53 protein-coding genes are annotated in these 57,671 nt (G+C 66.8%); 13 read left to right on the top strand and 40 right to left on the bottom strand.

The window, feature by feature from the left end:
* Positions 1–42: 42 nt before the first annotated feature.
* The 3 genes from L5G33_RS15395 to L5G33_RS15385 form a co-directional block, all read right to left on the bottom strand.
* Positions 43–699, bottom strand: coding sequence for a GNAT family N-acetyltransferase (locus L5G33_RS15395; RefSeq protein WP_236999067.1), 657 nt, complete (start codon positions 697–699; stop codon positions 43–45).
* 3 nt (positions 700–702) lie between these two features.
* Positions 703–2,007 carry a molybdotransferase-like divisome protein Glp gene (gene glp / locus L5G33_RS15390; protein ID WP_236999066.1) on the bottom strand — a complete coding sequence of 435 codons (1,305 nt, stop codon included), beginning with the start codon at positions 2,005–2,007 and terminating at the stop codon, positions 703–705.
* A gap of 96 nt (positions 2,008–2,103) precedes the next feature.
* Positions 2,104–3,039 (bottom strand): UTP--glucose-1-phosphate uridylyltransferase, encoded by a 936-nt coding sequence (locus tag L5G33_RS15385; RefSeq protein ID WP_236999065.1) that lies wholly within the window; start codon positions 3,037–3,039, stop codon positions 2,104–2,106.
* A gap of 70 nt (positions 3,040–3,109) precedes the next feature.
* Here L5G33_RS15385 and L5G33_RS15380 point away from each other — a divergent pair, with 70 nt between their 5' ends.
* The gene (locus tag L5G33_RS15380; RefSeq protein WP_236999064.1) at positions 3,110–3,712 is read left to right on the top strand and encodes a 5-formyltetrahydrofolate cyclo-ligase; all 603 of its coding nucleotides are present in this window, start codon (positions 3,110–3,112) and stop codon (positions 3,710–3,712) included.
* Between the two features lie 10 nt (positions 3,713–3,722).
* Here L5G33_RS15380 and L5G33_RS15375 read toward each other — a convergent pair whose 3' ends face one another.
* Together L5G33_RS15375 and nhaA are read right to left on the bottom strand one after the other, a co-directional pair.
* Positions 3,723–4,007, bottom strand: coding sequence for an FmdB family zinc ribbon protein (locus L5G33_RS15375; protein ID WP_236999063.1), 285 nt, complete (start codon positions 4,005–4,007; stop codon positions 3,723–3,725).
* Between the two features lie 99 nt (positions 4,008–4,106).
* Entirely contained in the window at positions 4,107–5,360 is a 1,254-nt protein-coding gene (gene nhaA / locus L5G33_RS15370; RefSeq protein ID WP_236999062.1) for a Na+/H+ antiporter NhaA, read from the bottom strand.
* 256 nt (positions 5,361–5,616) lie between these two features.
* Between nhaA and L5G33_RS15365 the strand changes: the two genes are divergently transcribed.
* The 3 genes from L5G33_RS15365 (at position 5,617) to L5G33_RS15355 (ending at position 7,845) form a co-directional block, all read left to right on the top strand.
* Positions 5,617–6,117, top strand: a complete 501-nt coding sequence (locus tag L5G33_RS15365) for an SAF domain-containing protein (RefSeq protein WP_236999061.1) — start codon at positions 5,617–5,619, stop codon at positions 6,115–6,117.
* A 93-nt stretch (positions 6,118–6,210) separates the two neighbouring features.
* Positions 6,211–7,059 (top strand): large conductance mechanosensitive channel protein MscL, encoded by an 849-nt coding sequence (mscL, locus tag L5G33_RS15360; RefSeq protein WP_236999060.1) that lies wholly within the window; start codon positions 6,211–6,213, stop codon positions 7,057–7,059.
* A gap of 120 nt (positions 7,060–7,179) precedes the next feature.
* Positions 7,180–7,845, top strand: coding sequence for a biliverdin-producing heme oxygenase (locus L5G33_RS15355; RefSeq protein WP_236999059.1), 666 nt, complete (start codon positions 7,180–7,182; stop codon positions 7,843–7,845).
* Positions 7,846–7,893: 48 nt separating this feature from the next.
* Here the strand turns inward: L5G33_RS15355 and L5G33_RS15350 are convergent, their stop codons facing one another.
* The 7 genes from L5G33_RS15350 to L5G33_RS15320 all read right to left on the bottom strand — a co-directional run bounded on the left by L5G33_RS15350 (position 7,894) and on the right by L5G33_RS15320 (position 15,010).
* Positions 7,894–8,061 (bottom strand): hypothetical protein, encoded by a 168-nt coding sequence (locus L5G33_RS15350; RefSeq protein WP_236999058.1) that lies wholly within the window; start codon positions 8,059–8,061, stop codon positions 7,894–7,896.
* Positions 8,051–8,614 (bottom strand): MogA/MoaB family molybdenum cofactor biosynthesis protein, encoded by a 564-nt coding sequence (locus L5G33_RS15345; RefSeq protein WP_236999057.1) that lies wholly within the window; start codon positions 8,612–8,614, stop codon positions 8,051–8,053. The genes L5G33_RS15350 and L5G33_RS15345 overlap by 11 nt, the downstream gene beginning before the upstream one ends.
* An 84-nt stretch (positions 8,615–8,698) precedes the next feature.
* Positions 8,699–10,225 carry a S1C family serine protease gene (locus tag L5G33_RS15340; RefSeq protein WP_236999056.1) on the bottom strand — a complete coding sequence of 509 codons (1,527 nt, stop codon included), beginning with the start codon at positions 10,223–10,225 and terminating at the stop codon, positions 8,699–8,701.
* Positions 10,226–10,312: 87 nt separating this feature from the next.
* On the bottom strand, positions 10,313–11,731 hold the full coding sequence (locus L5G33_RS15335; protein WP_372476923.1) for a HAMP domain-containing sensor histidine kinase: 1,419 nt from the start codon (positions 11,729–11,731) through the stop codon (positions 10,313–10,315).
* A 45-nt stretch (positions 11,732–11,776) separates the two neighbouring features.
* Positions 11,777–12,460: a response regulator transcription factor gene (locus L5G33_RS15330; protein ID WP_236999054.1), complete on the bottom strand. Its 684-nt coding sequence runs from the start codon at positions 12,458–12,460 to the stop codon at positions 11,777–11,779.
* Positions 12,461–12,508: 48 nt separating this feature from the next.
* Positions 12,509–14,089, bottom strand: coding sequence for an FAD-dependent oxidoreductase (locus L5G33_RS15325; RefSeq protein WP_236999053.1), 1,581 nt, complete (start codon positions 14,087–14,089; stop codon positions 12,509–12,511).
* Positions 14,090–14,095: 6 nt separating this feature from the next.
* A complete protein-coding gene (locus L5G33_RS15320) occupies positions 14,096–15,010 on the bottom strand; it encodes an AurF N-oxygenase family protein (protein WP_236999052.1) in 915 nt (304 codons plus the stop codon).
* A 149-nt stretch (positions 15,011–15,159) separates the two neighbouring features.
* On the opposite strand from L5G33_RS15320, the gene L5G33_RS15315 reads away from it, so the two are divergent.
* Positions 15,160–15,933, top strand: coding sequence for an SDR family oxidoreductase (locus tag L5G33_RS15315; protein WP_236999051.1), 774 nt, complete (start codon positions 15,160–15,162; stop codon positions 15,931–15,933).
* Positions 15,934–15,958: 25 nt separating this feature from the next.
* Here the strand turns inward: L5G33_RS15315 and L5G33_RS15310 are convergent, their stop codons facing one another.
* The 4 genes from L5G33_RS15310 to rpmF form a co-directional block, all read right to left on the bottom strand.
* Entirely contained in the window at positions 15,959–17,533 is a 1,575-nt protein-coding gene (locus L5G33_RS15310; RefSeq protein ID WP_236999050.1) for a GMC family oxidoreductase, read from the bottom strand.
* 1 nt (position 17,534) lies between these two features.
* Complete coding sequence (locus L5G33_RS15305; protein ID WP_236999049.1) at positions 17,535–19,040, bottom strand: aldehyde dehydrogenase family protein; 1,506 nt, start codon at positions 19,038–19,040, stop codon at positions 17,535–17,537.
* On the bottom strand, positions 19,037–21,211 hold the full coding sequence (betT, locus tag L5G33_RS15300) for a choline BCCT transporter BetT (RefSeq protein WP_236999048.1): 2,175 nt from the start codon (positions 21,209–21,211) through the stop codon (positions 19,037–19,039). The genes L5G33_RS15305 and betT overlap by 4 nt, the downstream gene beginning before the upstream one ends.
* A gap of 200 nt (positions 21,212–21,411) precedes the next feature.
* On the bottom strand, positions 21,412–21,585 hold the full coding sequence (rpmF, locus tag L5G33_RS15295; RefSeq protein WP_236999047.1) for a 50S ribosomal protein L32: 174 nt from the start codon (positions 21,583–21,585) through the stop codon (positions 21,412–21,414).
* A 197-nt stretch (positions 21,586–21,782) separates the two neighbouring features.
* On the opposite strand from rpmF, the gene L5G33_RS15290 reads away from it, so the two are divergent.
* The gene (locus tag L5G33_RS15290; protein WP_236999046.1) at positions 21,783–22,715 is read left to right on the top strand and encodes an AEC family transporter; all 933 of its coding nucleotides are present in this window, start codon (positions 21,783–21,785) and stop codon (positions 22,713–22,715) included.
* Between the two features lie 30 nt (positions 22,716–22,745).
* Here L5G33_RS15290 and L5G33_RS15285 read toward each other — a convergent pair whose 3' ends face one another.
* From L5G33_RS15285 to L5G33_RS15245, 9 genes are all read right to left on the bottom strand, one after another.
* Positions 22,746–23,684 carry an endonuclease/exonuclease/phosphatase family protein gene (locus L5G33_RS15285; protein ID WP_236999045.1) on the bottom strand — a complete coding sequence of 313 codons (939 nt, stop codon included), beginning with the start codon at positions 23,682–23,684 and terminating at the stop codon, positions 22,746–22,748.
* Between the two features lie 35 nt (positions 23,685–23,719).
* Positions 23,720–24,298: a mismatch-specific DNA-glycosylase gene (locus L5G33_RS15280; RefSeq protein WP_236999044.1), complete on the bottom strand. Its 579-nt coding sequence runs from the start codon at positions 24,296–24,298 to the stop codon at positions 23,720–23,722.
* The gene (locus L5G33_RS15275; RefSeq protein WP_236999167.1) at positions 24,295–26,265 is read right to left on the bottom strand and encodes a VWA domain-containing protein; all 1,971 of its coding nucleotides are present in this window, start codon (positions 26,263–26,265) and stop codon (positions 24,295–24,297) included. Before L5G33_RS15275 ends, L5G33_RS15280 begins: the two co-directional genes overlap by 4 nt.
* Positions 26,255–27,700, bottom strand: a complete 1,446-nt coding sequence (locus L5G33_RS15270) for a magnesium chelatase ATPase subunit I (protein WP_236999043.1) — start codon at positions 27,698–27,700, stop codon at positions 26,255–26,257. The genes L5G33_RS15275 and L5G33_RS15270 overlap by 11 nt, the downstream gene beginning before the upstream one ends.
* A 78-nt stretch (positions 27,701–27,778) precedes the next feature.
* Positions 27,779–28,711: a TauD/TfdA dioxygenase family protein gene (locus tag L5G33_RS15265; protein WP_236999042.1), complete on the bottom strand. Its 933-nt coding sequence runs from the start codon at positions 28,709–28,711 to the stop codon at positions 27,779–27,781.
* A 56-nt stretch (positions 28,712–28,767) separates the two neighbouring features.
* Positions 28,768–29,331, bottom strand: coding sequence for a DinB family protein (locus L5G33_RS15260; protein WP_236999041.1), 564 nt, complete (start codon positions 29,329–29,331; stop codon positions 28,768–28,770).
* Positions 29,328–29,810 carry an SRPBCC family protein gene (locus L5G33_RS15255; RefSeq protein WP_236999040.1) on the bottom strand — a complete coding sequence of 161 codons (483 nt, stop codon included), beginning with the start codon at positions 29,808–29,810 and terminating at the stop codon, positions 29,328–29,330. The genes L5G33_RS15260 and L5G33_RS15255 overlap by 4 nt, the downstream gene beginning before the upstream one ends.
* Complete coding sequence (locus L5G33_RS15250; protein ID WP_236999039.1) at positions 29,807–30,166, bottom strand: ArsR/SmtB family transcription factor; 360 nt, start codon at positions 30,164–30,166, stop codon at positions 29,807–29,809. Before L5G33_RS15250 ends, L5G33_RS15255 begins: the two co-directional genes overlap by 4 nt.
* A 103-nt stretch (positions 30,167–30,269) precedes the next feature.
* Positions 30,270–30,653 carry a YchJ family protein gene (locus L5G33_RS15245; protein WP_236999038.1) on the bottom strand — a complete coding sequence of 128 codons (384 nt, stop codon included), beginning with the start codon at positions 30,651–30,653 and terminating at the stop codon, positions 30,270–30,272.
* A gap of 92 nt (positions 30,654–30,745) precedes the next feature.
* Between L5G33_RS15245 and L5G33_RS15240 the strand changes: the two genes are divergently transcribed.
* From L5G33_RS15240 to L5G33_RS15230, 3 genes are read left to right on the top strand one after another with little or no spacing between them, the layout of a single operon-like run.
* Positions 30,746–31,129 (top strand): GntR family transcriptional regulator, encoded by a 384-nt coding sequence (locus tag L5G33_RS15240; protein ID WP_236999037.1) that lies wholly within the window; start codon positions 30,746–30,748, stop codon positions 31,127–31,129.
* The gene (locus tag L5G33_RS15235; protein WP_236999036.1) at positions 31,126–32,034 is read left to right on the top strand and encodes an ATP-binding cassette domain-containing protein; all 909 of its coding nucleotides are present in this window, start codon (positions 31,126–31,128) and stop codon (positions 32,032–32,034) included. Before L5G33_RS15240 ends, L5G33_RS15235 begins: the two co-directional genes overlap by 4 nt.
* Entirely contained in the window at positions 32,031–32,750 is a 720-nt protein-coding gene (locus tag L5G33_RS15230) for a hypothetical protein (protein ID WP_236999035.1), read from the top strand. Before L5G33_RS15235 ends, L5G33_RS15230 begins: the two co-directional genes overlap by 4 nt.
* A gap of 671 nt (positions 32,751–33,421) precedes the next feature.
* On the opposite strand, the gene purH is transcribed toward L5G33_RS15230, so the two are convergent.
* The 5 genes from purH to L5G33_RS15205 all read right to left on the bottom strand — a co-directional run bounded on the left by purH (position 33,422) and on the right by L5G33_RS15205 (position 40,276).
* The gene (gene purH, locus L5G33_RS15225; protein WP_236999034.1) at positions 33,422–35,005 is read right to left on the bottom strand and encodes a bifunctional phosphoribosylaminoimidazolecarboxamide formyltransferase/IMP cyclohydrolase; all 1,584 of its coding nucleotides are present in this window, start codon (positions 35,003–35,005) and stop codon (positions 33,422–33,424) included.
* Entirely contained in the window at positions 35,002–35,631 is a 630-nt protein-coding gene (gene purN / locus L5G33_RS15220; RefSeq protein WP_236999033.1) for a phosphoribosylglycinamide formyltransferase, read from the bottom strand. The genes purH and purN overlap by 4 nt, the downstream gene beginning before the upstream one ends.
* 77 nt (positions 35,632–35,708) lie before the next feature.
* The gene (locus L5G33_RS15215; protein WP_236999032.1) at positions 35,709–37,172 is read right to left on the bottom strand and encodes a cell division protein PerM; all 1,464 of its coding nucleotides are present in this window, start codon (positions 37,170–37,172) and stop codon (positions 35,709–35,711) included.
* Between the two features lie 13 nt (positions 37,173–37,185).
* The gene (locus L5G33_RS15210) at positions 37,186–38,139 is read right to left on the bottom strand and encodes a DUF5336 domain-containing protein (RefSeq protein ID WP_236999031.1); all 954 of its coding nucleotides are present in this window, start codon (positions 38,137–38,139) and stop codon (positions 37,186–37,188) included.
* A gap of 148 nt (positions 38,140–38,287) precedes the next feature.
* Positions 38,288–40,276: an acetoacetate--CoA ligase gene (locus tag L5G33_RS15205; protein ID WP_308191589.1), complete on the bottom strand. Its 1,989-nt coding sequence runs from the start codon at positions 40,274–40,276 to the stop codon at positions 38,288–38,290.
* Positions 40,277–40,361: 85 nt separating this feature from the next.
* On the opposite strand from L5G33_RS15205, the gene L5G33_RS15200 reads away from it, so the two are divergent.
* Positions 40,362–40,778: a carboxymuconolactone decarboxylase family protein gene (locus L5G33_RS15200; RefSeq protein ID WP_236999029.1), complete on the top strand. Its 417-nt coding sequence runs from the start codon at positions 40,362–40,364 to the stop codon at positions 40,776–40,778.
* 5 nt (positions 40,779–40,783) lie between these two features.
* On the opposite strand, the gene L5G33_RS15195 is transcribed toward L5G33_RS15200, so the two are convergent.
* The 6 genes from L5G33_RS15195 to L5G33_RS15170 form a co-directional block, all read right to left on the bottom strand.
* Complete coding sequence (locus tag L5G33_RS15195) at positions 40,784–42,427, bottom strand: AMP-binding protein (RefSeq protein WP_236999028.1); 1,644 nt, start codon at positions 42,425–42,427, stop codon at positions 40,784–40,786.
* A gap of 41 nt (positions 42,428–42,468) precedes the next feature.
* A complete protein-coding gene (locus L5G33_RS15190; RefSeq protein WP_236999027.1) occupies positions 42,469–43,314 on the bottom strand; it encodes an HpcH/HpaI aldolase/citrate lyase family protein in 846 nt (281 codons plus the stop codon).
* Positions 43,315–43,319: 5 nt separating this feature from the next.
* On the bottom strand, positions 43,320–43,811 hold the full coding sequence (locus L5G33_RS15185; RefSeq protein WP_236999026.1) for a MaoC family dehydratase: 492 nt from the start codon (positions 43,809–43,811) through the stop codon (positions 43,320–43,322).
* Positions 43,808–44,956 (bottom strand): acyl-CoA dehydrogenase family protein, encoded by a 1,149-nt coding sequence (locus L5G33_RS15180; protein WP_236999025.1) that lies wholly within the window; start codon positions 44,954–44,956, stop codon positions 43,808–43,810. The genes L5G33_RS15185 and L5G33_RS15180 overlap by 4 nt, the downstream gene beginning before the upstream one ends.
* Before the next feature lie 28 nt (positions 44,957–44,984).
* Positions 44,985–47,012 carry an acetyl/propionyl/methylcrotonyl-CoA carboxylase subunit alpha gene (locus tag L5G33_RS15175; protein ID WP_236999024.1) on the bottom strand — a complete coding sequence of 676 codons (2,028 nt, stop codon included), beginning with the start codon at positions 47,010–47,012 and terminating at the stop codon, positions 44,985–44,987.
* A 79-nt stretch (positions 47,013–47,091) separates the two neighbouring features.
* Entirely contained in the window at positions 47,092–48,705 is a 1,614-nt protein-coding gene (locus L5G33_RS15170; protein WP_236999023.1) for a carboxyl transferase domain-containing protein, read from the bottom strand.
* 226 nt (positions 48,706–48,931) lie between these two features.
* Here L5G33_RS15170 and L5G33_RS15165 point away from each other — a divergent pair, with 226 nt between their 5' ends.
* Positions 48,932–52,480 (top strand): indolepyruvate ferredoxin oxidoreductase family protein, encoded by a 3,549-nt coding sequence (locus L5G33_RS15165; protein WP_236999022.1) that lies wholly within the window; start codon positions 48,932–48,934, stop codon positions 52,478–52,480.
* 87 nt (positions 52,481–52,567) lie between these two features.
* On the opposite strand, the gene mftD is transcribed toward L5G33_RS15165, so the two are convergent.
* The 4 genes from mftD to mftA all read right to left on the bottom strand — a co-directional run bounded on the left by mftD (position 52,568) and on the right by mftA (position 55,637).
* Positions 52,568–53,785: a pre-mycofactocin synthase MftD gene (gene mftD, locus L5G33_RS15160; RefSeq protein ID WP_236999021.1), complete on the bottom strand. Its 1,218-nt coding sequence runs from the start codon at positions 53,783–53,785 to the stop codon at positions 52,568–52,570.
* A gap of 117 nt (positions 53,786–53,902) precedes the next feature.
* On the bottom strand, positions 53,903–55,189 hold the full coding sequence (mftC, locus tag L5G33_RS15155) for a mycofactocin radical SAM maturase (RefSeq protein WP_372476916.1): 1,287 nt from the start codon (positions 55,187–55,189) through the stop codon (positions 53,903–53,905).
* The gene (mftB, locus tag L5G33_RS15150; RefSeq protein WP_236999020.1) at positions 55,186–55,545 is read right to left on the bottom strand and encodes a mycofactocin biosynthesis chaperone MftB; all 360 of its coding nucleotides are present in this window, start codon (positions 55,543–55,545) and stop codon (positions 55,186–55,188) included. The genes mftC and mftB overlap by 4 nt, the downstream gene beginning before the upstream one ends.
* The gene (mftA, locus tag L5G33_RS15145) at positions 55,545–55,637 is read right to left on the bottom strand and encodes a mycofactocin precursor MftA (RefSeq protein ID WP_132992091.1); all 93 of its coding nucleotides are present in this window, start codon (positions 55,635–55,637) and stop codon (positions 55,545–55,547) included. The genes mftB and mftA overlap by 1 nt, the downstream gene beginning before the upstream one ends.
* A 141-nt stretch (positions 55,638–55,778) precedes the next feature.
* On the opposite strand from mftA, the gene mftR reads away from it, so the two are divergent.
* Complete coding sequence (gene mftR / locus L5G33_RS15140) at positions 55,779–56,387, top strand: mycofactocin system transcriptional regulator MftR (RefSeq protein ID WP_236999019.1); 609 nt, start codon at positions 55,779–55,781, stop codon at positions 56,385–56,387.
* A gap of 156 nt (positions 56,388–56,543) precedes the next feature.
* Positions 56,544–57,602 (top strand): ferredoxin--NADP reductase, encoded by a 1,059-nt coding sequence (locus L5G33_RS15135; RefSeq protein WP_236999018.1) that lies wholly within the window; start codon positions 56,544–56,546, stop codon positions 57,600–57,602.
* Positions 57,603–57,671: the final 69 nt, after the last annotated feature.

The raw sequence follows: 57,671 nt of genomic DNA, 5'->3' as shown, positions 1-57,671 counted from the left end.
GCGCGCCGCGCATATATCGAACTCACAGGTTCCCCTGCGCGCTCACGGCGCCGACGCGCGCCCGGCACGGATCAAAGCGTCCACCGCGGCGCCGTCGACCTCCTCCACCGTGAGCCCGAACAGCAGGTGGTCGCGCCACCGCGCATTCACATCCATATAGCGTTTGAGCAGGCCCTCTTCCCGGAATCCGACACGGCGGAGGACGGCCTGCGATGCGCTGTTCTCGGGTTGGACGGTCGCCTCCAGCCGGTGCAGCCCGACAGGGCCGAAGCAGTGGTCGACGCCGAGCGCGACCGACGCCGCGGCGACCCCCTGACCGGTGTGGTCCCGATCCACCCAGTAGCCGATCCACGCACTGCACACCGCGCCGCGCTGGATGTTGCCGACCGTCAACTGTCCGACGTATTCGCCGTCGAGTTCGATGACGAACGGCAGCATCACGCCGTGCTTGGCCTCGCGTTTGAGCACGGAGAACAGCGGGCCCCACATCGACTGCTGATGCCTGCGCTCCCACTGCCCGGAGCCGGTCGGCTCCCACGGCAGGAGCTCGTTCTGGTTGCGTATTCGCAGCCGACTCCAGGTGGCTGCGTCACGGAGTTTCACCGGCCGCAGCGTGATGAGGCCTGCGGGTACCCGGACCGGGCCGACCGTCGCCGGCCATCCGGGGGAGGTCGACGAGTCGACGAGCCAACCGAACACCGATCAGCCGCGCTCTGACAGGAACGCGACTTCGACGCGATCGCCGGTGTGGACGTCTTCGACGTCTTCGGGCACCACGATCAGGCAGTTCGCCTCAGCGAGTTCGGCGAGCAGGTGCGACGCCCCGCTCTCGGACTCCCCGATCACTTGCACGAGATAGTCGCCGGATCGTTCGTCGCGCATCAACTGTCCCCGCAGATAGCCGCGCCGCCCCTCCACGGAGGCGATCGGTCCGATCGAGCGGGCGGTCACCGTGCGTCGCATCGGTTGACGTTTACCGAGTGCGATCCGGATGAGCGGCCGGACCATCACTTCGAACGTGACGAGCGCGCTGACCGGGTTCGCGGGCAGCAGGAACGTCGGGATCTCGTCGCGGCCGAGACGGCCGAAGCCTTGTACCGAGCCGGGGTGCATGCCGACGCGCCCCACTTCGAGGTCGCCGAGATCGACGACGGATTCGGAGATCATGCGGGACGCGGCGCCACCGACGGCGCCGCAGATCACGACGATCTCCGACCGGATCAACTGGGCCTCGACCACTTCGCGGAGCCGGTCGGTGTCGCGTTCAGCGATCCCGACACGGTGCACTTCTGCTCCAGCGTCGCGCGCGGCGGCGGCCAACGCGTACGTGTTGACGTCGAACACCTGGCCGGGCCCGGGATCTCGGTCGATGTCGACCAGTTCGTTTCCGACGGCGATCACCGCGACGCGCGGCCGCGGGTGCACGAGCACTCGCGCCCGTCCCACTGCCGCCAACAGTCCGACCTGAGCGGAGCCGATGACGGTGCCCGCACGGACCGCGACGTCGCCGGGTTGGACATCGTCGCCGATGCGCCGCACATAGTCGCCGCTCTCCACGTCGTGCCCGATCATCACGCGATCGTCGCCGCCGTCGGTCCATCGAAGCGGCACGACGGCGTCGGAGAGCGTCGGAAGCGGCGCGCCCGTCTCGACCCGGACGGCCTGGCCGGGCTGTAGCCGGGTCGGTGTCCTGGCTCCCGGTGTCACCTCGCCGACGACGGGCAGGTGCACGACGAGTCGGTCTGTGTCGGCGAGGACGGACACATCCACCGGCTCGTCGTCGAGCACCGAGGTGTCGTCGGGCGCCTGCCCTCCGGCGTGCGCGACGTCGACGGCGCGCACGGCGTATCCGTCGATCGCGGCCTGGTCGAATCCGGGCAGCGGGTCAGTAGTGACGACTTCCTCGGCGCACATCAGACCCTGCGCTTCGGAGATTGCGACCTGGATCGGTCGGGGTGCCACCACTGACGCAGTCACGAGGCTCAGATGATCCTCGACCGATCGCATCGTCTCTCCTACTCGTGGACTCAGGTTTCCCAGGATAGAGGTCCGCTTCGCTCCTGCCGGACAGGCGCGCGGAATCCGGGTCGGCTCAGCGGCTGCTCAGGCGTGCTCAGTCGCACCCAACCGTTCGACGAGCCAGCGACGCAACTCCGGACCGTAGTCGTCGCGGTCGAGTGCGAAGTCGACGGCGGCCTTCAGATAGCCGCCGGGGTTCCCAAGGTCATGGCGGGTGCCGGAGTGGACCACGACGTGCACCGGCTCGCCCTGTTCGATGAGCAGCGCGATCGCGTCGGTGATCTGCAGCTCGCCGCCCGCGCCGGGCTCGATCTGACGCAGCGCGTCGAAGATCTTGCGGTCGAGGATGTACCGGCCTGCGGCGGCGAGGTTCGACGGCGCGAGGTGCGCGGGCGGCTTCTCGACCATGCCGCGCACGCGTTTGACGTCCGGCGACGCCGGGTCTGCGTCGGCTACGTCGAACACGCCGTAAGCGCTGATCGTCTCGCCGGGGACCTCGATCGCGCACAGGACGCTTCCGCCGTGTCGTTCACGGGTGGCCGCCATCGCGCCGAGCACCCCTCCGGGCAGCACGAGGTCGTCGGGCAGCAGGACGGCGACGGCGTCTTCGTCGTCGGCCAGCTCCGACTCGACGCAGCCGATCGCGTGGCCGAGGCCCAGCGGCTTGTCTTGCACCACCGAGGCGACTTCGAGCAACGACGGCGCATTGCGTACCTTCGCGAGCATCGCTTCCTTGCCGCGCGAGGCGAGCGTGTGCTCGAGGACGAGGTCCTCGACGAAGTGCGCGACGACCCCGTCCTTGCCGGGCGAGGTGACGATGAGTAGCCGTTCGGCGCCCGCCGACTTCGCTTCTTCGGCCACCAACTCGATCCCGGGGGTGTCGACGACGGGAAGCAACTCTTTCGGGACGGTCTTCGTCGCAGGCAGGAATCTCGTCCCGAGACCCGCTGCAGGCACCACCGCGGTGCGCGGGATGCACGGCGCGGCGCCGCTGCTCGGACTGGTCGCGTGGTCAGACATGGCGATCAGTCTACGGTCGAACTCTGGCAGGATCGTCGGCACTGGGTTCGTACCGCCTGAAAGGACCGCTATGGCCGCCGAGACGACACCCTCACAGTCAAAGAGCGAATTGCGTCGCGCCGTCCTCGACGCGCGCACGTCTATGTCTCCGTTCGTGCTGGCACAGGTCAACGCCGAACTGGCCGAATGGATGTACCGCCTGCCCGTCGACATCGCCGACGGCGCGATCGTCGCGGCATACGTCGCGTCGGGCTCCGAACCCGGCAGCACCGCGATCCTCGACGTTCTCGTCGACCGCGGGTTCACCGTGCTCCTGCCAGTGGTTCCGCCCGGCGATCCGGCTCGTCTGCAGTGGGGCGAGTACCGCGGGGAGATGGCGCTCGAGGCGCGCCGCTGGGGTCTCCTGGAGCCGACCGGTCCGCCCCTGCGTCCCGATGCGATCCACCGGGCGCGACTCATCCTGGTGCCTGCTCTCGGCGCGGACCGCAGCGGCGCGCGCCTCGGGCGCGGGGCTGGCTATTACGATCGGACGCTCGCGACGATCGACGCCCCCGTCGTCGCCGTGGTGAACGACGCAGAGTTCCTCGACGACGGTATCGAGCAGAGCGAGCACGATGTGCCGGTCGACTGGGTGCTGACCCCCGGCAGCGGTTTCACCGCCGTGGGCGTCTGACCTGCAGCCCTCAGGCGCTGGCCGCGCTGGACGAACCCGAGTCCGACGAAGAACTCGACGACGAGGTGCTGGTGCTCGAGGAGTCCGACGACGCCGACGACGCGGGCACCGAGCCGTTCGAGCGCGAGTCCGTGCGGTAGAAGCCGCTGCCCTTGAACACGACACCGACCGAGTTGAAAAGCTTACGGAGCTTGCCGCCGCATTCGGGGCACACGGTCAGTGAGTCGTCCGAGAACGACTGCACGATGTCGAACTTGTTGTCGCACACGGTGCACGAATAACTATAGGTGGGCACGGGAAACCTCCGGTCGTCAGATTCCCCATTGTAAACAGCTATTGGCACTCAGTCATTCCGAGTGCCAGTTGCCGTGTTCGACACGACCCGCGTGCAGCGTCAGATGACGCGAGTGTCCTGGTCAGGGACACCGTCACGGTTCTCGTCGGAGGAGCGGGCGCGTCGCGCGTCCCATCGGAGCATGATCGCGCCGAGCACGGCCGCGGTCAGGGAACCGACGAGGATGCCGACCTTCGCCGCCGGCTCGTGATCGGGTGACAGACCGGAGTCGGGCGCGAACGACAGTTCCGCGATCAGCAGCGCGACGGTGAAACCGATACCCGTGAGGAGTCCGACCGGCAGCAGGTCGCGCAGCCCGATCGCGTCGGGTAGTCGCAACGGCGTCAAACGGGTCACGCACCAGACCGTCCCCATCACGCCGACGACCTTGCCGACCACCAGACCGGCGAAGACTCCGACGCTGACCGGCTGGACGATGTGGCCGGATCCGATCACCGTGACCCCCGCGGACGCGAACGCGAACAGGGGCAGACAGATCGCCGTCGAGTACGGCGTGACAGCGGCGGCGAACCGTTCCGTCCGAGGCTCGCGCTCACCTGCCCTCGCGACGGCCGGAACGGTGAATCCGAGCACCACGCCGGCGACGGTCGAGTGCACACCGGACGCATGGACGAAGCCCCACGCGATGACCGCGAGCGGCAACAGAATCCACCAGTGCGACCGAGTCGCCCGCACGCACACTGCGAACACTGCGATGCACACGACGCCCACACCGAGCATCACGGCGTCGATGCTGTCGGTGTACACAGTGGCGATCACGAGGATGCCGAGCAGGTCGTCGACGACGGCCAACGTCATCAGGAACACCCGTAGAGCCGACGGCAGCCCCCGCCCGAACAACGCGAGGACCCCGAGCGCGAACGCGATGTCGGTGGCGGTCGGGGTGGCCCACCCGCGCAGGGCCTCGGGTTCCAGACCGCCGACGATCGCGACGAAGATGAGCGCGGGCACCACCATCCCGCCGACCGCCGCGGCAATCGGCACGCCCGCGCTCCGGGGATTTCGAAGATCCCCTGCGACGAACTCCTGCTTCAGTTCGACGCCGACGACGAAGAAGAACACCGCGAGGAGTCCGTCGGCGGCCCAGTGCGCGAGCGACAGATGCAGCTGCAACGCTTCAGGTCCGACATCGAACGACAGCAGGTCGTGGTAGATGTCGCGCCACGGCGAGTTGGCCCATACGAGGGCCAGGACGGCGGCGATCATCAACAGCACGCCGCCGGTCGTGTCGGCGCCGATCCACAATCGGGCGCGCCGGATCAACGGTTGTGCCTGCGGGTCCGATCGATCCATGACGATCAGTCTTCCAGACGCCAGAACTGTGGAGAATCGTCGCCAATGTCGTCGGTTATCCACATTCGTGGATACGCGGTACTAACCGGCATATTCAACCCAGTACATTCCGGACATGAAGCGTGACGGGCGACGAGACTTGAATCCGAGGATCATCGATCGGCTTCGCCGAATCTGCGCACCGGGATGGATTCGATCGGTGTTCATTCGGCGGGCCGTCGCGATCACGTTAATCGTGTGCGCGGCGGCAGTGACAGTGACTCAACAACAGGGCCAGCCCTCCTCGACTGCTCTCGTCGCGACCCGCGATCTGCGCCCGGGCGAGTCCCTCACAATCAACGACGTCCGGTCGACTCCCGTCCCCGAACACCTGGTGCCCACTGATTCGGTCGCCCCCGACGATCTCGTCGGCCGTCATGTGACCGGACTCGTTCACGCCGGAGAAATCATTGCCCGCCACCGGCTTCTCGATTCTCGGCTGCCGTCAGCACTCATCGGACGGCCCGACGCGCGACTCGTTCCGGTGCGTCCGGCGGACGACACACTGGCGACATTCGTCCGCGCAGGCGATCTCGTCGACCTCTTGTCCGAGGACGACCGGGTGCTCGCACGCGGAGCCGTCGTCGCCGTCAGTCCGGACAGCGACCGGCGTGCGTCCACCGACACGGGAACTGTTCTTGTCGCGATGGGTGAAGACGACGCACACATCGTTGCCGCGGCCGGATTACGTGAACCGATTACATTCGTTCTCCACTGAAAGTCGGTAACTCGCCGATTGTTGGCGAGAAATCCCCCGTTCGGTCCATTAGACTCACGTTCGTCTACGGCACCGAAAACGAAGGAGAGCCGCGTGCTCAAAGGATTCAAAGACTTCCTCATGCGGGGGAACGTCGTCGAATTGGCCACAGCGGTCATCATCGGCGCCGCGTTCACCGCAGTCGTCACCGCATTCACCGACAAGATCATCGCGCCGCTCATCGCGGCCATCCCGGTCAACACGGATTTCGCAGGTCTCGGTTTCGAGATCTCAGACAAGAAGAACCCGGACGGCACCGCCGCAACCTTCCTCGATTTCGGCGCCGTCATCACCGCATTGATCAATTTCGTGATCGTCGCCGCGGTGGTCTACTTCCTGATCATCGTGCCGTACAACAAGCTGAACGAACTCCGGACTCTCGAAGAGGAAGCGGAGGACGATTCGGAGATCTCGCTGCTCGTCGAGATCCGCAACCTCCTCGACCCGCATGCCGAGGAGCGTAAGGCCTCCGAGACCGCTGCCGCAGAGGAGAAGGCTCGCGCCGACGCCGACGCCGCACGTGCTGCGGAAGCCGCACGTTACGAGGGGCAGCGTCCGCAATCTCCGCAGGACAACTACCCGTCGAGCGGTTCGACACAGCAGATCAGCGTCCCGCCGCAGGCTCAGCAGCAGCAGGGGCCGCCCGTGAACCCCCAAACTTCGGGCCCCCAAACTTCAGGCCCCCAGACTTCGGGCCCCCAGTACCCGGCGGGACCGCCGAGCGGCGGCTTCCCGACGCCGAATCCCGCACCGGGCGAGTACCCGCCCCCCGGCAACCTGCCTCCGGGCCAGTACGCACCGGGGCAGTACCCGCCGCCCGCACCGGGCCAGTACCCGCCCGCAGGCGGTCAGTACCCGCAGGATCCGGGCTTCGGACAGGATGGTCCGCGCCACTCGCGCTGACCGCTGTCTCCTAGCGAGGAGAGAAGGCCCCGTTCACGTGCCGGAACGGGGCCTTCTTCAGATCATTTGACCGTGTAAGGTTTACCTCACTAGTTTCCATGTTTCTTCAGGAGCCCCACCATGACCACCGCCACACCGGCCCGCACCGCGCCCGAGGACACGCTCTCCGCAGCGATGAAGAAGGGGTCGGCCATCGAGCATGAGCAGGCCGAGGGTTCGGCGTTCATGTCGGCGCTCCTCGACGGCCGGATGGACGCCGACGGTTACATCGCCTATCTGCAGCGTCTGCGGCTCGTCTACGAGGCTCTCGAGTCGGTGGCGACGACCCTCGTCGACGATCCGATCGCGTCGCCGATCATCGACCCCGCATTGGACCGTCTGGCGACGATCGACGCCGACCTCGCGCACTGGGCCCCCGGCGGTGCACCTGCGTTCTCATCGCCTGTGGCGACCGCGTATGCCGAACGCATCACCGAGTCGACGTGGAGCGGCGCGTTCGTCGCACACCACTACACGCGCTATCTCGGCGATCTGTCCGGAGGTCAGGCTATCGGCCGTATCCTCGACCGGTCCTTTCACCTCGACGGCGCAGGCATCTCCTTCTACGCGTTCGACGAGGTCGGCAAGGTGAAGCCGTACAAGGATCGCTACCGGGACCGACTCGACGCCATCGGCGCGACGCTCAGTGCCGCCGACCGCGACCGGCTCGTCGACGAGGTCCGGCTCGCGTTCGGCTTCAACCAGTCGTTGTTCGCCGAACTCAGCGAACTGCATCCGGGCCGCTAGCCGTCTCCGCACTGATCGAGACCCCCGCGGGTCGAGATGCCCCGCGGGTCACCCGTGGTGGGGCGGGCGGTTCTGGTCGTACCAGTCGCGGCCGCGGCCGCTGTCGGGGTGCTCGCCCGGCTCGGCGACCTGCTCGGGCAGATCGTCGCCGAACACCGCGTCGAGTCGGCGCCTGCGTTTCCACGCCGGCTCGACAGGGTCCGGGTCAGATGTCACTGATGTGCCCGATCACATGCTGGGCCAACGGGATCAACGTCGCCATGCCGTCGCGGACCGCGGCACGCGAATCGGCGATGTTCACCACGACCGTCTGACCCGAGATCCCCGCGAGTCCACGCGAGAGTCCCCCGTCGGTGGCGCCTGCCGACAGTCCAGAACTGCGGATCGCCTCCTCGATGCCCTGCAGGCGACGGTCGAGCAGCGGCTCGGTCGCTTCCGGTGTCACGTCCCGCGCACTGACGCCCACGCCACCGACGGAGACCACCAAGTCCACACCGCCGATCACCGCGGTGTTCAACGTGTTCCGGATCTCGATCTCGTCGCCGGGCACCGTCACGGTGGCATCGACGTGGAATCCGGCCTCCTCGAGCAGCTCGCCGATGAGCGGGCCGAGTGTGCTCGGCTCTTCACCGAGGGCCGCACGGTCGTCGACGACCACCACGAGCGATCGGGAGAAACCGTCCTCGGGTGGTGTCGGCACCTCGGGCGAACTCACGCGAGCGGCCGCGTCAGCGGCCCGTTCGTCCGGGTCTGCGGGAGCGTTGGTCATCTTCGGCCTCTCTGGAAGTGTCTGGTGGTCTGACTGCCGGTGAACGTCGGACCGTCTGTGAACGTCGGGTCGCACGGGCCGACGTCACGCCGTGCCGAGCGTGACCTCAGCGGTCTTACTCTGGTTGTTCACCGAGTAGGTCACCTTCACCGTATCGTCCGGAGCGTGTGAACGGATAGCCGCGACCAATGCGTTGGCCGTCGAGATCTTCCGGTCGTTGACCGCGGTGATGAGCGCGCCCGACGGGATACCCGCCTTGTCGGCAGGTCCGTTGCGGACCACGCTGGCGACGACGGCTCCCGGCTTCTCCAGGTCGTTGTTCGGACGGACCGAGACGCCCAGATTGGCCTGAGTCGGCTTACCGTTGTTGCGGAGTTCTCTGGCCACCCGCATCGCCTGGTCGACGGGGATCGCGAACCCGAGGCCGATGCTGCCCGTCTCGCCTTCTGCGCCGGTCGTGGCGATGGCGGTGTTGACACCGATCAGCGCCCCGCTCGAATTGATGAGCGCGCCGCCGGAGTTGCCGGGGTTGATCGCGGCATCGGTCTGGATCGCATCGATCACCGATTCGGTGCTGCCGTCGGAGCCGGAAGTCGACACGGGACGGTTGAGGGCCGAGATGATGCCCGTGGTCACCGTCCCCTCCAAGCCGAGCGGCGAACCGATCGCGATGACTTCCTGCCCGACGCTGAGATTGTTCGAGGCACCGATCGTGATCGGGGTCAGGCCCGTCTTATCGGCTTGGATGACGGCGATGTCGGACACCGGATCGGCACCGAGGACTTTCGCTTGGGCGCGACTGCCGTCGTTGAAGCTGACGAGCACCTGGTCGGCGCCCTGCACGACGTGGTTGTTGGTCAGGATCACGCCGTTGCTGTCCAGGACGACTCCCGACCCCGAGCCGACCTGGCGTCCCGACGCGACGGTGATCGAGACGACCGACGGGAGCACGCGGCTCGCGACGTCCTGCACCGAACCCGGTTCGGCCTTCGGCTGCGACGACTCGGTCGGCCCGGACGCGACCGGCGAACTCGACGACGACGTCGAGTTGTTGTTATCGGCGACGAATGCGCCGACGCCGCCGCCAACACCGCCGGCCAGTACCGCGACGGCGACCGCGCTCAGGAGGATCTTCTTGCCGTTGCCGCCGCGTCTGCCGTCTTCAGGCTTCGGTTGGGCGAATGGACCGGCGGGCGGCACAGCGCCGAACTGTCCGGTCTGGTTCTCGACGGGAGCCGATCCGAACGGGGCCGTCCCGTACGGGCTGGTCGGCGGTTGGGCACCGAACCCGCCGGCGCCGGGACCCGACTGGGTCTGCCCGTACTGCTCGGCTCCATACGGGCTCGGGCTGTATGGGTTCTGACCGTACTGCCCCGGAGCCTGCGGGTTCCCATACTGGGAATTCACACTCTGGGGATTCACACTCTGGGGATTCACAGACTGGGGGTTCACAGACTGGGGGTTGGTGCCCGCAGGGTCGGCTCCAGCAGGCTTGTCGTCCGAAGGGTAGGTGCCGTAGGGGTTGTGCCCGTACGGGTTCGGCGAGCCGGGGCCCTGCCCCGGGTAATCGTCGTTGCCCTGCGAGGAGTCGCGATTCACACCGTCATTCATGAAAGTGAGCGTATGCCACGTCCCTGTGAAGTTGGTCAAAGTCCACTGGGAATCAGCTTCCGGAACACTCTCGGTCGGTCAGAGCGTTCAGCGCCGCACCACGACGGGATCCGGTTCGGTGTGTAGCGGCGACCCCGGGAACCGCAACCGGATCAGCGCACCGCCCTCCTCTGATCCCTCGGCCGACACCGCCCCTCCGAGACGCGTCACCACCTGTCGGACTATCGCCAGCCCCAGGCCGGATCCGGGCATCGACCGCGTGGCATCGGCGCGGTAGAAGCGTTCAAAGACCAGTTCCCGGTCTTCCATCGGGATACCCGGACCCGCATCGGCGACCGTCAGCTCGGCGGACGCCGGACCGGATTGAGTGAGCCGTACACGGACTTCCCGGCCGGGCGGGCTCCACTTCGCGGCGTTGTCGAGCACGTTCAGCACGGCTCGAGAGATCCCGTGCTCCTCGCCGAACACGAACCACGGCGTGGTCTGCACGTCGAAATCGATGTCGGTGCGACGGCGGCGGACGCGTTCGAGTGCATCGCCGATCACCGACTCCAGCGCGACCTCTTCATGGACGGTGTCGAGGGCGTCCTCGCGGGCGAGGTCGACGAGGTCGCCGACCAGCGTCGACAACTCCTCGATCTGGGCGACCACATCTGATCGCAGTTCCACCATGTCGGCGGCCGGAATCTGCGGAGCTCCCGGCTCCGACGATGCCATCAGAAGTTCCAGGTTGGTCCGCAGCGAAGTCAGCGGCGTCTTCAACTCGTGTCCCGCGTCGGCGACCAGACGCGCCTGTTGGTCACGCGATTCGGCGAGGGCGCGCAACATCGTATTGAAGCTCGCTGTGAGACGGGCCAACTCGTCCTGACCCGACACCGGGATCGGCGTGAGGTCCTGCGTGCGCGCGACGCGTTCCACGGCCCCGGTGAGCCGCCCGACCGGTCTCAGGCCGCCGCGCGCGACCGCGGTCCCAGCGAGTGCCGCGAACGCCACGCCCACACCGCCCGCGATGAACAGCACCGACGCCAACTGTTTGAGAACGGCATCGGTGCCCTCCAACGACTGCGCCATCATCAGGGTGCCGCCGTCGGACAGCTTGCGGGCGAGCACTCGATGATTGCCAGTCGTCCGGAGACTCTGGTTGAGCTTGCCGGGCGGATTGACCGAGTCGATGATCTGCCGCTCGGTGTCGCCGAACGGGACGTCGCCGACCATGTATGTGCGTCCGTCGGGTTCGACGAGGCCGATCGAGATAGAGGTCGAGAAGACGGTGCCCGCGAGGAGCGCCTCAGGGCCGCTCGACAATCGGCCCAGTTTCGACAGCGCCGTCATGCCGTCCGCACGCGCCACAAGTTGTGCGTCGACGTCCTTGTACAGGGACCGTTGCACGACGAAGAATGCGGCTCCCGCCATCAGCATCGCCGACAGCAGCACGACGGCCGCGGCCAGGAGCGCCACGCGGTTGCGCAGCGACACCGATCTCGTCAGTGCGATCGGCGCACGCATCTGGCGGTGGCCGTCGGGGCCACGGCGAAACAGTCCCATCGAGGGTCAGGCGTTCTCGCGCAGCACGTATCCGACGCCGCGCACGGTGTGGATCAGGCGAGGCTCGCCGTCGGCTTCGGTCTTCCGACGCAGATAGCCGATGTAGACCTCGAGCGCGTTGCCCGACGTCGGGAAGTCGTACCCCCACACCTCTTCGAGGATGCGGCTGCGTGTGAGGACGCGTTTCGGGTTGGCCATCAGCATCTCCATGAGCGCGAACTCGGTGCGCGTCAGGCTGATCTTGCGTTCACCGCGCGTGACTTCGCGCGTCACGGGGTCGAGCGTCAGGTCGGAGAACGACACCGCCTCCGAACCCTCTTCCTCGTCGCGGACGACACGACGCAGCAGCGAGCGCAGACGGGCCAGCAGTTCCTCGAGCGCGAACGGCTTGGGCAGATAGTCGTCGGCCCCGGCGTCGAGTCCGCTGACTCGCTCGGAGACGGAGTCGCGGGCGGTCAACACCAGAATCGGGAGGTCGTCGCCCGCCGACCGCAGCCGACGGCACACCTCCAGCCCGTCCAGCCGCGGCATCATCACGTCGAGCACGAGGAGGTCGGGTCGCGCAGCGATCACCTTCTCGAGCGCTTCGAGGCCGTCACCCGCGGTGTCGACCGTGTAGCCGTTGAATGTCAGAGACCGACGAAGGGACTCTCGGACGGCCCGGTCGTCGTCGACCACGAGAATACGCATGCCTACAGTTTTACTGACCGAAGTTCAGATACGGCTGAGAACGCGCCGTCATCGACGCGCTCGCGTCGCCGCGGCTACCATCTCGGGGATGTCTGTGAACTTGATCCGAGGGCGTCCCGCCGCACGTCCGCGCGCCCGTTCGGCACGGTCGATCGCAGCGACGCCCGCGTAGTCGACCGGCATCGTCCGTCCCGCGACCAGCGCCGCGAACTCCGCCGCCGTTCGCGACGTCCGTGTGAGACGTCCGGCCGCGGCGTCGTCGATGAACGCCTCTACCGCACCGATCGCATGAGCCTTGTTGGCGCCGATGCCGCCGCGCGCTCCCCGCGCCGCCCAGCCGAGGGCGTAATGGCCGGGGATCGGCGCACCGTCGGCGTCGACGATGCGGCAGTCGTCGTTCGGGATCGTGCCGGTCGCCTCGTCGAACGGGAGTCCGGGGACCTCGACGCCGCGGTACCCGACCGACCGTACGACGAGGTCGGTCACGATCGAGTGGTCGTCGCCGTGCGTCACGACGTCCACGGTGCCGACGCGACCGGACGCGTCCGGCAGGATCTGACGGACCGTGCTCGCGAACAGGAAGACGATGCGCCGACGGCTCGGGTCCGCAGGCCGGTCGAGTCCCAGTCCACGGATCTGCGCGGGGTCATCGCACACGATCACCTCGACGCCCGCCATCGCTTCGACCGCACGGTATTCGGCTGGCGTGTACGCGGCGTGCTCCGGCCCGCGCCTGCCGAGCAGCACCACGTCGTGGACGTTCTGCCTGCGTAGGAGATTCAGTGCACGGTCGGCTATGTCGGTCGTGGCCAGCTCTTCCGGCGACGACACCAGGATGCGGGCGACGTCGAGCGCGACGTTGCCGGTTCCGACGATCACCGCGCGCGAGCAGCCGTCGACGCGGACGTCGCCGATCGCGCCGGGGACCGCGTTGTACCAGGCGACGAGGTCGGTGGCCGATGTGGAACCGGGCAGTTCCTCGCCCGGCACGCCCAGCGACTTCGATGCGGGCGCGCCGATCGCGTAGAAGACGGCGTCGAAGTGGTCGGCGAGTTCGGCGACGGTCAGCGCGGACGGACCGTCGCCGACGTCGACGCCGCCGACCATCGTCGTACGCCGATGCCGATACAGGAGATCGAAGGTCTTGAGCACGCCCTTGGTGCCCGGATGGTCGGGAGCGACTCCTGCACGTACCAACCCGCCGGGCGTCGGAAGGCGATCGATCATCGTGACTTTCGCGTCGGTGCGCCCGATCAGCGTCTGCAATGCGTATCCGCCGGACGGACCGGTGCCGACGACGGCGACGCGCAGGTCGGACTCCAACCGCGGAATCTTCGGGTAGACGACGTTCGACCATCCCGACGCGATGTCCGGGTTGTCCTTGTAGAAGGACGCGTTCACCTCGATGAACACGCGGTCACGCTCGCCCAGCCGGTCGGCGGGATAGATCGCGTCCACCGGACACGCGTCGGCGCAGGCTCCGCAGTCGATACACGCGACGGGGTCGATGTGCAGGATGTCGGAGGTCCCGAAACCGCGTTCCTCCGGTGTCGGATGGATGCAGTTGACCGGGCACACCGCCACGCATGAGGCGTCGCTACAACAGGACTGAGTGATGACGTGGGCCATGTGCGGTCAGATCATGTGGACGCGACGGTAGTTCTTTCGCGCCATGGGAGTGAGCAGTCCGACCTCGTCGAGGAACGCCATCAAGTGTGTGCAGTTGCTCCGGACCATCGCGTGAAAGTGCTTGTTGGTACGGCGTTCGGCCAGGGCGCGCTCGGCGTCGAGCCCGGCGTCCGCGTATGCCTGCGGCTGCACCAGATTCGACACGATCTCCATCGCGCCGAGCGATGTGTACACCGCACAGAAGTTGCGTTTTGCCGCCGACATGCCTGCGACCGACTCGCGTACCTGCTCACGCGCGTACTTCATGTGTCGAGACTCTTCGAGGACATGGATCTCGTTGATCGTACGGATGAACGGCAGCACCCGGTCGTCGCGCATGCAGCCGCGCTGGAACACGTCGAGGATCTCCTCGGCGACGAGGATGCCCGCGTAGGAGACCGCGCCGCGGGCCGTGTACTGGAACACCTTGCCCAGGCGGCCGATCGCGCGAGAAGGTCGGTACGACGTGCCGACCATCTTCTCCGACGCCTTCGCGAACATGATCGAATGCCTGCATTCGTCGGCGATCTCGGTGAGCGCGAACTGGAACTCCGGGCGGTGATAGGCGCCGAGATACTGGTCGCGGAGGATGAGCTCCTGCAGGATCATCTCGAACCAGATGCCGATGTTCATGATCGACGCGAACTCGTGGCGGGTGAGACGCACGCGTTGCTCATGCGTCAGTTCGTCCCAGTAGTCGGTGCCGTACAGCGTCGACCACTCGGGGCTGCAACCGTAGTGGTTCGGATCCATCGGCTGCGACCAGTCGATCTCGGTCATGGCATTGCGCGAGAGTCGTGTCGCGGAGGCGAGGAGCCGGTCGGACACCTCGTCCATCCCACGGTCGGGCATGCTCGTCGTCGACGTTTCGACAGATGTCATCTCAAAGCCCCCATTGACTGATGTGACAATTTCTATTGTCACGATAACACGCCTGTGACAGCCTTCATAGGGGCTAGTAAGGTTACCCGCGAGTAAGTAAGGTGTGCGCGTAGACATCGCAGGTCAATCACCCGACAGAGGGAGCATTCATGTCGTCGATCTTCATCAGCGGAGGCGCCGCAGGCATCGGCCTCGCCACCGCGAAGCTGTTCCGTTCACACGGCTGGACAGTCGGCATCTATGACGTGAGCGCCGACGCTCTCGCCGCGGCGAAGGCCGACGATCCCGAGTTCGTCACCGGTCTCCTCGACGTCCGCGACGCCGACCAGTGGGACGCCGCGCTCGCCGACTTCACCGCGCACACGGGCGGACAGCTCGACGTCCTCGACAACAACGCGGGCATCCTCCTGTCCGGCGACATCGCCGACATCTCCCCCGACGCGGTCAAAGCGCAGATCGACATCGACGCGCTCGGCGTCACCCTCGGCGCGCGCGCCGCACACCCGTACCTGAAGGCGACGCCCGGCGCGCACCTGGTGAACATCGCATCGGCGTCCGCCATCTACGGTCAGCCCGGCATCGCGACGTACAGCGCCACCAAGTTCTACGTCGCGGGACTCACCGAAGCCCTGGAGCTCGAATGGCAGGACGACGACATCCGCGCCGTCTCCATCTGGCCGCTCTGGGCCAAGACGGCGCTGGCCGCCGAGACCGACGCCAAGAGCACCCAGACGCTGGGCGTCCGCCTCAGCGCCGAAGACGTCGCGGACAAAGTGTGGGAGTCGGTGCACCCGACCACCGTCGACAAACTGATCCGCCGCACGAGCTACTCCGTCGGCGTCCAGACCACCGTCCTCGGCAACGCCGCCAAGTTCATTCCGAACGTCCTCAACCGCGGGGTCAACAAGTTCCTGTCGCAGTAGCGGCCCGTTAGACCAGCGCGAGGGGCTAGACGCTGCCGGTCAACAGATCGGCGCAGCGTTCGCCGATCATCATGACGGTGATGTTCGGGTTCACCGAGATGTGCTCAGGGAAGACGGAGGCGTCGGCCACACGGAGCCCCTCGGTGCCCTTCACCCGCAACTCGGCGTCGACCGGGGCGTCGTCGGCCGAGCCCATCGCCGCCGTGCCGACCGGGTGATAGACGGTGTTGTGGGTGGCCCGAATGTAGTCGGCCAGGTCGGCGTCGGCGACGGTGCCGGGCCCCGGGAACAGTTCCTCTCCAGCCCAGTCGGCAAGCGCCGGCTGGGCGACGATGTCGCGCGCACGGCGGATGCCCACCGTCATGATGCGGATGTCGTAGCCTTCCGGGTCACTGAAGTAGCGCGGGTCAACCATCGGCTTGTCCCGGAAGTCACGCGACCGCAGTCGAACGGTGCCCCGAGAACGTGCGTGCGTCACGTTCGGGGTGAGGCAGAAGACGTTCTCCTGTGTCGGATAGCCCTGCCGTACGGTGTGCATGTCGAACGGCACGCTGCCGTAGTGCATCATCAGGTCGGGCCGGTCGAGGCCTTCGTCGACCATGTCGAAGATCCCGATCTCCCACCACTGGGTGGAGTCGGTCGGCATCGGCTGCTTGGCGACCCACGAGATGACGCCCTCCGGGTGGTCCTGCAGGTTGAGGCCGACTCCCCGCGAGTCGACGAGCACGTCAACGCCGCTGGCACGCAAGTGGTCGGCCGGCCCGATTCCCGACAGCATCAGCAATTTCGGTGTGTCGATGGCGCCGGAGGACAGCACGAGTTCGCGTTCGGCGGTGATCGCCCGCGCCTGGCCGAACTGGTTGTCGACCACCTCGACGCCCGTGCAGCGAGTGCCGTCGAAGAGGAGTCGCTTGGCGCGTAGTCCGGTGAGCAGCGTGAAGTTCTCGCGGTCGACGATCGGGTGGATGTACGAGACCGACGACGATGCACGCGTACCGTCGGCCTGCCGGTTGATCTGGAAGAAGTTCGCGCCGCGCGTCACCGTCGTCCCGGTGTTGAATGTGCTGGTCGGCAGCCCGGCTTCGGCGGCCGCAGCGAGCAGAGCGACGCCGCACGGGTCGTTCGCAGGCACGTTCATCAGGTGCACGGGGCCGCTGTCGCCGTGGTGCGGCGCAGCCGGGCCGGCGTCTTCGTTCGTCTCCAACCGCTTGAGGATCGGCCACATGGTCGCGGCGTTCCAGCCGGTCGCACCGAACTTGCGCTCCCATCCGTCGAGGTCTTCACGAGGCGGCCAGAACGCGATACACGAGTTGTGCGACGAGCAGCCACCGAGGACACGTGCGCGGGCGTGGCGCAGGAACGAGTTGCCCGATGCCTGCGGCTCAACCGGATAGTCCCAGTCGTACCCCGATTCGAGCAGTTCCATCCACCGGTTGAGCTGCAGCACTTCGGGAACAGCGCGATCATCGGGGCCGGCTTCGACGAGTGCGACGCGTACCGACGGGTCTTCGGAGAGCCGTGCGGCGGCGGCGCAGCCTGCCGAGCCGCCGCCGACGACGACGTAATCAAACGAATCGGGATCAAACGAATCGGGGCTCAATCTAGTTCTCCTCGCTCGTCCGGTCGGCGAACCAACCGGTCACTTCGGGGGCGATGTTCTGGTAGACGTGCTTGGCTTCCCGGTACTCGTCGAGCCCGGTGGGGCCGAGTTCGCGTCCGACACCGGACTGCCCGAACCCGCCCCACTCGGCCTGCGGCAGGTACGGGTGGAAGTCGTTGATCCACACGGTGCCATGCCGCAGCCGGTTCGCGACACGCTGAGCCTTGCCCGCGTCCTGCGTCCACACGGCACCCGCGAGACCATAGATCGTGTCGTTCGCGGTCGTGACGGCGTCGTCCTCGTCGGTGAAAGTCTCCACGGTGACTACCGGGCCGAACGCTTCGTCGACGACGACGGACATACCGCGCCGCACCTGGTCCAGGACGGTCATCTGATAGTAGAAGCCCGCATCGAGATCACTGGAACCCGATGTGCCGGTGGCGAACCCACCACCGCACCGAAGGCGGGCGCCATCAGCGACGCCCGCCTGGACGTACGCGTGGACCTTGTCGCGGTGGGCCGCCGAGATCAGGGGGCCGGTCTCCGCCGCCTCATCGAACGGTCCACCGAGCCGGATCTGCCCAGCCCGCTCCACGAGCGCGTCGACGAACTTCTCGGCGATCGACTCTTCGACGACGAGTCGCGCGCCCGCCGAGCACACCTGTCCGGAATGGACGAACGCGGCGTTGAGCGCATTGTCGACGGCGGCGTCGAAGTCGGCGTCGGCGAACACCACGTTGGGGTTCTTGCCGCCGAGTTCCAGCGCGACCTTCTTGACGGTCGGCGCCGCCGACGCCGCGATCACCCGACCGGTCACCAACCCTCCGGTGAACGAGACCATGTCGACGTCCGGGTGCGCGGACAACGGGGCGCCCGCCTGCGCGCCCGCACCGGTGACCAGGTTCGCGACGCCCGCGGGCAGCCCGAGATCGTCGAGCAGCCGCATCGTCAAGATCGCGGTGTGCGGCGTCAGCTCGGCGGGTTTGAGAACGAACGAGCAACCGGCGGCGAGCGCGGGGCCGATCTTCCACGCGGCCTGCAGCAGCGGATAGTTCCACGGTGTGATCAGCCCGCAGACACCCACCGGCTCGTACTGGATGCGACTGACGACTGACTCCGAGCCCGCGTCGACCAGCCGGCCCGCATCCTTCGACGCGACTTCGGCGAAGTAGTCGAAGCAGTTGACGATGTCGTCCATGTCGATGCGTGCTTCGACGATCCGCTTGCCGGTGTCGAGGGCCTCGGCGCGCGAGAACTCCTCGTGGCGTTCCCGGATGCCGTCGGCGAGCTTCGCCAACAGTCTGCCGCGTTCGCCCGCAGGCACCGACGCCCACCGCCGGTCGTCGAATGCGCGACGCGCGGCCGCGATGGCCCGTTCGGTGTCGACGGCACTCGCCTCGCTTACGGTCGCCACCAGCGTCCCGTCGGCCGGGCACCGAATGTCCCGGGTGGCGCCGTCGGCCGCGGCCTCCCACCGTCCGTCGATGAACAGGGTCTGTGCGCTCACGATTCCTCCTTCGCCGGGGATGCGGTCCCGGCCTCTGCCGCGGGTTCGGTCTCTGTGGTCGCCGGGTCGGGCCCGTTGTCGAAATCGGCCGACCAGTCGGTGACGTTCTCGCCGACGATCGTCGCGGTGTCGCCGCCGACTATCTCCAAGTAGTGCAGGTGACGCTCGTAGTGGTCGAGCACGTTGGAGCTGATCTGCGCTTCGGTGAGCCCGTACACGTCGAACCCCTCACTGCCCTGCGCGGTGAACACTTCGAGCCGGAAGAACAGGTCGCCGGCGTCTGGTGAACGGCCGAATACTGGTGTCGGGTGCCGGGTCGGATACACCTGGTAGTGGAATGTGCGGCCACCGCCGAAGTCGACGTCGAGGTGGTAGCTCGTCAGGTCGTAAGCGTCGACGTGGGCCGACCCGGTCGTCGCGTCCATCCCCGCCTGTACGAGTTCGTCGACGACGTCCGCCAGCGCGGGCCGCACGATCGACTCCGAGAATCCTCGAACGTCGTCGGCGTCGGGGTACTGCACGAGCCGTTTCACCCGTTGCCGCCAGTTCAATGCGGTGCCGCCCGACGATCGGTGCGAGAGAGCATGGGTGAGCGCGCTCCGCCGCGAATCCACCCAGTCTCCTTCGGCCTGCAACGCTCGGAAAAGGCCGAGCATCATCAGTGCGACGACCACCGCGAACGGCAACCCCATGATCACCGTCGCGTTCTGCAAGGTGGTGATGCCGCCGATCAACAGCATCGCCATGGTCAGCAGGCCGGTCACCACCGCCCAGAAGATGCGCACCCAGCGCCCCGCGTCGGAGTCGTTGTCGGTGACGTGGGAGCTGAAGTGTGCCATCACGAGAGCGCCCGAGTCGGCGCTCGTGATGTAGAACAGCATGCCGGTGAACGTCGCGATCACGACGAGCACGGTCGCACCGGGGTACTCGTGCAAGAGTGCGTAGAACCCCTCCTCGGGAGTGTTGACCGCAGTGTCCGCGAAACCCTTGTTGCCACGGGCGATCTCCAGCGCGCTGTTTCCGAAGATCGAAATCCAGATGACGATGAACACGAACGGAATGGTCAGCGTGCCGAACACGAACTGACGGATGGTGCGGCCGCGGGAGATCCGCGCCAGGAACAGCCCGACGAAGGGTGCCCACGCGATCCACCAGGCCCAGAAGAAGAGCGTCCACGTCGCTTTCCAGTCGCCGGTGTCCTCGTAGGCGAACGTGTCGAGCGCCATCGAGGGGAACCGGCTGGCGAAGTCGCCAACGTTCTGGACCAGCGCATTCATCAGGTATGTCGTAGATCCGGCGATCAGAATGAACAGCAGGAGACCGAGCGCGATGATCACGTTTATCTCGGAGAGCCGCTTGACGCCCTTGTCGACGCCCGAGACCGCCGAAAGCGTCGCGATCGCTACTGCGACCACGATGAGCCCAGCTTGCGCCCAATGGCTCTGCGCGATCCCGAACAAGTCCTCGAGGCCCACGTTGAGCTGCGCCACCCCGATGCCCAGGCTCGTCGCCAACCCGAAGATGGCTCCGAGGAGCGCGGCGATGTCGACGGAGTCGCCGAGGATGCCATCGAGTCGGTCGCCGAAGATCGGCCGCAGCCCCGATCGCAGAGACAGTGGCTGATTGTAGCGGTAAGCGAAATAGCCGAGCGACATCCCGATGAGGGCGTACAGGCTCCACCCGATGATCCCGTAGTGGAACAGGGTCCAGACGACGGCTTGTCGCGTGGCCTCGACAGTCTGGCCGTCGCCCGTCGGCGGGCTCATCCACTGTGTCACGGGTTCGGCGACCGAAAAGAACATGAGGTCGATGCCGATACCCGCCGCGAACAGCATCGCCGTCCACGAGAACAGGTTGTAGACGGGCTTGGAGTGATCAGGACCGAGTTTCACCCCGCCGACGCGAGAGAGCGCTGCCCAGACGACGAACAGGACGACGGCCACGACCAGCCCGATGTAGAACCAGCCGAGTTCGTCCGCGACCCAGGTGACCGCGGACTGGATCACCCGATCTGCGCCATCGGCGTCGATGAAGGCCCACACGATGATGCCGATGATGCCTGCGCTGGCGCCGACGAACACTCTCTTGTTGACCGGTATGGCGGGGGCCTTGGTGACCGGGCTTGGCGGATCGAGCGCCCCGTCCGATATCGACGCTGGATCAGTTCCCACAGGTCAACCCCCACCTTCTCACTATCGCCACCGCACCGGGTCGCTGGCTTCGTCCCACGCCCACGCTACTGACGGACGGCGCCGCATATCGGCGGGGTTCCGTTACCTATGGGTTTTGGTAATGCTAAACGGGCTGGGGCCGACGAGCTGGACGCTCGTCGGCCGCAGCCGGTGACACTGATTAGTCGTCGCGAGTGGTCTCAGCGACGGTCGAGATCGACGAGGCCGAGTTTCACGGCCTTGACCAGGCGACGCGGCACGCGCTGCGTGACGCCGTTGATCTTCTCTTCCTGCAGCGGAGCATTGTCTGCCTTCCACTGCGAACGACGGCTACGGGTGTTCGCCCGCGACATCCGGCGCTTCGGTACTGCCATGGTTCTCGCCCTTCCTCACGTTCGGCGCGGGCATGGGTCCGGGTCTGTCCCGACCCGCCTCACCCGCTGATCGCCTGTATCCACGGCAATCCGACCGCGGCACACAACCCGAACAGATTAACCGGCCGGAGGCTCACATGGCAAAACGGGACGGGCGGGACCTTCCACATGGGTGGCCGGCACCTACCATTACGCGGGTGTCAGGCGTCGTCTCCGGGTTCACCGTGATCTTCCTCGTCGTCGGTCTCGGCTACATTCTGGGCCGGACCGGCACCCTCGGCGAACACGCGTCCACCACGCTGGCCAGACTCGTCTTCTTCATCTGCACGCCAGCGCTTCTGGTCTACTCGCTGGCCACGAGCGACCTGTCGGCCGTCTTCTCCTCGACGCTCGCCATCGCGTCGATCACCGCGGTCTCGGTCGGACTCGTCTACCTCGTCACCGCACGCCTGTGGCTGCGGCGGGAGCTTCCCGAACTGGTGATCGGCGCGCTCTCGTCGTCGTATGTGAACTCCGTCAACCTCGGCCTGCCGATCGCGATCTTCGTCCTGGACGACGAGTCGTTCATCGCGCCGCTCCTACTGTTCCAGATCGTCTTCTATTCACCCGTCGCGCTGGCGGCCCTCGACCTGACCGCGCTCGACGCGTCGACGCGGACGTCGGTCTGGAAGACGATCTCAGTACCGTTGCGCAACCCGATCCTGATCGGCGGAGCGATCGGCCTGATCGTGTCGCTCACCGGGTGGACGCCGCCGGAGGCGGTCCTGGAATCGGCGAACATGCTCGGCCAGGCGTCCGCTCCCCTCGCTCTCCTCGCGTTCGGGCTCACGTTGACTGGCACCACCGTGTTCAAGAAGGGCGAGAGCCCGCGGCGTGACGTGGTGCTCGTGTCGATACTCAAGATGATCGCGATGCCGGTGATCGCGTACGCGACGGCACGCTGGATGTTCGGGCTCACCGGCCACCGGCTGTTCGCCCAGGTCGTGATCGCGGCCCTGCCGACTGCGCAGAACGTCCTCGTGTACGCGACCCGTTACCGGCGCGGCGAGATCCTCGCCCGTGACTCGGCGCTGGTCACGACGGTGCTGGCGATTCCGGTCATCGCGGTGACGGCGTGGCTCCTGACGTAATCGCCGATCGTGGCCGAGTCGGGCGGGGCCTCACCCGACGTGCGCGAGCACCGCTTTATGGTCGGTGCCGGGCACGTCGTGCGACGTCACGTCCGCCGCAGACAGCCCTCGGACGAGGACATGGTCGATGCCGACCATCGCCGGGAACCATTTGTCGGTCGGATATGTCGGCAGCCAGCCGACGCCGGCGATCTCCCCCGCGTCGCGGTATCCGCCGGTCAGCACCTGCCGGAACCGCGCGTGATCGAGGGTCGAGTTAAAGTCGCCCATCGCGATCACCGGGCGATTCTCGGGCGCATCGTGCACGATCTCGTCGATCCGTCCGAGTTCGGATCCCCACTGCGGCGCGATGGTCGGCGGCACCGGGTGCAGCGCGAACACCTGCACGTCACCTCGCCCGGGAACGGCGACGACAGCAGAAAGCTGGTTGAAGACGAACCTCTGATACTCGACCTCGTCCGACAGCGGGTACCGACTGTATAGGGCGGTCCCCTCCGCTCCCGACCCGGCCCGCACGAAACCGTGCGGCAGATCGTCGGCGATACTCGACGCGGCGATCCGATCCGCCTCGTCGCTAGTCAATTCCTGGACGGCGAGCACATCCACCCGATTGTCCCGAACCAGGCGCGCCAGTTGGTCGACGTCGCCCTCCCCGAACATGACGTTGGACGTCAGCACCGTGATCGGTTCTCCGGACAGCGCGTCCGCCGCGGCGAAGTACTGCGCTTGCACGCCGATCGCGGCGACGGCGACGGCGACGGCGAGTCCGACTCGCCACCATGCACGCGTCGCCCCCAGACACGCGAGAGCGAGCACCACGGACACACCGACGATGACCGGCGACACGGATGCGATCGCGACGATCGGGACCTGCGACGTCGGCCAGAAATACAGTGCCAGAGCCACCGCGGCGACGATAAGTGCGACGGTTCCGATGATGTTCGCCGTCCAGCGAAGAATCTCCCCCATGCCCATATTGTGCCTGTGCCGCCGTCGCGACTCTTCTACGAGACGGCACCTCGCCGCAGGCCGGCCGCCACCGCGGCCTCCCGGTACGCGCGCGCCAGCGACGCGACACTCTCGTGGGCGTTGAGGCCGCTCGGATTCGGCAGTACCCACAGGCTCGCCCCCGCCACCCCCTCCGGCTGCTCTCCGACGGTCGCCTTCGGGGCCGAGAACGCCGTCCGGTAGGCGGTGACGCCGAGGACCGCCAGCACTCGTGGACGCACCCGTTCGACGGTCCGCACCAGTTGCTCACCGCCCCTGACGAATTCGTCGCGAGTCAGGTCGGAGGCTTTCGCCGTCGCACGAGCCACCACATTGGTGATCCCGACGCCTGCACCGATGAGCGCGGCCTTGTCGGCCGCCCTCATCCCGTCGGACGCGTCGATCAGGTGGTCGGTGATACCCGCCGCATACAACGCCGGGTAGAACCGGTTACCCGGCCGCGCGAAATGCGCGCCCGTCGCCGCCGTCCACAACCCTGGGTTGATACCGGAGATCAGGAGGCGGCATCCAGGACCGATCAGATCCGGGACGCTCGTGCCTGCGAACGCGAGGAGTTCAGCGCGCGTGAAACTCACCGTGCGCGTCGGGCCCGCAGATAGTCGCCGACCACCGCGGCGCCCAGCCCGTCGATATCCGGTGCGACGACGCGTCCGCCGATCCGGCGGGCGATGCGGTCCACGAAGTTCGCCAGACCGGGATCCTCGCCCAGTCGGAAGAACGTGATCTGCGTGCCCATCCGCGAGAGGAGGTCGAGTTCGCGCACCGTGAGCCCAATGGTCTGCGGGTGCGGCGGATACCAGAAGAACGCCTCGCCATCCGGCTCCAAATGAGCGGTCGGCTCACCGTCCGTCACGATCAACAGCACGGGCTGCGCGTTCGGGAACCGGCGAAGATGCCGGTGTGCCAGCATGAGCGCGTGGTGCAGGTTAGTGCCCTGCTCCATCCTCGGCTCCAGACCCGTCAACTCGTCGACCGTCGTCGACCGCGCATGCCTGCCGAACTCGATGAGATGCAGCTCGTCGGATCGGAACCGCGTCGAGATCAACTGGTTCAACGCCAGAGCCGTCCGCTTCATCGGCGTCCACCGACCCTCCATGACCATGGAGAACGACGTGTCGACGAGCAGGACGACGGCGGCCTGCGTCCGGGCTTCGGTCTCAGTGACCTCCACGTCCCGGACATCGATTCGGACCCCGTCGGCGGGGTCATCGCCGTCGGCGGCCGTCCGCACCACCGCGTTCGTCACTGTCCGCGTCACATCCCACGGCTCGGTGTCGCCGAACGCCCATTCGCGGGTCGCACCGGTCGGCTCGCCGAGCCTGCCCGCGAGGTCGGTGCGCCGGTCGCCGCCGCGAGAGGAGAGCTGCGCCGCGACATCACGGAGGATCGCCTGCCCGAGTCGGCGCATCGCCTTCGGGCTGAGTTTCAGGCTCCCGTCCTGGTCGCGTCGGAAGAACCCCTGGTCACGGAGTGCCTTCTCCAGCTCGGACAGGGTTCGTGCGTCGGCTGCGGCCTCGTCACCCAGCTGTCGAGCCAGCGCATCGAGGTCGATGTCTTCCATCTGCGCGCCCGCATAGCCTTGGGAGAGTTGCTCGGCGAGTTGTTCGAGTTCGCCGATGTCGCGCAGTGCGGCGGCCCCCTCCCCCATGCCCATCGGATTGTCGCCGGAGAACTCCTGCGACCCGCCCCAGTCCAGATCGGGACGCGCCTGACGGAGTGCGTCGTCCATCTGTCCGAGGGCGCTCATCAGTTCGGGCGACCCGAACGCCTGCTGGGACAACTCAGCCAGCTCGGCCTGCTGCTCGGGGGTGAGCGAATTGAAGAACTGCTGAGCGGCGGCGGACCGTCGCGCCAGCGCGTCGATCAGTTCGTCGATGTTCTCCGGGTCTTCGGGGAAGAACTCGCCATGCTTGTCCATGAACTCATCGAAGTCGGCCTGTGTGTCCTGTCCGGCGTTGTGCTTGGCGAGCAGGTCGTTGAGGTCGCCGAGCATGTCGGTGATCTGCTGCCGATCTTCGTCGCTCGCGCCCTCAAGCGCCTGCTTCATCCCGGCGAACCGCTGGTCGAGCGCCTCGCGGCCGAGGAGGTCGGAGATCTTCTCGTAGTCGGCGCGCGCCTGCGGACTGCGCCAGTCGTAGTCGGCGAGTTCACGGACGGCTTGGGCCGTCGACGCCGGCAAGCTGCCGATCTGCATCTCGGCGAAACGTGCGTCGTCGTCGAGGTCGCGGGCGAGCTGCTTGCGTTCGTTGAGGACCGCTGAGTCGAGGAGTTCTCTGATCTCGTCGAACGTCCCGTCGAGGTTGCGGCTGCGGAGCAGTTCCCTGCGGCGCCGGTTCGCTTCCTCCGCGAGCCGGTCGAGTCCACGATTCGACGGTCCGCCGCGCCGCAGGAACTCGCGCATCGCGCGCTCGGGCGAGACGCCCTCCATCACGTCGTCGCCGATCGCGCGCAACGCCTCCCGCAGGTCGACCGGAGGCGCGAGCGGGTCCGGTCCACCCGTATAGCGGCTGTACCGGGAGCGGTGGAAACCCTTACGCGCCATCGCGTTCGAGTTCGTCATCGGACGCGGCCACCGAATAGGCGGTGCGACCGTAGTCGTCCTCGTCCTTGCCGATACGACGTGCCAGATAAAGCCCTTCCAACGCCAATTCGATAGCGCTGGCACGCTCGGCCAGTTCGATGGCGTCGAGTCGGCCTGCGATGTCGTCGACGACCTTGTGGACCTCGGCCGAATCACCGATCGCGTCGACGACGTCGGCGGCGGGGACCCGGTCACCGGTCAGGACGGGATGCCCGGAGTCGAGGGCCTCGACGAGCGGGCGCATGTCGATGCCGCCAAGATGTGCCCGGACTACGTCAGCGACGGACTTGCGGAGCAGATAGTCGAGGATCTCGACCTCGCGCCCCTCCTCACCCGACTCGAACTCGACCTTGCCGCGCAACACTTCGATGACCGACTGGAGGTCCACCGGACGCGCAACAGGCAGCTCTTCGCCGGTCACCGCTGCCCGGTGCAGCGCCGCCGCAGCCACCGTTTCAGCTGCGGCGATCGAAAAGCGTGCGGAGACACCGGACCGTTGATCTATCGACGGATGCTCGCGGGCGTACCGAGTGAACCGCGCGAGCGCCTCGACGAGGTACGTCGGGACCGTCGCGACGAGGTCGGCTTCCTGCTCGACGACGTCGATCTCGTCGTCCAGGTCGAGCGGATAATGGGTGCGGATCTCGGCGCCGAACCGGTCCTTGAGTGGGGTGATGATGCGACCGCGGTTGGTGTAGTCCTCCGGGTTGGCGCTCGCGGTGACGACGACGTCTAGCGGTAGGCGCAGGCTGTATCCGCGCACCTGGACGTCGCGTTCCTCCATCACGTTGAGCATCGAGACCTGAATGCGTTCGGCGAGATCAGGCAGTTCGTTGATGGCGATGATGCCGCGGTGCGAACGCGGGATCAGACCGAAGTGGATGGTCTCCGGGTCGCCGAGGCTGCGCCCTTCGGCTACCTTCATCGGGTCGATGTCGCCGACGAGGTCGGCGACCGAGGTGTCCGGTGTCGCGAGCTTCTCCCGGTACCGTTCGCTGCGGTGGCGCCAGTCGATCGGCAGATCGTCGCCGAGTACGTCGGCGCGACGGATCGACTCGGGGAGGATCGGCTCGTACGGATGCTCGTCGAGATCGGATCCGGCGATCACCGGTGTCCACTCGTCGAGCAGGCCGACGAGCGTGCGCAGGAGCCGCGTTTTGCCTTGGCCGCGTTCGCCGAGCATGACGATGTCGTGTCCGGCGATCAGCGCGCGTTCGACCTGTGGGATCACCGTGTCGTCGAAGCCGACGAGGCCGGGCCACGGGTCATCACCGTTCCGGAGTGCGGTCAACAGGTTGTTTCGGATCTCGTCGCGCACACCGCGCTGTACGTGATCGGACGCGCGAAGTTCGCCGAGAGTTGTGATCTGGGGCGGGTTGGTGGATTGATCTGCCACCTGTTCCACGCTACTCGCACTCTCGTGATCGGTTCGCCCGCAACGGGAATTCCGGCCTACGGGCGAGCATTCCGCAAGTCACCACTGATTGGGGTCGTCACCGAACGGCTCGATGAGTCCCTGCGGCCCGACGGGTCGGTCGCCGCGGAGCGTGACGCGGTGCATGACGCGACGCTGCGTGTAGTCACGATTCGCATAGTGGGCGGTGCTCCGGTTGTCCCAGAGGACGACATCGCCGAGGCTCCATCGGTGCCGAACCACATGTTCGGGCTTGGTGAGGTGCGCATAGAACGCATCGAGCAACCCGCGGCTCTCCGCCTCGGACACACCCTCGATGTGTGAGGTGAAGCCGGGATTCACGAACAAGGACTTGCGTCCGGTCTCCGGGTGGATGCGGACCACCGGCTGCCGGACGGGCCGCAGGCTCGTCACCTCTTCGCCGTCCCACAGGTTGCCTCGGCCCTCGCGACGCTGCCGCAGGTAGTAGCCGAACTCACGGTTGCCGTCGTGCACGGCGACCAACTCGTCGGCGGCCCGCTGCAACGGCGACGACAGGGACGCGTACGCAGCCTCGGCGTCGGCCCAGTTGGTGTCGCCGCCCAACTCGGGCAGTACCAGCGGACGCAGAATCGATGCGGCGGGCGGACGCGGCATGAACGTGACGTCGGTGTGCCAGACGTCGGCGAACCCGTTGTCGGTGCTGTCGAGCGAGTACACCTCGTCCGGTACGTCGCCGCTGTCCCACACCGGATGTCCAGCCGTCAGCTCCCCGAGTCGGGCGGCGAACTCGACGTGGTGCGCGTCCTCGAGGTCCTGGCCTCGCAGCACGAGGACCTTGTACTCGGCGAGTGCGACGCGCACGGCAGCGATCTGAGAGTCGGTCGCCGACGCGATGTCGATGCCCGAGATCTCGGCGCCGTGCGACGGTCCGAGTCGGGCGACGTCGATTTCGACGCCGGAGGTGACGCCCGACGAGACGGGGCGGTCGGTGGCCGCAGCGGTGATGGTCATGATTCGAGGATGTCCGAGGAGCCCCCGAGGCAGAAGCCTTTTGCCTGCGGTGCGTTTTAATCCGCGAAACGCGGGTCACGTCCGATGAACGCGGCCAGCGCGACCGCGGGATCGACGTCGCTCGACACCGGGTACGCGGGACCGTACTGGCCGCTCGAACGCAGCATGTCCTCCAGCGGTCCCATCCCGGCGAGCAGGTCGGCAGCGAAATCGTGATCGAGATCTGGGCGACGCCCACCGGCTTGGGCGAGGTCCCACGTGTGCATGAACACGTCGGCGGTGTAGAACCGGTCGACCGCGTCGGCCAACGGCATGGTCCCGACGTACGGATGCGTGAAGTCACGCGCCGCATCGTCGCCGTCGAGCAGCCCCTGGATCTCAGCAGTGCGGGCCGCCCATGCGTCGACCGGGTCGTCGGCGGAGACTTCGGACAGTTCGACACCGCCGGCTTCCAGAAAGGCTGGGAACCACTCCACGAGGTGATCGACGACGGCGCGGGCCGTCCACTCCTCGACCGGACTGCGCGCCGACCAGTCCGTGGTCGCCGCAACCTCGTCGGCGAATCCGGCGGCGACGATGCGGTGTCGTTCGGCGGGTGAGGCGTTGCTGACGGCGCTCACACCTCCCCCTCGGCGAGCAGATCGTCGAGCTTCGCGTACCCCTGGTCGACGCCGACCTCCATACCCGACGCCAGCCAGGCGTCGCGCCCTTCGAAGCTGTCGACCAGCGACTGAGCGTGCAGCCGCGTACGTCCGTCGCCGAGGTCCTCGAATCGAAGTGTCTCGAGTGACACGTCGTCCGGCATGCCTTCGAAGGTGAACGTCTGAACGATGACGTCGTCGCTGATCGTGTGGAAGCAACCGCGGAAACCGTACTCCTCACCGTCGCGGCCTGCGACATAACGCCATTCCCCTCCGTTGCGGGCGTCCCAGGCGACAATGCGGGTGTCCATCCCGTCCGGTCCGACCCACCGCGCGAACAGTTCCGGGTCGACATGCGCTCTGAGTAGTTGCGCGGGGGTGGCCGCGAAGTCGCGGGTGATGCGGATGAGCGGAAGGCTCGGGTCGGCGTCGATCGACGCCGGTGTGTGCGTGTTCATGATGCGTCCTCCTCGGGACTGGGTGTGTCGGATTCTCGGTTCATTTCCGCGAGCACGGCATCGAGCCGTTGATACCTCTCCTCCGCCCGCCTGCGGTAGCGCTCGATCCATTTGGTCATCAGGTCGAACACCTCGGCCTCTAGATGAACGGGCCGACGTTGCGCCTCGCGGCTGCGTGTCACCAGCCCCGCGTCTTCGAGGACGCGAAGGTGCCGCGATACGGCCTGCAGGCTCACGTCGTACGGCTGAGCCAGTTCGTTCACCGTGGCATCAGCCGTGGTCAACCGGGCGACGATGTCCCGCCGGGTGGGGTCAGACAAAGCCGAGAACACTCGGGACAACTGGTCGTCAGACATCGTCCACACTCCTTATTCAATCTCCCGGTTGAATATAACTACACACCTGCGACCATTTATTGTCAACCGGTTGGTTGAATACAGCTTCCCCGCCGACCGCGGGTCAGCGATGAGTGCCGGACACGTAGTACCAGCAACCGTCGACGCGCTCGAAGGCGCTGCGCTCACGGAGTTCACCCCGACCGTCGGCATCGCGATAGACGGCGACGAACTCCACCACCCCGCTCCGATGAAACGGCGACCCGTCGAGCACGTCGATGATCGTCAGATAGAGCCACCGCGCCTGCGGATCGATCGGGCACGACGGCGGCCTGACGTCGGGATGCCACGTGGCGAGCAGGTACGACTCGTCGCCGACAGCAAACGCCGTGAACCTGCTGCGCATCAACGCCTCCGCACTCGGCGGGGCCGCCTCCCCCGACAGGTAACGACCGCAGCACGCCGCAACCGTTTCGCCACTTCCGCACGGGCATCGTCGTTCGTCCACGACAGCCAGGCTGCCACAACCCTCTTGACACACCCCCGACCCGGTGCGATGGTTAGTTAGTCAACTAACTAACCAAAGAACAGGGGGTGCTCATGATTGACGACGGACGAGCCCTCTTCCAACAGATCGCGGAGAACGTCTCCGACTCGATCATCGACGGCAGCCTCGCGGAGGAGACCCGCGCACCCTCGACCAACGAGTTGGCCGCGTTCTACCGAATCAATCCCGCAACCGCAGCGAAGGGCGTCAACATGCTGGTCGACAAGGGAGTCCTCTACAAACGACGCGGCGTCGGAATGTTCGTGTCGGCCGGTGCTCGCGACCTGCTCCGTCGCGAACGCCAGGAATCGTTCGCGGACCACTTCATCGAACCGCTACTCAACGAAGCCGACCGACTCGGCTTGACGCCAGACGATCTCGTCACGCTGATCCAAAACCGAGCGCCCCAGCACTCTTCGAAAGGAGACGCACGATGACCAGCACCTCAACCCGCACATCGGCGGTCAGCGCCCGCGGCCTCACCAAGCGATACGGCAAGACCGTCGCCCTCGACTCCGTCGACTTCGACATCCCCGAGAACATCATCTGCGGGCTGTTCGGACGCAACGGTGCGGGTAAGACCACACTCATGTCGATCCTGACCGCGCAGAACTTCGCCACGTCGGGCCAGGCGTGGGTATACGGCGAGGAGCCGTACGAGAACTCTCGAGCACTGAGCCGCGTGTGCTTCGTCCGCGAGAGCCAGCGGTATCCCGACGACGCGCGCCCTGTGCACGCCTTCGCCGCTGCGCGCCTCTTCTTCCCGAACTGGGACGACGACTTCGCCCAGCAGTTGGTCGCCGAGTTTCGGCTCCCGCTCAAGACGAGGATCAAGAAGCTCTCCCGCGGACAGCTGTCTGCGGTCGGCGTGATCATCGGGCTCGCCTCACGCGCCGAGGTGACCTTCTTCGACGAGCCGTACCTCGGGTTGGACGCAGTGGCCCGACAGATCTTCTACGACCGTCTACTCGGTGACTACGCGGAGCATCCGCGCACCATCGTGCTGTCGAGCCACCTCATCGATGAGATCGCCGATCTCATCGAACGTGTGCTGGTGGTCGACGACGGTGCTCTCGTCCTCGATGAGGACGCCGACGCGCTCCGCGGCAGGGCGGTGACCGTCGTCGGGAATGCGGCCGCCGTCGACGAGTTCATCGCCGGCCGGGAGGAGTTGCACCGCGAGAACCTCGGACCGGTCGCGTCATCGACCGTTCTGGGCGCGCTCAGCAGCGACGACACGCGCCGACTCGAGCGGCTGCACCTGACGACGTCGTCGGTGTCGCTGCAGGAACTCATTGTCCGGTTCACTCAACACTCCGATCAGACGGGAGCCGTCCGATGACAACCACCGCGCCCGCGAATCGCACGTTCAACGTGATCCGCATGCAACTGCTCAACAAACAGACCTTCGTCTGGCTGCCGCTGTTGATCCTGGCCAGTTCGTTCGCAATTAGCATGATGATCTACGGCATCATCGTCTTCTCGGTCGACGACATGGACGAACCGATCTACGGGGGCGGGTCCCAGGCACCGCTCTGGTACTTCCTGGTGGTCGGTGTTCAGGCGTTGTCGTTCACGTTCCCGTTCTCGCAGGCCATGAGCATCACGCGCCGCGAGTACTTCCTTGGAACGTATGCGACGGCGATGCTCTCGTCGGCGGCCGTCGCCGTGACGTTCCTGGTCGGCGGACTCATCGAGCGGGCCACCGACGGGTGGGGCATCGACGGCTACTTCTTCTATCTGCCCTGGATCTGGGATCAGGGGCCGTTCGTCGCGCTGCTCATGTACTTCACGATCGCAATGTTCGCATTCGCCGTCGGGTTCTGGGGCACGACTCTCTACAAGCGGTTCGGCACCCTCTGGCTGGTGGTCACGGGCATGGCGATCGTCGTCGCGATCGTCCTGGCATGCCTGGTCGTCAGCCTCGCCGGCGGGTGGCCCGCAATCGGACGATGGATCGTCGACCTGCGGCCGATCGCCCTCGTCGGCATCGTGTTCGCGTTGGACCTTCTGTTCGCCGGAACGTCGTACCTCACGCTGCGGCGCGCAACGCCGTAGCGAGGTGCACACATGGTGTTGCACAACGGTCGTCTGAGGACCGTTGTGCAACACCATTCGTGCATCGGCTTCATAGCCTGCGAAGCGCCGGCGCACCCGCACGACCCGAGTGTCGCTCGGCGGCAGCGCTCAACTGCGGGACGGGTCACGACCTTCTTCTGCAGCATGCGGTCGGCGAAGGCCGAGCCGTCGCAGATCAGGACAGCCGTCAGGAGGACGGTCATCGGCAGCGCGGTGACGGCGATGCCATCGACCTCCGTGACATCGTCGGCGCAATATCCACGGCGTACGAGGTCCACATCACCGAGCGTCCACCTGCCCGGGCGCGGGACCTGGTCGGCGGCTAGCGTGATCAGCTCCGGAAGCGGTCGGATCAGACCGTGCAGCCAGGCCGCAGTGGTCCGGTCGGCTACAGCGTGGTGCGTCAGGACCGCCGACCGCACGAGCACCCGTTCCATCATCGGGTGGGAGGTACTGCGGTACAGCCCTTTCGCCGTAGCCCGCCATTCGTCTCTTGTCACGCGGCTACGGATCTGCCCGCGCGTCATTCCGAGCCTACGAGCTTGGTCCGCTGTGATGACGCCGTCGTGGTCAGCGAGGAATCGTGCGCGTTCTGTTGCACAACGGTCGGCTCACGACCGGTGTGCAACAGAATTCGTGCCGGTGCCAGCTCAGTGCGCGAAGTGGCGTGACCCGGTCAGGTACATGGTGATTCCCGCAGCCTTGGCCGCTTCGATCACCTCGTTGTCGCGGATCGATCCACCCGGCTGGACGACCGCGCGGACGCCGCCGTCGATCAACACCTGGAGGCCGTCGGGGAACGGGAAGAACGCGTCCGACGCACCGACCGAGCCCTTGGCGCGGTCGCCCGCACGGTTGACGGCCAGATGCGCCGAGTCGACGCGGTTGACCTGGCCCATGCCGACGCCGACGGACGCGCCGTCGGAGGCGAGGAGGATCGCGTTCGACTTGACGGCACGGCACGAACGCCACGCGAAGACGAGGTCGGCGAGGGTCTTCTCGTCGGCGGCTTCGCCGGTGGCGAGCGTCCAGTTGGCTGGATCGTCGCCTTCGGCGTCGATCACGTCGCGCTGCTGCACCAGCATGCCGCCAGAGACGGGACGCATCTCGGCGACCGCCGCGCTCGGCGCGTCGGCGACCAGGATGCGGACATTCTTCTTGCGCTGCAGGACTTCGACGGCGCCGTCCGCGTACGACGGGGCGATGACGACCTCGGTGAAGATCTCGGCGACCTGCTCGGCCATCTCGACGCTGACCTCACGGTTGGTGGCGATGACTCCGCCGTACGCGCTGACCGGGTCGCACGCGTGGGCGCGGCGGTGGGCTTCGGCGATGTCGGAGCCGACAGCGATACCGCACGGGTTGGCGTGCTTGATGATCGCCACCGCAGGCTGGGCGTGGTCATGGGCGGCACGCCACGCGGCGTCGCCGTCGGTGAAGTTGTTGAACGACATCGCCTTGCCGTGCAGCTGCTCGGCCTGCGCGAGACCCGCCGGTCCGGACGTGGACGTGTACAGCGCGGCCGCCTGGTGCGGGTTCTCGCCGTAGCGGAGCACGTCGGCACGCACCCAGGTCGCGCCGGCCCACACCGGGAAGACCGACGTCTGCTCGTCAGCATCGCTGCCGGAGCTCAGCGCGTCGCTGGACATCCAGGACGCGACCGCCACGTCGTAGTCTGCAGTGTGGCGGAACGCCTTGGCGGCCAGAGCTTTACGCTCGGCCAGGCTGAAGCCTCCCGCGGCGACCGCGGCAGCGACCTTCGCGTAGTCGGACGGGTCGACGACGACGCCCACCGACGGATGATTCTTCGCCGCAGCACGCACCATCGACGGGCCGCCGATGTCGATCTGCTCGACGCACTCGTCAGGGGATGCTCCGGAGGCGACGGTCTGGGTGAACGGGTACAGGTTCACCACGACGAGCTCGAACGGGGCGATGCCCAGCTCGTCGAGCTGTGCGAGGTGATCGGGTTTGCGGGTGTCGGCGAGGACCCCGGCGTGCACGCGCGGGTGCAGCGTCTTGACGCGACCCTCGAGGCATTCCGGGAAACCGGTCAGCTCACTGACTTCGATCACGGGGACGCCGACGCTCGCGATCGTCTTGGCGGTCGACCCGGTGGACACGATCTCGACGCCTGCTGCGTGGAGCGCGGTCGCGAGCTCGGTCAGTCCGGTCTTGTCGTAGACGCTGACCAGTGCGCGCCGCACGTCGCGGCGATCTGCAGTTGCGTTCACTTGAGGTGTGCCTTTCGTCCATCGGTGACAACGCCACGGGCGGCGAGCGCGTCCACCACTTCTGGTAGAAGTGCGCGCTCGACGATCTTGATGCGTTCGTGCAGGGTGGCCTCGGTGTCGTCGGGGGCCACCTCGACGATCCGTTGGGCCAGGATCGGTCCGGTGTCCACGCCGTCGTCGACGAGATGGACCGTGGTGCCGGTGACTTTGACGCCGTATGCGAGGGCGTCGGCCACCCCGTGCGCGCCCGGGAACGACGGCAGCAGCGCGGGGTGGGAGTTGACGACGGTTCCGCCGAAGCGCTGCAGGAACGCCGGTCCGAGGATCTTCATGAAACCCGCGGTCGCCACCCAGTCGGGCGAGAACGCGGCGACGGCATCGGTCAGGACGCTGTCCCAGGTCGCGCGGTCGGGGTGTTCGGTCAAGATGCATTCGACGACCGGGATGTCGGCATCGGCGGCGATCTGCATCGCCGGGCAGGCTCGGTCGACGACGACGCCGACCACCGTGAACGCGGCGTCGACGGATGCCGCACGATCGATGATCGCGGCGAGGAGCGTCCCGGCCCCTGACGCGAGGACCACGACGGGTGAGCGGTGCGCTGTGTCGTGGGGGGCGTCTGTCACGCACCCAAGTTTAGGGCATGGGTTTGAACAGTTCGGAGCGGTGTCGGACGAGGCCGCGGACCGGTGGCGGGGACCACTCAGTCGCGGTGTTCGGGTTCTGGTTCTGGTTCGACCAGATCCTCGTCGGCCGGTTCAGCCTCGTCAGCCGGTTCAGCCTCGTCGGCCAATTCGAACTCGGCTGCCGTTTCTAACTCGTCGGGGAGCTCACCACCGAGATCCTCGGCGCCGGCGTCGTAACCGGGGGCGGGCTCAGCGTCGGTGAACTCGTCGGGTGCGCCTGCTGGTTCGTCTACGGGCTCGTCGTGGGTGGCGACGTCGTCGAGCCAGGAGTCGAGGTCGTCTTCGGCGCCGCGAACTCGGCGAACGCCTCCGTTCGACACCCACATGCCGCCGACGACGAGCGCTCCGGCGAGCATGAGCCACGCGAACGTGAAGACACCTGCTGTCGCGACGTCGACCCCGGTGTGGCCGAGTTCGCCGAGACGACCGCCGGATACCCAGCTCACCGCCACGACGAGTGCGGCGGCGACCGCCGAGCCGATGGCGACCGCGCGCAGGTGACGGATCGGGTCGCTGCTGCGGCAGTACCAGCCGAGCAGGAGTCCCGCGGCGAGCGGAACGACGAACAGCAGTCCGCCGACACCGCCGAGACCTGTCTCGGGGAGCGCCGACACGATGGGAAGCGGAGGAACGGCCCCACGTGACACGTCGAACGCGTCGAGGACGGTGTCACCGAGTTGCACGGTGGAACCGGTGGTGACGACGGCGGCGCCCATCACCATGTTCGGCAGATAGAGGATGCTCAGCGCGGTGAGGCCGAGATAGCCGTCGAACGAGTTGCCGTCGGCGATCATCGCCGACACCGAACCCCAGTGCATGACGATGCCGCCGAAGACGAGAACTGCGCCGCCCGCGACGAGCACACCGAACGCGATTACTCCGCTACGGAGACCCACCCGTTCGGTCGCAGGCACCACGAATTCTTCGAGGATGGGTCTCAGACTCGGGATCGCGACGCCGACGAGGACCGCGACCCCCTGAATGAGCAGCGTGTAGCCGAACGCCGCGAGCGGGTCGGGCTGGCCGACTGCGCTGACTGCGGCACCGTCGGCGACCACGGCCAGCGACAATGCTGTCACCAGCAATGATCCGCCGAGCGCTGCTCCGATGATGCCCACGAGATCAGGCAGTTCACGCGCGGTAGACGAGCCTTCGGCCACCACTCGGGCGGTTCCGGCGCACACCAGCAGGGTCGGGAGCAGCGGCAGGACGCCTAGCGTGACTCCGCTGATGGTGACGGGAACCTGGTTGACGGCGAGCCAGCCGGCCGCCGTCGCCGACATGATGCCGGACAGTCCGTCGCCTGCGAGGAGACGGACGATGCCCAGAACGACGACGATCACGAGGATCGACAGTCCGGGGACGAGAAGTGCCACCTTGACGAGGTCCCAGGTGGCGGCCTTCCGCGGCGCGCTGTCGGCACGACGAGCCAGGCGCACCTGCCGGAGGCGGGTGGCCAGAGAGTTCGACGATCCGCTCACGCCGCGGCGAGCCCTAGTGCTGCTCGGACTGCGGGTTCACACCCGGATCGGTGGCAGGCTTGCCGAACGCGGTGGTGGCGTTCTGATCGCCCGGCTGCGACTGAGCCGACTGGCCGTACTGAGTCTGCGCATACTGTCCGGGCTGAGCCTGCGGCGCGGCGGCCTGAGCCTGCTGGCCGTAACCGTAGCCGTAGTCGGCGGCCGGTGCGGCTGCCTGGTGCGCTCCGCCGTACTGCGACGCGTCAGCCGCGACCGGTGCGGGCGCAGCGGGGGCGGCGACCGCGTCGGCGAGCTTGATCTGACCGCCCTCGACGAGCAGCCATGCGACGGCTGCGATCGCCGACAGGATCGCGGTGATCAGCAGAATGATGGCGCCGACACCACGGCTTCCGCCTTCCTTGAACATCGGATCCATCATCGCGAACTGGAAGATCGTGATGATGCCTGCGGTGACCGCGACGCTGGCGATACCCGCGACGAAGTGCTTGGTGGCGCCGACGACGAACGTCGTCAGGGCGAGCAGCCCGGCGAGCGTCACGAGACCGTACGTCAGAACGAAGTGCGACTGGAACAGCTGAACGCCGTCGCCGCTCCCCGACTCCGGCGAGTATCCGTCAAGGAACCCGCAGAACAGGGTGATGATGCCGAGTGCACCGATGATGCCGGCCAGGATGATCGGAGTGTTGGCGGGCAGACCCGGGTTGGCGGGCTGCTGCGGCGCGCTGTAACCGTACTGGGCCTGCTGGTACTGCTGGGCGTACTGCTGCTGGGCGTACTGCCCCTGCTGTGCCTGCGCCTGCTGGGCCTGGGCGTCGTAGCCTTGCGGCTGCCCGTACTGCTGGCCCGCGTACTGCTGGCCCTCGTACTGCCCCGGGCTCTGCTGACCGTAATCGGCGGGCTGACCGTAGGGCTGTGCCCCTTGGGGGTTCTGGCCGTAGCCGTATCCGCCGGACTGGGGATAGCTCATCGTCTGACTCCTCACGCATGGAACTCGCCTCGTCCGCCGTTGCGACGAACGTCGTCCACGCTAATACACGTGAGCTGTGTGGGTCGTACACGTGCGCGACGACGCGCCTGTTCTCCTGGTAGAGAGACTCCGCGCGTCGATCGAGACATCACCACTCGTGGGCTTTCCCCTGCTGCCGGAACCACTCGACGAGCGAATAGTCGTCGACCGACTTGGGATCGATGTTCACGTCGCTCCGTCCGGCGAGGATCGCGGTGACCGGGACTTCCAGCTTCTTGCCGGTCCGAGTGTGGGGAATGCCCGGCGCTGCGAGGACCTCGTCGGGAACGTGTCGCGCCGACAGTCGGGTCTTCACGTCGGACGCGATCCGGGCGGTGAGCTCGTCGGTCAGTTCGGCGCCGGGCACGAGCGTGACGAACAACGGCATCCAATATGCGCCGTCTGGCCCGTCGACGCCGAGGACGAATGCTTCGGCGATCTCGTCGACGGCTTCGACCACTTCGTAGATGTCGGCCGAGCCCATGCGGATTCCGTTGCGGTTCAAGGTTGCGTCACTACGACCGTGGATGATGAGAGAGCCGCGATCGGTGAGGGTCACCCAGTCACCGTGCCGCCAGACGACGGGCGCGTCGGCCACATCCCACTGGTGCGCGAAGTACGCGGTGCGGTATCGCTCACCGTCAGCGTCGTTCCAGAACGCGACGGGCATCGACGGCATCGGCGCTGTTATCACCATCTCGCCGACCTCGCCGATGAGCGGTCTCGCCTGCGGCGACCAACTCTCCAGTGCGACGCCGAGATGCCGCACCGAGAGCTCGCCCGCCACGACCGGGACGCCGACGGACCCTCCCGCGAATGCGGACACGATGTCGGTGCCCCCGCTGATCGACGAGACCGGCAAGTCGGGTCGAGCGGAGCCAGGCGATGCAGCGCGCCCACGGACGTTATCGTCGACCCAGGTGAAGAGGTCGGCGGCGAGAGTCGACCCGGTGCTGCCGAGTGTGGTGAGCGCCGACAGGTCATGGTCGCGGCCGGGGACGAGACCTGCCTTCCTCGATGCCTGGAGTTGGCCGGGGCTGGTACCGAAGTAGGTGACATGCTCGTCGGCGACGATCTGCCACAGTCGGTCGGCGTCCGGGTACAGCGGTGAGCCGCTATAGCAGACGATGCGCGCGCCGACCAGCAGCCCGGCGATCTGGAAGTTCCACATCATCCAGCTCAGGGCAGTCTGCCAGAAGAAGACGGAGTCGTTGCCAAGGTCTGCGTGGAGGCCGGTCTCTTTGAGGTGCTCGAGAACGACGCCGCCGTGTCCGTGGACGATGCCTTTCGGTTTGCCGGTGGTGCCGGAGGAGAACAGCACCCAGAGCGGATGGTCAAACGGGACGCGTACGGACGCCTGTAGGTCGTCGCCGTTCGATGTCGCATCGGCCCATACCGTCGCCCCGTCTGGTGCGTCACCGACGACGATGTGGGTCCCCACATCGAGCAGTCGGGCGAGTTCGGCGGAATCGGCCCGCTTGTCGATGTCCTTGCCGTTGTAGCGGTAGCTGGACGCTGTGAACAGTGCCTTGGGTTCGAGTTGTGCGAGACGTCCGGCCGCACCTTCGGGCGCGTAGTCCTGGCCGCAGCCCGACCAGATCGCTCCGAGGGACGCGGTCGCCAGGAAGGCGATCACCGCTTCGGGGATGTCGGGCAGGTATGCGGCGACGACGTCGCCCTGCCTGACTCCTGCGTCGGAGAGGGTCCGTGCGACGGCTCCGACGAGGCGCGGGAGGTCGTTCCAGGTGATCTCGGTGCGGACACCGTCCTCGTCCAGTCCGACGATCGCCGCGCCGGGCCGGTCGGCATGCGCGAGGACCGCATCGACATAGTTGAGGCGGACGGTCGGAAACCAGACGGCGCCGGGCATCGACGAGTCGGCGAGCACCGGGTCGGCACGCCGCAGCCCGCTCTCGGCGATCGCGTCGAGCCCGAAGTGATCCCACACCGCTCGCCAGAACCCGGGGAGATCTGTGGTCGAGTACTCCCAGAGGTCGGGATAATCGGTGAGGTCGCGACCGACCCTGTCACTCACTTCTTCGGCGAAGACTTCCATCCGCGACCGGCCCATTCGACTCCCCTTCGCACTCGCGACAATCTTGCGTTCTCAACATAGTGCCGCGTACCACTCGCTCGGGCAGCGGATTGACGGCCGAGCGAGACCGCCGTCCACAATGGACGCCATGACTGACTCGCCCACCTCAGACCTCGGCACCCCAGATCCCGACAGCGCGTTCGCGAACGGTCTCGCCGTGCGCCGAGAGGTGATGGGCGACGAGTTCGTCGACCGCGCGCTGGCCCGCACGGACGGGACCGAGTCCGCCGAGATACAGCGGTACGTCACCGAGCACGTGTGGGACGCCGCATGGAACCGGCCGGGCCTGGCCCGCCGCGACCGCAGCCTCCTCAACATCGGCGTCCTCACCGCGCTCCGCGCCCACGAAGAACTCGTCGGACACGTCCGCGGCGGCCTCACCAACGGACTGACACGCGAAGAGATCACCGAAGCCGTCATCCACACTGTCGGCTACTGCGGCGCGCCCGCCGCGCTGTCGGCGATGAAAGTCGTGCAGTCGGTGTTCGACGCGGAGAACGCTTAACGCGGTTAGCTCAGCCCCAGCATCTCGATCGACTTGGCGCGCATCTCGACCTTGCGGACCTTGCCGGTGACCGTCATCGGGAACTCGTCGACGATGGTGACGTATTTCGGGATCTTGTGGCGGGAGATCTGGCCGGTCGCGAATTTGCGGAGAGCGTCGACGTCAAGCGGCGCTGCGCCGTCGCGGAGGCGGATCCACGCCATCAGTTCCTCCCCGTACTTCTCATCGGGGACTCCGATCACCTGGGCGTCGACGACGTCCGGGTGCGTGTACAGGAATTCTTCGATCTCGCGGGGATAGATGTTCTCGCCGCCGCGGATCACCATGTCCTTGATCCGGCCGGTGATCCGGACGTAGCCGTCGTCGCCCATCACACCGAGGTCGCCGGAATGCATCCAGCCGTCGGCGTCGATCGCATCCGCGGTCTTCTCCGGCTCGTTCCAATAACCCTGCATCACCGAGTAACCGCGCGTACAGAACTCGCCGGTCTCACCGCGCGGCAGAACGTCGCCGGTCAACGGGTCGACAATCTTGACCTCCAAGTGCGGCCCCACCCGGCCGACAGTCGCCACACGCAGGTCCGTCGGGTCATCGGTGCGAGTCTGCGTCGACACCGGACTCGTCTCGGTCATGCCGTAACAGATCGAGACCTGTGACATGTTCATCTCGTCGATCACCCGCCGCATCACCGTCTCCGGGCACGGCGACCCCGCCATGATGCCCGTCCGCAACGACGACAGATCGAACTCGGCACCGGTATCGAGCAACGCCAGTTCGGCGATGAACATCGTCGGCACTCCGTAGAGGCTGGTGCAGCGGTACTTCTCGACCGCAGCCAGCGCCGTCTGCGGGTCGAAGGCCGGGCCGGGGACCACCATGGCCGCCCCGTGCGAGGTCGCCGCGAGGTTGCCCATCACCATGCCGAAGCAGTGGTAGAACGGCACCGGCAGACAGATCCGGTCGGCCTCGGTGTAATCGACGAGTTCGCCGACGAGATATCCGTTGTTGCCGATGTTCGTGTGCGAGAGCGTGACCCCCTTCGGCGACCCGGTGGTGCCCGACGTGTATTGGATATTGATCGGGTCCGATGCGGACAGTCCGGCCGCGATGTCGTCGACCGCCGCCAGTTCGTCGGCGGACGGCTCGGCGAGCAGACCGGCGAACTCCGTCGACTCGAACAGCACCACCTCGCGCAGGTCGGGTGTCTGGTCGCGGACGTCGGCGAGCATCTGCGCATACTCGGAGTCTCGGAACTTCTCGGCGGCGAGCACCAGTGACGTACCCGATTGCGCGAGCACGTACGCGAGTTCGTGACGCCGATACGACGGGTTGATCACCACGAGGATCACTCCGACTTCGGCGGCAGCGAACTGGGTGAGCACCCATTCGAACCGGTTCGGCGACCACAAGCCGACACGGTCGCCCGGCGCACAGCCCAATCGCAGCAGACCGGCCGCGAGCGCCCGGACGTCGCGCCGGAACTCGGCGTACGTCCACTGCCGGTCGACCGCGGCGTCGATCAAGGCGATCGAGTCGGGGACGCGCGCCGCGGTCTGTGCGAGCACGCTGCCAATCGTGTCGGTGAGCAGCGCGGGCTCGGCCTCCCCCCGGCTGTACGAGTCAGTTGCGGTGTACGTCGGGTCGGACATTGTTCCTCCGGGGCTCGGACGGTCTGGGGTCGGTCGGTCGGTCAGTCGGTGGGACGTTCGCCTGCCCGCGCGAGGGTGGCGCGAGCCTGGGCGATGATGGGGCCGTCGACCATCTCGCCGTCGAGGGCGAAGACCCCGCCGTCGTGGGCGGCAGCGCCGTCGAGCACCTGTCGCGCCCACTCGACGCGTTCGGGCGACGGGGCGTACGCCTCACGGATGTGCGGAGCCTGCGACGGATGGATGCAGGCGGTGGCGGAGTATCCGAGAGCGACGGCGTCGCGAACTTCGGCAGCCAGCCCGGCGGTGTCGTCGATGTCGGCGTGGATCGCGTCGATCGCGGCCTTCTGGTAGGCGCCCGCGGCCAGCCGGACACGTGCGCGCACATATCTTGGGAGATCCCGGTACTGGCCGGCATCGGGCTCGCCGTCACCGAAGCGGCTCGACGATCCGCCGAGTCCGGCGATGAGATCTTCGGCGCCCCACATCAATCCGACACAGTTCGGGGCGGCGACGATCTCCTCGGTGCGCATCGCGCCCATCGGTGTCTCGATGAGCGCGATCGTCGGCAGCCCATGGGCGCTGATCTGGGCGGGATCCTCAGTCTTAGCCTGCATCACCAATCGGTACTGGGTCTCGCTGACGGCGGCAAGGTCGAGTTCGTGGTCGTCGGTGCCCGCCGCGTTGATCCGCACGATCACCCGGTCAGGATGCACCGGGTTGCCGACGAGTGCGTCTCTGGCCGCCTGCTTGTTACTCGGTGCGACGGCATCCTCAAGGTCGAGGATCACCATGTCGGCGCGGTCGAGCGCCTTCAGGTAGCGCTCGGGCCGGTCGGCGGGGCAGAACAGCAGTGCGGGCCCGGCGGGAATCCAGGATTCGACGGTCATAGGTGTCAGTTCTCCTCGGGAGCGAGTCGGACGAGCGTCGCGCGCGACGCTTTGGCAACGATCACACCGTCCTGGTTCCGGCCGATGTGCGTGATATTCACGATGCCCTCTCCCGGCCGCGACGACGAGGCCCGCTTGCCGGTGCACTCGGTCTCCGCGTACAGGGTGTCGCCGGCGAACAGGGGCGACGGGAATGCGATGTCGCTGAATCCGAGGTTCGCCACGAGCGTCCCCTGAGTCAGCTGCGACACCGACAGACCGACGATCGTCGACAACGTGAACATCGAGTTGATGAGCCGCTGGCCCCCGAAGCCCGGCTGCTCGGCCGACCATGCGGCATCGAGGTGGAGCGCCTGCGTGTTCATGGTCAACGTCGTGAAGAGGACGTTGTCCGCTTCGGTGACGGTGCGGCCGGGACTGTGCGCGTAGACGGCTCCGATCTCGAACTCCTCGAACCAGAGGCCACGCTGCGTTATGCGCTTGGCGTCACCGGTCATGAGGGCAGTCCCAACGAACGGGCGATGAGCATCAGTTGCACCTCGGTGGTGCCTTCACCGACCTCGAGGATCTTGGAGTCCCGATAGTGTCGGGACACGAGGTACTCGTTCATGAATCCGTACCCGCCGTGGATCTGGGTGGCCATCCGTGCGTTGTCCATCGCCGCCTCGCTGGACACCAACTTGGCGATGGACGCCTCCTTCTTGAAGGGCTTTCCGGCGAGCATCTTTGCCGCAGCGTCGTAGTAGGCCATCCGGGCGACGTGGGCCCGTGTCTCCATCCGAGCGATCGCGAACGACACCGACTGGTATTCGGCGATGGGTTTGCCGAACGATCGACGTTCGCTCGCGTACTTGACGCACTCGTCGACGCAGCCCTGCGCGACACCGGTCGCCAGCCCGGCGATCGCGATGCGCCCCTCGTCGAGGATCGCCAGGAAGTTCGCGTAGCCGCGGCCACGCTCGCCGAGGAGGTTCTCCTGCGGCACGCGAGCGTCGGTGAAGCTCAACGGGTGGGTGTCGGAGGCGTGCCAGCCGACCTTGTCGTATGCGGGCTCGGCGACGAATCCCGGGGTGCCCGACGGCACGATGATCGTGGAGATCTCCTTGCCTCCGCCCGGCTTCTCGCCGGTGACGGCGGTGACCGTCACCAGTGAGGTGATGTCGGTGCCCGAGTTCGTGATGAATTGTTTGGCGCCGTTGATGACGTACTCGTCGCCGTCTTCGCGGGCGGTGGTCGCGGTGGCTCCCGCATCCGATCCGGCCCCGGGTTCGGTGAGCCCGAAGCCGGCGAGCCGCTTGGCCTGCAAGAGGTCGGGAAGCCAGCGTTCCTTCTGTTCGCGCGTGCCGAACCGATAGATCGGCATCGCGCCGAGACTCACTCCGGCCTCGAGGGTGATGGCGACCGACTGGTCGACCTTCCCGAGCTCTTCCAACGCGAGTGCGAGGGCGAAGTAGTCGCCGCCCATTCCGCCGAACTCTTCGGAGAACGGCAGACCGAACAGGCCCATCTGGCCCATCTGGTCGACCACCTCGTACGGGAACGTCTTGTCCCGGTCATGTCGGGCCGAGACCGGGGCGACGACGCCTTGCGCGAAGTCGCGCACGCTGTCGACGAGGTCGGAGTATTCCTGGGTCAATTCCATGTTCGAATCCTTGCAGAGATCGGCGGGGTCAGTTCGAGTTCTCGTCAGCGGCTGCGACGTGGGCGAGCAGCGCCGCGGCGGCCACCTTGTCGCCGACGCGCACCGAGACGGTGGCGACGCCGTCGACCGGCGCGCGAAGCGTGTGCTCCATCTTCATGGCTTCGACGACGACGAGCGGCGCGCCTGCCTGCACAGTGTCGCCGTCGACGCCGGGGACTGCGACGACGGTCCCCGGCATGGGGCTGACCACGTCTCCCACGGCGTCGTCGGCGTCAGCGTCGGTGAGGGATTTGAGTGGTGTGACCTGCCATGTTCCGGCGTTTCCTGCGACCCATCGTCGACCGTCGACGTCCGCGCGGACCGTCCACCGCTGCTGCACTCCGTCAGCGGAGAGTCCGATCGAACCGTCGGGGCGGGGCGCGACGACGACGTGCGCACTCCACGACTGACCGTCCGACGAGACGGTGACGTCGGCGTCGAGGGACCGCGCGTCCGGAGCCGACCGCAGAGCGGCCGTCACCGTGTGGTGGTTTCCGTCGACCGACAGCCGCGACACATACGGCGACGGAGCGCCGATCCGGAAGCCCAGCGCACTCGACCACAGGTCGTCGGGTGTGCCCAGGTCGAGGACGCCGAGCGCGGCCGCGGTGAGCGCTTCGGGCGGCGGGATCGGTGCGGTGTAGTCGACGACGAGCCGGTCGAGCAGTTCGGTGTCGAGGTCCGCAGACTGCACGGCGGGCTGGGCGAGGACGTGCCGACAGAAGTCGATGTTGGTGACGACGCCGATCAGGCGGGTCTGCGCCAGCGCCTCGTCGAGCCGGTACACGGCCTCGTCGCGGTCGGCGCCGTGCACGATGACCTTCGCGAGCATCGGGTCGTAGTCGCTGCCGACGACGCTGCCCGCGTGGACACCGGCGTCGATGCGCACCGACCGGGTGGGCGTCGCCCGATCCGATCCGGCAGGCCAGACGAGGTCGGTGATCTCACCGCCGGTCGGTAGGAACCCGGCGGCCGGGTCTTCGGCGTACACGCGCGCCTCCATCGCGTGTCCGGCGAGGGTCACGTCGTCCTGGCCGAACGCGAGTTCCTCGCCGCGCGCAATGCGCACCTGCTGTTCGACGAGGTCGAGGCCGGTGACCAGTTCGGTGACCGGATGCTCCACCTGCAGGCGGGTATTCATCTCCATGAAGAAGAAGTCCTCGGGCGCGACCGCGGACACGATGAACTCGACGGTGCCCGCCCCCGTATAGCCGACGCTGCGGGCGGCGTCGCAGGCCGCCTGACCGATACGGGCGCGGGTCGCCTCGTCGAGCAGTGCCGACGGAGCCTCTTCGATGACCTTCTGGTGGCGTCGCTGCAGCGAACACTCCCGTTCGCCGAGGTGCACGACGTTGCCGTGCGTGTCGGCGAGAACCTGCACCTCAATGTGCCGCGGGGTGAGGACGAAGTGTTCGAGGAACAGCGAGTCGTCGCCGAATGCGGCTGATGCCTCGCGGCGCGCGGTCGCGAGCGCTTCGGGCAGCTCGGCGAGGTCGTCGACGCGGTGCATCCCCTTACCGCCGCCACCCGCACTCGGCTTGATCAGGACCGGGAAGCCGATGTCCGGCGCGGCCGCGACGAGGTCCTCGTCGGTCAGTCCGGGACGGGACAGTCCGGGGACGACGGGCACACCCCGGGCGGTGACCGCGGCGCGTGCGGTGATCTTGTCGCCCATCGTCGCGATCGATTCCTGCGGCGGGCCGACGAACACGATGTCGGCATCGGCGAGCGCGGCGGCGAACGCCTGGTTCTCCGACAGGAAACCGTATCCGGGGTGGACTGCGTCCGCCCCGGTCGCCTTCGCGGCGGCGATCACCTTCTCGATGTCGAGATAGCTCAGCGATGCCTGCGCGGGGCCGAGGCGGACGGCTTCGCCCGCGGCGAGCACGTGCGGCGCGTCGACGTCGGCGTCGGAGTAGACGGCCACCGATTCGATGCCCATCGCGTCGAGCGTGTCGATGACGCGAACAGCGATCTCGCCGCGGTTGGCCACGAGAACTTTACGGATGGTCTTCACTGGAGGCGTCCTTTCCGCTCGCGGAGCGAGCGAGCCCTGTGCGGCTGGTCGATCGATCTGGTCTCTCGCATCTTCACGATCACATCCGGAAGACGCCGTAGCCGGGCTGCGGCAGCGGCGAGTGGCGGCATGCTTCGAGAGCGAGGCCGAGGACGGTACGGGTGTCGGCGGGGTCGATGATCCCGTCGTCCCAGAGTCGCGCCGTCGAGTAGTAGGCGTCCGACTGTCGCTCGAACTGTTCGCGGATTGGTGCCTTGAACTGTTCTTCGTCGTCGATCGACCACTCTCCGCCCGACCGTTCGATGCCCGCTCGGCGAACCGTTGCGAGCGTGTCGGCGGCCTGCGGTCCGCCCATCACCGAGATGCGCGCGTTGGGCCACGACCAGAGAAATCGCGGCGAGTAGGCGCGACCGCACATCGAGTAGTTGCCCGCACCGAACGAACCGCCGATCATCACGGTCAGTTTGGGGACCGATGCGCAGGCGACCGCGTTGACCATCTTGGCGCCGTTCTTGGCGATCCCGCCCTGCTCGTACTCACGTCCGACCATGAAGCCGGTGATGTTCTGCAGGAAGATCAGCGGGATTCGGCGCTGATCGCACAGTTCGATGAAATGCGCGCCTTTGAGCGCCGACTCGCTGAACAGCACACCGTTGTTGGCGATGAACCCGACCGGGTGTCCGTGCACCATCGCGAACGCCGTCACCAGCGTCGTCCCGTAGTTCGCTTTGAACTCGGAGAACTCGCCGCCGTCGGCGAGGATCCCGATCACTTCCCGGACGTCGTACGGGACCTTCGGATCGGTGGGGACCACGTCGTACAAGTCGGTCTGCGCACGCTTCGGCGCCACGGTCGGCGACGTCTCCCACTGCGCGGCAACGCGCGGACCGAACGTCTTCACGATCTCGCGGACCTTGGCCAGCGCCTGCTCGTCGTTGTCGACGAGGTGGTCGGTGACCCCGGAGACTGAACTGTGCATGGTGCCGCCGCCGAGGTCTTCGGCACTCACGTCTTCGCCGGTCGCCGCCTTCACCAGCGGCGGACCCGCGAGGAAAATGGTGCCCTGGTTGCGGACGATCACGTTCTCGTCGCTCATCGCAGGGACGTACGCTCCGCCTGCGGTCGACGATCCGAGCACCGCGGAGATCTGCGGGATCCCTGCAGCGCTCATCGTCGCCTGGTTGTAGAAGATGCGCCCGAAGTGGTCTCGATCGGGGAACACCTCGTCCTGGTTGAGGAGCATCGCCCCACCCGAGTCGACGAGATAGATGCACGGCAGGCGGTTGTCGGCGGCGATTTCCTGAGCGCGCAGATGCTTCTTGACCGTGACCGGGTAATAGGTGCCCCCGGAGACCGTCGCGTCGTTGGCGACGATCATGCATTCGCGCCCGTGGATCCGTCCGATACCCGCGACGACTCCCGCGCTGGGGGCCTTGCCGTCGTACATTTCGAATGCGGCGAGCGGCGCCACCTCCAGGAACGCGGTGCCCGGGTCGATGAGCGCGTCGATCCGGTCCCGGACCAGCAGCTTGCCGCGCCCGACGTGCCGGTCGCGAGCCTTGATACCGCCGCCTTGGGCGGCGACGGACAGTCGTTCGCGCAGCCGCGCGACGTGCTCGCGATGCCCGTGCGGGCCGGGTTCGCCTGCCGTGTTCGGGACCGACTTCGTCGAGACCTCGTGATCGGAGACCATGCCCACCCTTTCGGTTATTGGTCATTAACTGAACTAGAAGGTACGCGACACCCGGCGCGGACGCCAGGGCTTGCCCCCGATTGTTCCACCGACCGTGACGGCGATCACAGAGTCCGTTATCGTGAGGTACAGGCCGCACACCCTTCGCGGCCACACACATGCTGAGCCCGCGCCTCCAGCACCCCGGACGCCGGTCGCAGCCGATACGCAAAGGCCTGGTGAACCCATGACCGTCGCAGACGACCGTGCCCGGACACGCTCCGATTCACGGACCGCTCCCGCCCCCTTCTCCCTTGACGACCGCTACACGCGCGAGGCGGGAAGCATCTACTTGACCGGCATCCAGGCCCTGGTCCGCATGGTCCGCGACCGGGCGGTCATCGACCGCCGGAACGGCCTCCGGACGGGATCGTTCATCTCCGGCTACGAGGGCTCGCCGCTCGCCGGGTACGACCTGGAGATCGGTCGACGCACCGCACTCCTCGCCCCGTGGGACATCACGCACCGCCCCGGGCTCAACGAAGAAATCGGGGCCACGTCCGTCATGGGTTCGCAGCTCGCCGCCAGAGTCGGCACCCTGTCGGCCGATGCGTCCGGCGTCGTTCGCGACGGCGTGGTCGGGTACTGGTACGGCAAGGCGCCGGGCCTCGACCGCGCAACCGACGCGCTGCGCCACGCGAACATGGTCGGCACCCACCCGGCAGGCGGAGCCGTCGCGCTCGTCGGCGACGATCCCGGCGCCAAGAGTTCGACGATCTCGTGCGCGTCCGAGATGGCGTTGGCCGACCTGTACATGCCGATCCTCTACCCCGCCGACAGCGCCGACATCCTCGACTTCGGCGTCCACGCCGCGCTGATGAGCCGGGTGTCAGGACTGTGGACGTCGTTGAAGATCTCTGCGCATGTCGCCGACGGAGCGTCCACCGCCGTCGTCGACCTCGATCGATTCGCCGTCGACTACGGCGGCCTCGGCACCAGTCCACACGTGCCGTCCGGCCGACTCCTCGGCCCAAGTCTCATGGAACTCGAACAGAATCAGCTCACCACACGATTGCCTCGTGCTACCGAGTACGCCCGGCTCAATGGCCTCAACCGGATCACCGCGTCGACCGGAGACGACCGGGTCGGGATCGTCGCCGCAGGCAAAACCTATTTGGACGTCCGCGAATCGCTGCGGCTGATCGGCATCACCGACGATGACCTCGGACGCCTCGGAATCCGCATCCTCAAACTCGGCATGGTGTACCCGATCGAGCGGAGCGTCCTCGACCGGTTCATCGCAGGCCTCGACGAGGTGATCGTGGTCGAGGAGAAGCGTGACTTCATCGAGACGATGATGCGCGACATCCTTTTCCGCCGAGGCGACGCCCCAGCGATCGTCGGCAAGGACAACGAGGACGGCTCCACGCTGTTCTCCCGATTCGGGGAACTCGATGTCGACGCCGTCTCGCGCGGTCTCGCGAACCGGCTGGCGACCTGCCACGGCGTGGAGTCGGCGCGGCGATGGCTGGACAAGAAGAACGCCACTCGCGACCGCATTCTGCTGCCGCTCGCGGTCCGCACCCCATACTTCTGTTCCGGGTGTCCGCACAACCGATCCACGAAGGTGCCGGAAGACACCAAGACCATCGTCGGAGCAGGGATCGGCTGCCATGCCATGGTGCTGCTGATGGAACCCGAGCAAGTCGGCGACGTCGCAGGCGTCACCCAGATGGGCGGCGAGGGCGCGCAGTGGCTCGGCATGGCCCCGTTCATCGACGAGAAGCACTTCGTGCAGAACATCGGTGACGGCACGTTCATGCACTCGGGGTCGCTCGCGCTGCGCGCGGCCGTCGCGTCTGGAGAGAACATCACCTACAAACTGCTGTTCAACGGCACCGTCGCGATGACCGGCGGCCAGGATCCGGTCGGCCAGATGAGCCTCCCCCAGATGCTCGCGTTGTTGCAGGCCGAGCGGGTCGCGAAGGTGGTCGTCACGTCTGACGATCCGTCGCGCACCAAGGCGCTCGGCCTACCCGCGGGGGTCGAGGTGCGCCACCGCGACGACATGATCGACGTGCAACGCGAACTCGCCGCGGCCGCGGGCGTGACAGTCCTCGTCCACGACCAGCACTGCGCCGCCGAGAAGCGCCGTAAGCGCCGTCGCGGTGGCGACGACTCGAACAGCCAGTTCGCGACGCCGAAACAGCGGGTGATGATCAACGAGCGGATCTGCGAAGGCTGCGGCGACTGCGGCGCGAAGTCGAATTGTCTGTCCGTGCACCCCGTACAGACCGAGTTCGGCCGCAAGACCCAGATCGACCAGAGTTCGTGCAACCTCGACTTCTCGTGCCTGGACGGCGACTGTCCCGCGTTCGTCACCGTCACGCCGGGGACGAGCCGGGCACGCGGCCGCGTCGCGCCGATCGCCGCTTCGGATGTCGCCGCCCCCACCCGCACATCGACGTCGAGCAGCGATTTCACCATCCGCGTCACCGGAATCGGCGGCACGGGCGTGGTGACGGTGTCGCAGATCCTTGCCACCGCCGCGACGCTCGACGGACTCTCCGCGCGTACCGTCGACATGACCGGCCTCGCACAGAAGGGCGGTGCCGTGGTCAGCGACATCAAGGTGTCGTCCGAGCCGGTCGAGCAGGCCGCCAAGGTCGCCTCCGGAGACTGCGACGTCTACCTCGCATGCGACCAGCTCGTCGGAGCCGACCCGGTGAACTTGAAGGTCGCGTCGACCGCGAAGACAGTCGCCGTCGTGTCGACGACGGCGGTGCCGACCGGCTCGATGGTGATCGACACGTCGGTGACGTTCCCCGAAGCCCTCGCGGTCCGGTCCGCCATCGACGACCACGTCGCCCGATCGGTGTACCTGAACGCGGGTGAACTCTCCGATGATCTGTTCGACGACGAGCAGTACGCGAACACGCTGATGGTGGGCGCCGCGTTCCAGACCGGTTCGCTGCTGCTGTCGGCAGAGTCGATCGAGCGGGCGATCGAGCTGAACGGAGTCGCTGTCGACGCCAACGTGCAGGCGTTCCGGCGGGGACGCCAGGCCGTCGCCGCCCCTGGCGAGGTCGTCGTCGCCGTCGCGTCGGTCCGCGCACCTGTGCCGACGTACGCGCCGAGCACGGCAGCCGAACGCGCCGCATCGAGCCTGAAGGGCCGCGGCGACGAGCTATCCACCGTCGTCGAGCGCCGCTACGACGAGCTGATCGCCTACCAGAGCGAGACGTATGCGAGAACCTGGTTGTCGGTGGTGAGGCGTGTCCACGACGCAGGTCATGGCGACGACCTGACGGCCGCAGTCGCTCGGAACCTGTACAAGCTGATGGCGTACAAGGACGAGTACGAGGTGGCTCGTCTCACCGACGACGCCGCGTTCGCCGCGACGATCGCCGAGGAGTTCGGCGACGACGCGACGGTCGCCGTCCGACTGCACCCGCCGATGCTCCGTGAGATGGGCATGAAGAAGAAGATCTCGCTGGGTGCGTGGGCCGATCCGGCTCTACACACGCTGGCGAAGATGAAGCGTCTTCGCGGGACCCGCCTCGACCCGTTCGGCCGGGCCGAGGTGCGCCGGATGGAGCGGGCGTTGATCGACGAATACCGCAGCGCGGTGGACGAGTTACTCGCCGCACTCGGGACGTATCCGTCACCCGAACGCGTGGCCGCGGCGACCGCTGTCGCCGACCTGCCCGACATGGTCCGTGGCTACGAGAGCATCAAGACCGCGAACGTGGAACGCTATCGCGTCGAATTGAGGCGACAACTGGAAGCGCTGTGAACCCTGCTACGACTTCGGCACTTTCTTTCGGCGCACAGCCGAAAGAAAGTGCCGAAGTTTGGGTGCCGCAGTTTGAATGCTGCGGTGTCAGCCGCCGAAGATTCGTTCGAACCCTTCCGGGATGATGAGGTCGTCGCGCGTGAGGTCGGCGACGTCGTTCTTGCCGATGCCCATGAGCGTCGAGTCGAGGCCCATCCGCATCAGATCGAGAACGTTCTCGACTCCGGCCTGCCCATTGGCGGCCAGGCCCCACAGGTAGGCGCGGCCGATCATGACAGCCTTCGCGCCGAGCGCTAGGGCCTTGGCGACATCGCTTCCGCGTCGGATGCCACCGTCGAGTAGGACGTCGAGATCGTTTCCGAGCTCGTCGGCGATCGGCCCGAGGACGCGAATCGTGGCCGGGGTGCCGTCGAGGTTGTTGCCGCCGTGGTTCGACACCGAGATCGCGGTGGCTCCGATGTCACGTGCGCGCTTGGCATCGTCCATGCGGGTGATGCCCTTGACCATGAACTCGCCGTCCCACTGCTCGCGCAGCCACTGCAGGTCCTCCCAGGTGGGCGGCGGGGTGTTCATCCACTGGCCGTACACGTCGAAGAACGTCGGGCCCGCCTGGTCCGGGTGCGCGATGTTCGGCGCGGTCAGGTCGGGGATGAGGAGCTTGCCGTCGCGGAACCAGCTCAACGCATACTTCGGCTTGGTGATCATCTCCGGGGCCAGCTTCGCGACCGCGGCGAGATCGACCTTCTCCGGGATCTCCGGGCTACCCCAGTCGCGTCCGACGTTGAACACCCAGTCGGTGGTGACGATCAGCCCTTTGCAGCCGGCGTCCTTCGCACGCTGCGCTCGAGCCAGAATGTCCTCTCGGCTGCCGAGCCAGTAAATCTGAAAGAACGTCTTGTCGTTGACGGCGGTGACCTCTTCGACCGGCTTCGACGCGAAACTCGACAAGCCCATCGCAGTGCCGCGGTTGGCGGCGGCGCGAGCGACTGCGACTTCGCCGTCGGGGTCAACGGCCTGCACACCGGTCGGCGAGATCATCACAGGAAACGGAAGCTCCTGCCCCATCACCGTCGTCGCCAGATTCCGTTCCGGCGTGGTGCCGATGACGTGCGGGGCGAACCCGAGTTCGGTGAACGCATTCATGTTGTCGTTGACGGTGATACCGGCTTGAGTACCTGCCACCAGCGACGAGTAGACGGTCTTCGGCAGCCGCTTACGGGCACGCTTCTGTGCCTCGCCGACGGTCTCGAACCACGGGTTACGACGCCACGGATTCTTCTCAGCGAGTTCGGACATCTTGGACATGAGTGAATATTCTTTCGTTATCGAAGTGATGAGCGAGCGTGCGGCGTCGATCGAGCGAAGTCGCCGATCTCGACTCCGCTCGATCCGTCGGGACGGTCGATCAGCAGAAGGGTCTGCTCAGCAGCAGTTGGTGGACGAGCAGCCACTCGCGGCGGTCGGCGCGAAGCCGGCCAGCGGATTCTCGTCGCAGTCGCGGGACGGCGGACGGGTCATCAGTGTGAGCGGAACTCCACGCGAGTGATCCTTGTTGGCGGTCGGCTTGCTCCGGTCGCCTGCGAGGAGTTCTTCGCCGAAGCCCTGCACACACTCGGGGTCTGGGCCGGCGAGCGGCAGACCGGTGAAGAACTTGGCTGCCATGCAACCTCCACGGCAGGCGTCGAAGTGCTGACACTTGGTGCACGCGCCTGCGTTCTGCGGTTCACGGAGTTCGGTGAACAGGTCACTGCGCTGCCAGATCTCCTGGAAGCCGCCCTCGGTGGTGGTGATGTTGCCCGCGAGGAAGTTCTCGTGGATCGCGAACGGACACGCGTACACGTCACCGATCGGATCGATCAGGCACACCACACGACCGGCCCCGCACAGGTTGAGGCCGGGCAGACCGCTCCCGCCCGACTCCGAGAATGCGGCCAGATGAAAGAACGAGTCGCCGGTCAGCACATTGTCGCCGTGCGCGACGAGCCAGTCGTAGAGTTCGCGCTGCTGCTCGGGAAGCGGATGCAGATCGTCCCACACATCGGCGCCGCGGCCGGACGGACGCAGGCGGGTGATGCGCAGCGTCGCACCGTACTTGTCGGCGAGAGCTTTGAATTCGTCCAGCTGGGAGACATTCTCGCGCGTCATGACGACGCTGATCTTGGCGTCGGCGAAGCCTGCGTTCGACAGGTTCTCGAGTGCGCGCACCGCCATGTCGAACGAACCCGGGCCGCGGACCGCGTCATTGACCTCGGCGGTCGCACCGTCCAACGAGATCTGCACGTCGACGTAGTCCGAGGCGGCGAGCCGGTCGGCGACGTCCGGCGTGATCCGGAGGCCATTGGTCGAGAACTTGACGCCCACCTGGTGATCCGTCGCGTAGTCGACGAGTTCCCAGAAGTCCGGGCGGACCGTCGGTTCGCCACCGCCGATGTTCACGTAGAAGACCTGCATGCGCTGCAGCTCGTCGATGATCGCCTTGCACTGCTCGGTGCTCAGCTCACGCGGGTCCCGCTTGCCCGAACTCGACAGGCAGTGCACACACGACAAGTTGCACGCGTACGTGAGCTCCCAGGTCAGGCAGATGGGCGCGTCGAGCCCCTTCTCGAACTGGTCGACGAGGCGCCCGACCTTCGGCGGCGAAGTCGGCTGAGGTTCGAGGCCTAGCGGCGGGGTCATCGACGGCATGACCGGGGATTCGACGGTGGTCACGAGTTCACTCCTGGGTCGGCGGGGATGATCATGCCCGACTCACAGAGCGCGGTCAGCGCTTGTACGTACAGCGGGCGAGTGTCGTCGGTGACACCTGAGGCGGCGAGCGCATCGTCAGCACTGGAATGCTCGGCGAGGTCGCGGACGATACCGACGACGGTCAGGTTCTTGAGGAACGACAGCTTGCGTGTTCCGAAGTGGTAGAGCAGCGCACCGAACGGTTCCGGACGCAACGCCACTTTGGGGTTGAGCGTCCAGGCGGCTGCCGGGTCGAAGGCGGGTTGGACGGGCGGGTGCGGCTCGCCACCGGCGACCGCAGAGCGGTCGCCGGAGGCGATGGTCGTTGCAGTCGTCATCAGTAGACGCCGCACATCCCGTCGATGGACACTTCCTCCACCAGCGACTCCGCGACGAGCTCGTCGTGAGTCTGGGCTGCCTGTTCGGCCATGTGAACCAACCTCCTGAGGTAGATACTTGTGGTTCACAACACACCGTAATGGCACCGAGTGCATAATTGCTAGTGTTTCCCAAGAATTCGTCACGCGTAGCATCTCGACCAGCGACAACAGATGTGAGAAAGGAGCCGCGAGTGACCGCATCGCGCACCGGGCCGCTCGGTGGACGACCCGCAGCTACCACTCGCGGACGTCTCAGCGCGGTGGCCATCGAGTTATTCACGACACAGGGGTTCGACGAGACGAGCGTCGACGACATCGCCGCCGCGGCCGGAATCGCCCGTCGCACACTGTTCCGCTATTACCCGTCGAAGAACTCGCTCGCGTGGGGCGAGTTCGACGAGCACCTTCGCGGCCTGCACAGCCTCCTCGCCGAGACCCCAGACGACGTCCAGCTCGGCGAGAGCCTCACACGCGCACTCGTTCAGTTCAACGAGGTCCCGGAGGAGATGATCGAGCAGCACCGGAGTCGTATGGCGCTACTGCTGGGAGTCCCGGCACTGCAGGCGCATTCGATGATCATGTACGCCGACTGGCGGCAGGTGATCGCCGAGCACTCCGCCGCCCGCCTCGGCCTACAAGCCGGCGACCACCTCCCCCAGACCATCGCCTGGATGACGCTCGGCACCGCGCTCGCCGCCTACGATCAATGGCTGCTCGACCCAGCCTCCGACCTGACCGAACTCCTACAGTCCGGCGGACGAACCCTGGTCGACGGCGTGGGTTCACTGGCGGCCCACTGACCGCGAGCGAGCCGCACACCCGCCGCTCCCCCTGACCGGAACAGAGCCTCTGCCGGAACAGCGCCTATGACAGAATCTCAAGCGCTGATATCCTAATCTAGAACACGTTCTAGTTCCGGCTCCGCGTCGGATGTCCTCGCACCAGAGAGCGCACGAATGACCGACCTGACCCCGCACAGCACGCGCAGCGCGATCCTCACCGTCTCCGAGGTGATCGACGAGACCGCCGATGCGCGCAGCATCGTCTTCGACATCCCGGACACCCACACCGACAAGTTCGTCGACTATCTGCCCGGCCAGTTCTTGACGCTCCGCATCCCGAGCGACCAGACCGGCTCAGTGGCCCGCTGCTACTCGCTGTCCTCAGCCGTCAGACACGACAGCCTGCCGAAGGTGACGGTCAAGCGGACACCGGACGGGTACGGCTCCAACTGGATCTGCGACCACCTCGCAGCAGGCGTCCAGATCGAGGCGCTCCCGCCGTCGGGCGTGTTCACGCCGTCCAACATCCATGCACCCATGCTGCTCATTGCCGCGGGTTCGGGCGTCACACCGGTGATGTCGATCTTGAAGACCGCAATCGCCGACGGCACCGGTCCGGTCACATTCTTCTACGCGAACCGCAGCGAGAACGACGTCATCTTCGCCGCGGAACTGCGTGACCTCCAGGACCGCCATCCCGGCCGCCTCACGGTGGTTCACTGGATCGAGACGATTCAGGGCCTGCCCACGGAGAAAAAGCTGGCCACCGTGTTCGCCCCCATGGCGCGTACGCATACCGCGTACGTCTGCGGTCCTGGCCCGTTCATGGACGCGGTGCACGCTGGCCTGCACAAGGCGAAGTTCGACCACCACAACGTGCACACCGAGATCTACAACTCCCTGGCCGGCGACCCGTTCGAGGACGTCGAACTCGGCGAGGTGAGCGAGGAGGAGGCCGCGGCCGCCGCCGAGGTGGAGGTGGAACTCGACGGTGAGACGCACCAGATGTCGTGGCCACGATCGCGGACCCTCGTCGACATCATGCTCGACGCGGGACTCGACGCCCCGTACTCGTGCAAGGAGGGCGAGTGCGGTTCGTGCGCGTGCACGCTCGTCGAGGGGACCGTCGACATGGAGGTCACCGGAGCCCTCGATCCTGACGACATCGAGGACGGCTACATCCTCGGCTGCCAGGCGCGTCCGACGTCGGACAAGCTGCGCATCGAATTCTGATCCCGGTTTTTCTGACGCAGTCGTGTCCGATTCTCGGCCCAGATCCCCCTAAATCAGACACAACTCTGT

It is taken from the genome of Gordonia liuliyuniae, assembly GCF_021738805.1.
In the GTDB taxonomy this organism is placed as follows: domain Bacteria; phylum Actinomycetota; class Actinomycetes; order Mycobacteriales; family Mycobacteriaceae; genus Gordonia; species Gordonia liuliyuniae.
The sequence above is the reverse complement of the archived record's forward strand: the minus strand, read 5'-3'. Positions and strand labels throughout refer to the sequence as shown.

Coding starts and splice junctions, on each gene's coding strand:
- glp (WP_236999066.1), bottom strand. CDS start 2,007: ATGCGATCGGTCGAGGATCATCTGAGCCTCGTGACTGCGTCAGTGGTG.
- L5G33_RS15385 (WP_236999065.1), bottom strand. CDS start 3,039: ATGTCTGACCACGCGACCAGTCCGAGCAGCGGCGCCGCGCCGTGCATC.
- L5G33_RS15380 (WP_236999064.1), top strand. CDS start 3,110: ATGGCCGCCGAGACGACACCCTCACAGTCAAAGAGCGAATTGCGTCGC.
- nhaA (WP_236999062.1), bottom strand. CDS start 5,360: ATGGATCGATCGGACCCGCAGGCACAACCGTTGATCCGGCGCGCCCGA.
- L5G33_RS15355 (WP_236999059.1), top strand. CDS start 7,180: ATGACCACCGCCACACCGGCCCGCACCGCGCCCGAGGACACGCTCTCC.
- L5G33_RS15345 (WP_236999057.1), bottom strand. CDS start 8,614: ATGACCAACGCTCCCGCAGACCCGGACGAACGGGCCGCTGACGCGGCC.
- L5G33_RS15340 (WP_236999056.1), bottom strand. CDS start 10,225: ATGAATGACGGTGTGAATCGCGACTCCTCGCAGGGCAACGACGATTAC.
- L5G33_RS15335 (WP_372476923.1), bottom strand. CDS start 11,731: ATGCGTGCGCCGATCGCACTGACGAGATCGGTGTCGCTGCGCAACCGC.
- L5G33_RS15330 (WP_236999054.1), bottom strand. CDS start 12,460: ATGCGTATTCTCGTGGTCGACGACGACCGGGCCGTCCGAGAGTCCCTT.
- L5G33_RS15325 (WP_236999053.1), bottom strand. CDS start 14,089: ATGGCCCACGTCATCACTCAGTCCTGTTGTAGCGACGCCTCATGCGTG.
- L5G33_RS15320 (WP_236999052.1), bottom strand. CDS start 15,010: ATGACATCTGTCGAAACGTCGACGACGAGCATGCCCGACCGTGGGATG.
- L5G33_RS15315 (WP_236999051.1), top strand. CDS start 15,160: ATGTCGTCGATCTTCATCAGCGGAGGCGCCGCAGGCATCGGCCTCGCC.
- rpmF (WP_236999047.1), bottom strand. CDS start 21,585: ATGGCAGTACCGAAGCGCCGGATGTCGCGGGCGAACACCCGTAGCCGT.
- L5G33_RS15285 (WP_236999045.1), bottom strand. CDS start 23,684: ATGGGGGAGATTCTTCGCTGGACGGCGAACATCATCGGAACCGTCGCA.
- L5G33_RS15275 (WP_236999167.1), bottom strand. CDS start 26,265: ATGGCGCGTAAGGGTTTCCACCGCTCCCGGTACAGCCGCTATACGGGT.
- L5G33_RS15265 (WP_236999042.1), bottom strand. CDS start 28,711: ATGACCATCACCGCTGCGGCCACCGACCGCCCCGTCTCGTCGGGCGTC.
- L5G33_RS15255 (WP_236999040.1), bottom strand. CDS start 29,810: ATGAACACGCACACACCGGCGTCGATCGACGCCGACCCGAGCCTTCCG.
- L5G33_RS15250 (WP_236999039.1), bottom strand. CDS start 30,166: ATGTCTGACGACCAGTTGTCCCGAGTGTTCTCGGCTTTGTCTGACCCC.
- L5G33_RS15240 (WP_236999037.1), top strand. CDS start 30,746: ATGATTGACGACGGACGAGCCCTCTTCCAACAGATCGCGGAGAACGTC.
- L5G33_RS15235 (WP_236999036.1), top strand. CDS start 31,126: ATGACCAGCACCTCAACCCGCACATCGGCGGTCAGCGCCCGCGGCCTC.
- L5G33_RS15230 (WP_236999035.1), top strand. CDS start 32,031: ATGACAACCACCGCGCCCGCGAATCGCACGTTCAACGTGATCCGCATG.
- L5G33_RS15210 (WP_236999031.1), bottom strand. CDS start 38,139: ATGAGCTATCCCCAGTCCGGCGGATACGGCTACGGCCAGAACCCCCAA.
- L5G33_RS15200 (WP_236999029.1), top strand. CDS start 40,362: ATGACTGACTCGCCCACCTCAGACCTCGGCACCCCAGATCCCGACAGC.
- L5G33_RS15195 (WP_236999028.1), bottom strand. CDS start 42,427: ATGTCCGACCCGACGTACACCGCAACTGACTCGTACAGCCGGGGGGAG.
- L5G33_RS15190 (WP_236999027.1), bottom strand. CDS start 43,314: ATGACCGTCGAATCCTGGATTCCCGCCGGGCCCGCACTGCTGTTCTGC.
- L5G33_RS15185 (WP_236999026.1), bottom strand. CDS start 43,811: ATGACCGGTGACGCCAAGCGCATAACGCAGCGTGGCCTCTGGTTCGAG.
- L5G33_RS15180 (WP_236999025.1), bottom strand. CDS start 44,956: ATGGAATTGACCCAGGAATACTCCGACCTCGTCGACAGCGTGCGCGAC.
- L5G33_RS15170 (WP_236999023.1), bottom strand. CDS start 48,705: ATGGTCTCCGATCACGAGGTCTCGACGAAGTCGGTCCCGAACACGGCA.
- L5G33_RS15165 (WP_236999022.1), top strand. CDS start 48,932: ATGACCGTCGCAGACGACCGTGCCCGGACACGCTCCGATTCACGGACC.
- mftD (WP_236999021.1), bottom strand. CDS start 53,785: ATGTCCAAGATGTCCGAACTCGCTGAGAAGAATCCGTGGCGTCGTAAC.
- mftB (WP_236999020.1), bottom strand. CDS start 55,545: ATGACGACTGCAACGACCATCGCCTCCGGCGACCGCTCTGCGGTCGCC.
- mftA (WP_132992091.1), bottom strand. CDS start 55,637: ATGGCCGAACAGGCAGCCCAGACTCACGACGAGCTCGTCGCGGAGTCG.
- L5G33_RS15135 (WP_236999018.1), top strand. CDS start 56,544: ATGACCGACCTGACCCCGCACAGCACGCGCAGCGCGATCCTCACCGTC.